Annotated in this window: 46 protein-coding genes (1 of these 46 running past the window's edge); 23 read left to right on the top strand and 23 right to left on the bottom strand. The window is 69.2% G+C overall.

Annotated features, from left to right (window positions below):
* On the top strand, positions 1–1,114 hold the 3' portion of the coding sequence (locus DFR50_RS23845) for a levoglucosan dehydrogenase (RefSeq protein ID WP_113891773.1). The gene continues 53 nt to the left of window position 1, outside the view; 1,114 of the gene's 1,167 nt are visible here — the last part of the coding sequence; the start codon falls outside the window, past its left edge; its stop codon occupies positions 1,112–1,114.
* 443 nt (positions 1,115–1,557) lie between these two features.
* Here DFR50_RS23845 and DFR50_RS23840 read toward each other — a convergent pair whose 3' ends face one another.
* The 3 genes from DFR50_RS23840 to DFR50_RS23830 form a co-directional block, all read right to left on the bottom strand.
* Positions 1,558–2,010, bottom strand: coding sequence for a hypothetical protein (locus DFR50_RS23840; protein ID WP_113891772.1), 453 nt, complete (start codon positions 2,008–2,010; stop codon positions 1,558–1,560).
* A gap of 42 nt (positions 2,011–2,052) precedes the next feature.
* Positions 2,053–2,850: a manganese catalase family protein gene (locus tag DFR50_RS23835; protein WP_113891771.1), complete on the bottom strand. Its 798-nt coding sequence runs from the start codon at positions 2,848–2,850 to the stop codon at positions 2,053–2,055.
* 277 nt (positions 2,851–3,127) lie between these two features.
* Complete coding sequence (locus DFR50_RS23830) at positions 3,128–3,643, bottom strand: YchJ family protein (RefSeq protein WP_113891770.1); 516 nt, start codon at positions 3,641–3,643, stop codon at positions 3,128–3,130.
* 185 nt (positions 3,644–3,828) lie between these two features.
* Between DFR50_RS23830 and DFR50_RS23825 the strand changes: the two genes are divergently transcribed.
* Positions 3,829–5,055, top strand: coding sequence for an ABC transporter substrate-binding protein (locus tag DFR50_RS23825; RefSeq protein ID WP_245428097.1), 1,227 nt, complete (start codon positions 3,829–3,831; stop codon positions 5,053–5,055).
* A 264-nt stretch (positions 5,056–5,319) separates the two neighbouring features.
* Here the strand turns inward: DFR50_RS23825 and DFR50_RS23820 are convergent, their stop codons facing one another.
* The 4 genes from DFR50_RS23820 to DFR50_RS23805 all read right to left on the bottom strand — a co-directional run bounded on the left by DFR50_RS23820 (position 5,320) and on the right by DFR50_RS23805 (position 9,177).
* Positions 5,320–5,520, bottom strand: coding sequence for a hypothetical protein (locus DFR50_RS23820; RefSeq protein ID WP_170153365.1), 201 nt, complete (start codon positions 5,518–5,520; stop codon positions 5,320–5,322).
* 72 nt (positions 5,521–5,592) lie between these two features.
* Complete coding sequence (gene pgl, locus DFR50_RS23815) at positions 5,593–6,303, bottom strand: 6-phosphogluconolactonase (protein WP_113891768.1); 711 nt, start codon at positions 6,301–6,303, stop codon at positions 5,593–5,595.
* Complete coding sequence (gene zwf, locus DFR50_RS23810; protein ID WP_113891793.1) at positions 6,293–7,777, bottom strand: glucose-6-phosphate dehydrogenase; 1,485 nt, start codon at positions 7,775–7,777, stop codon at positions 6,293–6,295. Before zwf ends, pgl begins: the two co-directional genes overlap by 11 nt.
* A 116-nt stretch (positions 7,778–7,893) precedes the next feature.
* Positions 7,894–9,177, bottom strand: coding sequence for an ROK family transcriptional regulator (locus DFR50_RS23805; RefSeq protein WP_113891767.1), 1,284 nt, complete (start codon positions 9,175–9,177; stop codon positions 7,894–7,896).
* A gap of 218 nt (positions 9,178–9,395) precedes the next feature.
* Between DFR50_RS23805 and DFR50_RS23800 the strand changes: the two genes are divergently transcribed.
* The 3 genes from DFR50_RS23800 to DFR50_RS23790 all read left to right on the top strand — a co-directional run bounded on the left by DFR50_RS23800 (position 9,396) and on the right by DFR50_RS23790 (position 12,394).
* Positions 9,396–10,406 (top strand): substrate-binding domain-containing protein, encoded by a 1,011-nt coding sequence (locus DFR50_RS23800; protein WP_113891766.1) that lies wholly within the window; start codon positions 9,396–9,398, stop codon positions 10,404–10,406.
* Between the two features lie 123 nt (positions 10,407–10,529).
* Complete coding sequence (locus tag DFR50_RS23795) at positions 10,530–11,615, top strand: ABC transporter permease (RefSeq protein ID WP_113891765.1); 1,086 nt, start codon at positions 10,530–10,532, stop codon at positions 11,613–11,615.
* Positions 11,612–12,394: an ATP-binding cassette domain-containing protein gene (locus DFR50_RS23790; protein WP_113891764.1), complete on the top strand. Its 783-nt coding sequence runs from the start codon at positions 11,612–11,614 to the stop codon at positions 12,392–12,394. The genes DFR50_RS23795 and DFR50_RS23790 overlap by 4 nt, the downstream gene beginning before the upstream one ends.
* 467 nt (positions 12,395–12,861) lie before the next feature.
* Here DFR50_RS23790 and DFR50_RS23785 read toward each other — a convergent pair whose 3' ends face one another.
* The 3 genes from DFR50_RS23785 to DFR50_RS23775 are packed head-to-tail and all read right to left on the bottom strand — an operon-like array spanning position 12,862 to position 15,592.
* Entirely contained in the window at positions 12,862–14,169 is a 1,308-nt protein-coding gene (locus tag DFR50_RS23785; protein ID WP_113891763.1) for a sensor histidine kinase, read from the bottom strand.
* The gene (locus tag DFR50_RS23780) at positions 14,166–14,867 is read right to left on the bottom strand and encodes a response regulator (RefSeq protein ID WP_113891762.1); all 702 of its coding nucleotides are present in this window, start codon (positions 14,865–14,867) and stop codon (positions 14,166–14,168) included. Before DFR50_RS23780 ends, DFR50_RS23785 begins: the two co-directional genes overlap by 4 nt.
* Positions 14,868–14,926: 59 nt before the next feature.
* On the bottom strand, positions 14,927–15,592 hold the full coding sequence (locus tag DFR50_RS23775; RefSeq protein ID WP_170153364.1) for a Spy/CpxP family protein refolding chaperone: 666 nt from the start codon (positions 15,590–15,592) through the stop codon (positions 14,927–14,929).
* Positions 15,593–15,807: 215 nt separating this feature from the next.
* Here DFR50_RS23775 and DFR50_RS23770 point away from each other — a divergent pair, with 215 nt between their 5' ends.
* The 3 genes from DFR50_RS23770 to DFR50_RS23760 all read left to right on the top strand — a co-directional run bounded on the left by DFR50_RS23770 (position 15,808) and on the right by DFR50_RS23760 (position 19,107).
* The gene (locus DFR50_RS23770; RefSeq protein WP_113891760.1) at positions 15,808–16,842 is read left to right on the top strand and encodes an aldo/keto reductase; all 1,035 of its coding nucleotides are present in this window, start codon (positions 15,808–15,810) and stop codon (positions 16,840–16,842) included.
* 102 nt (positions 16,843–16,944) lie between these two features.
* The gene (locus DFR50_RS23765) at positions 16,945–17,946 is read left to right on the top strand and encodes a Gfo/Idh/MocA family protein (RefSeq protein WP_113891759.1); all 1,002 of its coding nucleotides are present in this window, start codon (positions 16,945–16,947) and stop codon (positions 17,944–17,946) included.
* A 33-nt stretch (positions 17,947–17,979) separates the two neighbouring features.
* On the top strand, positions 17,980–19,107 hold the full coding sequence (locus tag DFR50_RS23760) for a purine-nucleoside phosphorylase (protein WP_210209023.1): 1,128 nt from the start codon (positions 17,980–17,982) through the stop codon (positions 19,105–19,107).
* A gap of 644 nt (positions 19,108–19,751) precedes the next feature.
* On the opposite strand, the gene DFR50_RS23755 is transcribed toward DFR50_RS23760, so the two are convergent.
* Entirely contained in the window at positions 19,752–20,651 is a 900-nt protein-coding gene (locus DFR50_RS23755) for a DMT family transporter (protein ID WP_113891758.1), read from the bottom strand.
* 145 nt (positions 20,652–20,796) lie between these two features.
* Here DFR50_RS23755 and DFR50_RS23750 point away from each other — a divergent pair, with 145 nt between their 5' ends.
* Both DFR50_RS23750 and DFR50_RS23745 read left to right on the top strand, forming a co-directional pair.
* Complete coding sequence (locus DFR50_RS23750) at positions 20,797–21,447, top strand: HAD hydrolase-like protein (protein WP_113891757.1); 651 nt, start codon at positions 20,797–20,799, stop codon at positions 21,445–21,447.
* Positions 21,448–21,473: 26 nt separating this feature from the next.
* Positions 21,474–23,564, top strand: a complete 2,091-nt coding sequence (locus DFR50_RS23745; RefSeq protein WP_113891756.1) for a S9 family peptidase — start codon at positions 21,474–21,476, stop codon at positions 23,562–23,564.
* Between the two features lie 49 nt (positions 23,565–23,613).
* Here DFR50_RS23745 and DFR50_RS23740 read toward each other — a convergent pair whose 3' ends face one another.
* From DFR50_RS23740 to iolG, 7 genes are all read right to left on the bottom strand, one after another.
* A complete protein-coding gene (locus DFR50_RS23740) occupies positions 23,614–24,618 on the bottom strand; it encodes a Gfo/Idh/MocA family oxidoreductase (RefSeq protein ID WP_113891755.1) in 1,005 nt (334 codons plus the stop codon).
* A 562-nt stretch (positions 24,619–25,180) separates the two neighbouring features.
* Positions 25,181–25,381, bottom strand: a complete 201-nt coding sequence (locus DFR50_RS23735) for a hypothetical protein (protein ID WP_113891754.1) — start codon at positions 25,379–25,381, stop codon at positions 25,181–25,183.
* A 2-nt stretch (positions 25,382–25,383) separates the two neighbouring features.
* Complete coding sequence (locus tag DFR50_RS23730) at positions 25,384–25,626, bottom strand: BON domain-containing protein (protein ID WP_113891753.1); 243 nt, start codon at positions 25,624–25,626, stop codon at positions 25,384–25,386.
* A 437-nt stretch (positions 25,627–26,063) separates the two neighbouring features.
* Positions 26,064–26,894, bottom strand: coding sequence for a 5-deoxy-glucuronate isomerase (gene iolB, locus DFR50_RS23725; RefSeq protein WP_113891752.1), 831 nt, complete (start codon positions 26,892–26,894; stop codon positions 26,064–26,066).
* Positions 26,895–26,969: 75 nt separating this feature from the next.
* Positions 26,970–28,826: a 3D-(3,5/4)-trihydroxycyclohexane-1,2-dione acylhydrolase (decyclizing) gene (gene iolD / locus DFR50_RS23720; protein WP_113891791.1), complete on the bottom strand. Its 1,857-nt coding sequence runs from the start codon at positions 28,824–28,826 to the stop codon at positions 26,970–26,972.
* Positions 28,827–28,885: 59 nt separating this feature from the next.
* On the bottom strand, positions 28,886–30,796 hold the full coding sequence (locus tag DFR50_RS23715; protein WP_113891751.1) for a bifunctional 5-dehydro-2-deoxygluconokinase/5-dehydro-2-deoxyphosphogluconate aldolase: 1,911 nt from the start codon (positions 30,794–30,796) through the stop codon (positions 28,886–28,888).
* A 63-nt stretch (positions 30,797–30,859) separates the two neighbouring features.
* The gene (gene iolG, locus DFR50_RS23710) at positions 30,860–31,855 is read right to left on the bottom strand and encodes an inositol 2-dehydrogenase (protein ID WP_113891750.1); all 996 of its coding nucleotides are present in this window, start codon (positions 31,853–31,855) and stop codon (positions 30,860–30,862) included.
* Between the two features lie 244 nt (positions 31,856–32,099).
* Here iolG and DFR50_RS23705 point away from each other — a divergent pair, with 244 nt between their 5' ends.
* Positions 32,100–32,948: a MurR/RpiR family transcriptional regulator gene (locus DFR50_RS23705; RefSeq protein WP_113891749.1), complete on the top strand. Its 849-nt coding sequence runs from the start codon at positions 32,100–32,102 to the stop codon at positions 32,946–32,948.
* Between the two features lie 102 nt (positions 32,949–33,050).
* On the opposite strand, the gene DFR50_RS23700 is transcribed toward DFR50_RS23705, so the two are convergent.
* Complete coding sequence (locus DFR50_RS23700) at positions 33,051–34,133, bottom strand: transaldolase family protein (protein ID WP_210209021.1); 1,083 nt, start codon at positions 34,131–34,133, stop codon at positions 33,051–33,053.
* A 681-nt stretch (positions 34,134–34,814) separates the two neighbouring features.
* Here DFR50_RS23700 and iolE point away from each other — a divergent pair.
* The 5 genes from iolE to DFR50_RS23675 all read left to right on the top strand — a co-directional run bounded on the left by iolE (position 34,815) and on the right by DFR50_RS23675 (position 40,824).
* Positions 34,815–35,696 carry a myo-inosose-2 dehydratase gene (gene iolE / locus DFR50_RS23695; RefSeq protein ID WP_210209020.1) on the top strand — a complete coding sequence of 294 codons (882 nt, stop codon included), beginning with the start codon at positions 34,815–34,817 and terminating at the stop codon, positions 35,694–35,696.
* A 545-nt stretch (positions 35,697–36,241) separates the two neighbouring features.
* On the top strand, positions 36,242–37,171 hold the full coding sequence (locus tag DFR50_RS23690; protein WP_113891747.1) for a sugar ABC transporter substrate-binding protein: 930 nt from the start codon (positions 36,242–36,244) through the stop codon (positions 37,169–37,171).
* A gap of 125 nt (positions 37,172–37,296) precedes the next feature.
* Positions 37,297–38,841: a sugar ABC transporter ATP-binding protein gene (locus DFR50_RS23685; protein WP_113891746.1), complete on the top strand. Its 1,545-nt coding sequence runs from the start codon at positions 37,297–37,299 to the stop codon at positions 38,839–38,841.
* A 29-nt stretch (positions 38,842–38,870) separates the two neighbouring features.
* Complete coding sequence (locus DFR50_RS23680) at positions 38,871–39,905, top strand: ABC transporter permease (protein WP_113891745.1); 1,035 nt, start codon at positions 38,871–38,873, stop codon at positions 39,903–39,905.
* A 100-nt stretch (positions 39,906–40,005) separates the two neighbouring features.
* Positions 40,006–40,824, top strand: coding sequence for a TIM barrel protein (locus DFR50_RS23675; RefSeq protein WP_113891744.1), 819 nt, complete (start codon positions 40,006–40,008; stop codon positions 40,822–40,824).
* An 81-nt stretch (positions 40,825–40,905) separates the two neighbouring features.
* On the opposite strand, the gene DFR50_RS23670 is transcribed toward DFR50_RS23675, so the two are convergent.
* On the bottom strand, positions 40,906–41,916 hold the full coding sequence (locus DFR50_RS23670) for a LacI family DNA-binding transcriptional regulator (RefSeq protein ID WP_113891743.1): 1,011 nt from the start codon (positions 41,914–41,916) through the stop codon (positions 40,906–40,908).
* Positions 41,917–42,038: 122 nt separating this feature from the next.
* On the opposite strand from DFR50_RS23670, the gene DFR50_RS23665 reads away from it, so the two are divergent.
* From DFR50_RS23665 to DFR50_RS23645, 5 genes are all read left to right on the top strand, one after another.
* Complete coding sequence (locus tag DFR50_RS23665; protein WP_113891742.1) at positions 42,039–42,962, top strand: TIM barrel protein; 924 nt, start codon at positions 42,039–42,041, stop codon at positions 42,960–42,962.
* Between the two features lie 14 nt (positions 42,963–42,976).
* Complete coding sequence (locus tag DFR50_RS23660) at positions 42,977–44,149, top strand: Gfo/Idh/MocA family protein (protein ID WP_113891741.1); 1,173 nt, start codon at positions 42,977–42,979, stop codon at positions 44,147–44,149.
* Positions 44,150–44,169: 20 nt separating this feature from the next.
* A complete protein-coding gene (locus DFR50_RS23655; protein ID WP_113891740.1) occupies positions 44,170–45,084 on the top strand; it encodes a sugar phosphate isomerase/epimerase family protein in 915 nt (304 codons plus the stop codon).
* Positions 45,085–45,178: 94 nt separating this feature from the next.
* Positions 45,179–46,186, top strand: a complete 1,008-nt coding sequence (locus DFR50_RS23650; protein WP_113891739.1) for a Gfo/Idh/MocA family oxidoreductase — start codon at positions 45,179–45,181, stop codon at positions 46,184–46,186.
* A gap of 82 nt (positions 46,187–46,268) precedes the next feature.
* On the top strand, positions 46,269–46,649 hold the full coding sequence (locus tag DFR50_RS23645) for a RidA family protein (protein ID WP_113891738.1): 381 nt from the start codon (positions 46,269–46,271) through the stop codon (positions 46,647–46,649).
* Positions 46,650–46,716: 67 nt separating this feature from the next.
* On the opposite strand, the gene DFR50_RS23640 is transcribed toward DFR50_RS23645, so the two are convergent.
* The 3 genes from DFR50_RS23640 to DFR50_RS23630 are packed head-to-tail and all read right to left on the bottom strand — an operon-like array spanning position 46,717 to position 52,902.
* Positions 46,717–49,905 carry an efflux RND transporter permease subunit gene (locus tag DFR50_RS23640; protein ID WP_113891737.1) on the bottom strand — a complete coding sequence of 1,063 codons (3,189 nt, stop codon included), beginning with the start codon at positions 49,903–49,905 and terminating at the stop codon, positions 46,717–46,719.
* Between the two features lie 22 nt (positions 49,906–49,927).
* Positions 49,928–51,262 carry an efflux RND transporter periplasmic adaptor subunit gene (locus DFR50_RS23635; protein WP_147262881.1) on the bottom strand — a complete coding sequence of 445 codons (1,335 nt, stop codon included), beginning with the start codon at positions 51,260–51,262 and terminating at the stop codon, positions 49,928–49,930.
* Positions 51,263–51,279: 17 nt separating this feature from the next.
* Entirely contained in the window at positions 51,280–52,902 is a 1,623-nt protein-coding gene (locus DFR50_RS23630) for an efflux transporter outer membrane subunit (RefSeq protein WP_170153363.1), read from the bottom strand.
* Between the two features lie 427 nt (positions 52,903–53,329).
* Here DFR50_RS23630 and DFR50_RS23625 point away from each other — a divergent pair, with 427 nt between their 5' ends.
* A complete protein-coding gene (locus tag DFR50_RS23625; RefSeq protein ID WP_245428095.1) occupies positions 53,330–55,006 on the top strand; it encodes a SulP family inorganic anion transporter in 1,677 nt (558 codons plus the stop codon).
* 250 nt (positions 55,007–55,256) lie between these two features.
* Complete coding sequence (locus tag DFR50_RS23620) at positions 55,257–57,134, top strand: phosphoenolpyruvate carboxykinase (GTP) (RefSeq protein WP_210209019.1); 1,878 nt, start codon at positions 55,257–55,259, stop codon at positions 57,132–57,134.
* The last annotated feature ends 537 nt before the right edge of the window (positions 57,135–57,671 follow it).

Here is a 57,671-nt window from a genome sequence, read left to right as displayed (position 1 = left end):
CCATGCGCTCGCCTATGCGGCGATGCCGATGTTTTTCTGGCCCGCGCCGGCCATTCCCCATCGCAAGGTGGTCGTCGACGTGACAGCCGAACTCGCCGAGGCGGCGCGCCGGCGCTACGGCTTCGACGAAGGCTCGCACGACTGGAAGAGCGTGATCGAGCGAAAGGATATCGACGCCATCGACATCGTCACGCCGAACGACAGCCACGCCGAAATCGCCATCGCCGCCGCAAAGGCCGGCAAGCACATCATCTGCGAGAAGCCGCTCGCACGCGGTGGCGAAGAGGCCAAGACCATGCTCGACGCGGTCGAAAAGGCCGGCGTGACCCACATGGTCGCCTTCAACTATCGCCGGACGCCGGCGGTGGCGCTCGCCAGAAAGTATATCGAGGAAGGACGGATCGGAACGATCCTGTCGTTCCGCGGCACGTACCTGCAGGACTGGTCGGCCGACCCGAACGGTCCTCTGTCCTGGCGCTTTCAGAAGAAGATCGCGGGCTCGGGCGCCGTCGGCGATATCGGCACCCACGTCATCGATCTCGCCCGCTATCTCATCGGCGAAATCACCGCAGTCAATTCGATCGTCAAGACCTACATCGCCAGCCGTCCGTTGCAGTCCAGCGGCTTCGATCAGCTCGCCGCCTCCGACAAGAGCGGCAAGGGTCCGCGTGGGCCAGTCGACGTCGACGATGAGATGCTGACCCTGGTCAAGTTCGCCGGCGGCGCGACCGGTTCGATCGAGGCGACCCGCAACGCTTACGGCCGCAACAACTTCATCACCTTCGAGATCCACGGCGACAAGGGCTCGATCGCCTTCAACTACGAACGCATGGACGAGCTCGAAGTGATGTTCGCCGACGATCCCGGCGACGCGCGCGGATTCCGCACGGTCTATACCGGCCCGGCGCATCCTTACGGAGGCGCGCTCTGGCCGATCCCGGCGCTCGGAACCGGCTACGGCGAGACGAAAATCATCGAGTGCTTCGACTTCGTCAGCGCGATCGTCAAGGGCGAGCAGCCGTCGCCGAACTTCCGCGACGGATGGATCACCGAACTCGTCGCCGACGCCATCCTGAAGTCAGGCGAGACCCAGACCTGGGTCGCTGTCGGCTGAAGCGAGGAGAGCGGGCCGGAGCCCGTCAATCGGGGCTCTTGTCTGCCCGATCATATCGCTGGAGACCGGGCTCGCCTTCGCCTCAGGGTCGAGACTGCGCATTCGCCGGGACCTCGGCCGCCGACCGCAATGTGCGCAGTCCCGCCGTTCCCTGACTGCAGCGCACCCGCCAAGATATCCCGTCCGGTAGCGGCGCTCTTTGGATTACAGGCGCAAATCGCTATCCCGCCAGTAGCAAATCAAGGCAGTTGCGCGCCCCCGTGACCAGCCTTCCAAAAGCCCCCGGCAAACAAAGCCGGGGGCTTTCGCATGTCCGGGCCGAGACGCTTGCGCATCGGTCTCCGCGGGGCCGCCGCTGCGGCCGCCACGGCCGAGGATCGCGCGGTTCGGGTCCGGCGCGCGTTGGGCCCGACGCCCGGGAAAATCGGGCGCGCACCGCACCGTCAGACGACGTCGACCCAGACCGTGTGCTGCACGGAGCGTCCGCTCGCCGGGTGCGCGATGCCGCCCGGCCGGACCTCGCAGTCGCGCGCGGAAACGCCCCAGGCGCCGGCGACCGCGCAGACCGCCGGCCCCTGCGCGCTCTCCGCCGCCGCCTGCGCCCGCCGCCACAGCGACGCCGGCCGTCCGGATCCGTCCGCCGCGCCGGCCTCCAGCCGCACGGCCGGCAGTTCACGCAGGACCCGTCCGTCCGCGTCGAGCCAGGCGAGGCGGACGGCGGTGGAATCCGCCCGCATGAGCACCCAGGCCGCGACCATCCGGGCGGAGGCGGCCGAGGCGGCGTCCGTCCCGAGCGGCGCCGCCGCTGCGAGCGTCGCGGCCGGAAGCCCTGTCGCAATCGCGACCGCGACGCCGGCTTCCAGCACCGCGCGGCGGTTCATGACGATACCGTTCATGCGAAGTTCCTCCTCGAACGAGCCGCTGGCGGGGTGAGCGCGTCAAGGCGTCGATCGGCGCGGCGCCGGCTCGCGCGCGGCGCCCGGCCGCTCATTGCCGATGATCTCCATCTCGTTGCTGCCCGGCCGGCCGGCGTGCTCCTGCTGCTCGTGCTGCAACGGATCGGCGACATACTGGAACGCCGGCTCGCTGTTCCACGGCCCGCGCAGATCGGCGCCCGGCCCCGACGACAGGTTGAAGTAGACGTTGACGCTGTTGTCGGGCTGAAGATCGCCGAACAGCGGATCGGACAGCTTGTTGACGGAGTTCAGCGCCTCCATGAACATCTTCGTGTGCGCGACCTCGCGGGTGGCGAGGAACCGCAGCGCCTTCTGCGACCCCTCGTCGTCGGTCAGCGCGAGGAGCGCCTCGTAGGTGGCGAGCGCGCCGGCCTCCGCCGCCACATTGGCGCGCAGATCGCGCACCACGTGACCGCCTTCGTTCACGTAGCGTGCATCCCAGAACGTCCCCTTGGAGTCGACGAGGTGCGGTCCGGGCCCGCGCAGGGCGAACAGGGTGCTGCGGAAGGCGCGATCCTGCGCCTCCTGGTTGGCCTTGCGGGTGTGCTGCTCGATCAGCAGCGCGATCACCTCGAGATGGGTGAATTCCTCCGTCCCGATATCCTGAAGCATGTCGCGGATGCCGGCGTCCTCGGTGTGGAACGATTGGGTCCAGTAGGTCAGCGCGGCGGTCAGCTCTCCGGTCCCGCCGCCGTATTGCTCGAGCAGCTTCTCGGCGAAGGTCGGATCGGGGTTCCGGACGTTGACTTCCGTCTGCAGGATCGGGCGATGAAGGAACATGGGCGAACTCCTTGGGTTGGGCGCGGCGGCTGAACTCCGGCTCGCCGTCGCCAGTTCCGAGCTCTGCGGCGGTTATTATTGTCGCCCGAGTCTCGCCATCCCGGCGCCGCGCCCGGCGCGCTCGCGGGCGCGCGCGGCGGCGACGACGGATCGGGCGCGGCGCTTTCCGGCGCCAGCGATTTTCGCCGGGCGCCGCGCGCGCAGACCGTCAGACGGCACGATCGCGCGCCAATTCAAGATCCAACAGGGGCGCCCTCGCCGCCGCGCCCATTCGGGGTCAGGCGCCCGCCCCGGCGCCGCAGCATTTCTTGAACTTCTTGCCGCTGCCGCACGCGCAAGGATCGTTGCGTCCGAGCTTCGGCGCGCCGACGGCGACGGTTCCTCGATCGCCTGCGCCGGGCCCGACCGCCTGTCCGTGGACGAACAGCCAGTCCCCGCGCTCCGTCCGGCGAAACCGGGACCGTTCGTGATGACGCACGACGGCCCCGTCGAGCCGGTAACTGGCGACGAATTCGACCGATCCCGCGGCGTCGCCGGCGCCGCCGCGCTCGGTCGCGACGACGCGCAGCCCGAGCCAGGTCGCCTGCGCCGCCCAGGCCCGCGCCGCCGGCGCGTCGAAACCGGCGCGCGATTCCGGCGCGGTGGTCCGCGCGATGTAGTCGATCTCGCCCCGCGCATAGGCGACGTAGCGCGAGCGCATCAGCGCTTCGGCTGTCGGCGGATCGCCGCGGCCGGCGAGGTACGGGCCGCAGCACTGGTCGAAAGGCTTCTCGGAATCGCAAGGGCAGCGCATATCGGGGACGAGTAACACGAAAGCGGCATGGGCGGAATCCGATCCGGCGTGTTTGGCTCGGGAGACCCGCCGTCGCCCGGCGGAGCGAGGTTCCGTCTTGCCGGCGCAGGTTGATTGCTCCACTATGCCGGCTGTTGCGGTCGCCTTCGCGGGCGACGGCCAGGACATCATTGGGGAGGAAGACCTTGGCCCGTGCGTGGGAGCCGACCAGGCGGCAGTTCGTGGTTGTGGGTGCGGCGCTGGTCGCGGCGTCCCGGGCGGCGTTCGCCGAAGAGATGAAGCCGCTGAAGATCGGCGTCATGAACGACATGTCGAGCGTCTATTCCGACTTTCAGGGCATAGGCTCGGTCATCGCCGCCCGGCTGGCGGTGGACGATTACGCCGCCAAGCTCGGCGTTCCGGTGGAGATCGTCACCGCCGACCACCAGAACAAGCCGGACGTCGGCGCCGCGATTGCGCGCAAGTGGTTCGACACCGACGGCGTCGACGTGATCATGGACCTGCCGAATTCCGCGGTGGCGCTCGCCGTGCTCGGGGTGGCCCAGGACAAGAACAAGGCGGTGATCGGCTCGGGCGCCGGCTCGTCGGTGATGACGGGCCCGAAGTGCTCGAAGAATTTCGTCCACTGGACCTACGACACCTACTCGTCCGGCACGGCGCTCGGCAAGGCGCTGACGGAAGCGGGCGGCAAGACCTGGTTCTTCGTCACCGCCGATTACGCATTCGGCAAGGACCTCGAGGCCAATTGCGCCGCCGCGGTCCAGGCCGCGGGCGGAAAAGTGCTGGGCTCGGTGCGGCATCCGCTCAACACCGCGGACTTCTCCTCGTTCCTGCTCCAGGCGCAAGGATCGGGCGCCGAAATCGTCGCCTTCGCCAACGGCGGCGGCGACACCAACGGCTGTTTCAAGCAGGCGCACGAGTTCGGGTTGACGCCGCAGCAGAAGCTCGCCGCCTTCACCCTCAACGTCACCAATGTGCCGGCGCTCGGGCTCGACATCGTGCAGGGCGCGCTGTTGCCGACCGCCTTCTATTGGGACGCCAACGACGGAACGCGAGCGTTCGGCCAGCGCTTTCTGGCGGCCCATCCCAAGAAGCTCATGCCCAACGACATGCAGGCCGGCATGTACGGCGCGACCGCGCATCTGCTCAAGGCGGTCGCCGCCACCGGCAGCGCCGCCGACGGGGTCAAGCTGGTCGACGCGATGAAGGCGATCCCGACCGACGACCCGTTGTTCGGCAAGGGGTCGATCCGGGAGGACGGGCGCGCGCTGCACCCGATTTTCCTCTACCGGGTGAAGACGCCTGCCGAATCGAAATCCGAATGGGACGTGTTCGAGCTCGTCTCGACCATCAAGCCGGAAGACGCCTTTCGTCCGCTCGCCAAGGGCGGCTGTCCGTTCGTCAAGGCTTAACAAGCCGCGTCGCGGCGCGCAAAAAGGAACGGGCGGAGGAAAGCCTCCGCCCGTTTCGTCGAATCCGAGGGCCTTCCGGCGCTGCCGCCGAAGCGCTCTGTCACCGCGCCGATCAGCGCCGGATTGACGGGTCGCGGCCGGTGAGCAGGTGCGCTTCCGGCGCTCCGTGGCCGATCGGTCACGGCGCCGGCCGCGGAAGGCCTCGTATGGGAAATTCCCTGTCACAGGCGACGAGCGGCGCGCCGCTCTGCGAGTATCCTCAGATCAATGGTCAAGGCAATCGGGAACCTCCTCCAGACGATGCAGGGTCATCCTGGCGTCGAAGCCCTGTGGATCGGGGAACGTTGACGCTGCGAGCGCCTGCAAACGCTGCGTGGCTTCCGCACGCGCGGAGACGCTGTCGAAGCGATCGAGAATTGTCGTCGGCGCCGGCGCGCCGCGCGCGACGGACAGAAGCGCGAGCATGTCTGCTTCGCGCCCCTCGATCCGCAGGCCGAGCCGCCCGTCCGGCAAATCGACGAGCGGGGATGGACGGGATCAGGCGCTTCCGGCGGCGAAAATCGTCAGCCTGTCGCACGCGCCGCGCAGCACGGCGCGGATCGGCATGGCTTCGGCCGGCCCGTCCGCGAGCGCCTCGGCGAGGGTCGCGAGCTTGTCCTCGCCCTCGATCAGCAGCGCGATCGCCCGGGCGCGCAGAATGACCCGGCCGGTCAGCGTCAGCCGCGGCTCCGGCGCGTCGGGGGCCTCGATCGGCGCGACCAGATTGCGCGCGCCGGGGTCCATCGCTTCCCGCAACCCCTGGGCGCCGGGAAACCACGAGGCGGTGTGGCCGTCGTCGCCCATGCCGAGGACGACGACGTCGGCGGGCAGGGGCAGGCTGGCCAGTCTGGCGCTGGCGGCCGCGAGTTCCTGGTCGGGGGCGAGGCGGGCGTCGGCGAGCGGCGTGAAGGCCGCGGCCGTCGCGCGGTTGCGCAGCAGCGCCGCGCGCACCAGCCGCGCGTTCGAGCGCGGGCTCAGGTCGGGGACACGGCGTTCGTCGGCGAGCGTGACGGCGACCCGGGTCCAGTCGAGCGCCTCGGCCGACAGCGCCGCGAAGAAGCGCTCGGGCGTCTTTCCGCCCGACACCACCAGCAGCGCCGCGCCGCGCTCGGCGATCGCCGCGCGCAGCCGCTCGGCGGTCCAGGCGGCGAAGGAAGGCGCGAGCGCTTCGCCGTCGGCGAAGTCGCGACGCTGAAGGTCATTCGCCATCGTGCTCGTCCTCGTTCCAGGTGCGCCCGTCGCGCTCGATCAGCGCCACGGAGGCGTTGGGGCCCCAGGTTCCGGCGGCGTAGGGGCGCGGCGGCTCGCGCATCGCCGCCCACGCCTCGCGAACCGGATCGATGAAGCGCCACGCCGCCTCCACCTCGTCGCGCCGCATGAACAGCGCCGCGTTGCCGCGGATCGCGTCCATCAGCAGGCGTTCGTAGGCGTCCGCCGAGGCCATGCCGAAGGCCTTGGCGAAACTCATGTCGAGCGGCAGGTGCTGCAGGCGCATGCCGCCCGGCCCCGGCTCCTTGACCATCATCCAGAGCTTGACGCCCTCGTCGGGCTGGACCCGGATCACCAGCCGGTTGGCCGGAATGGAGTCGGACGGCATGTCGAAGATCACGTGCGGGACGCGCTTGAACCCGACCACGATCTCGGAAAACCGCTGCGGCAGCCGCTTGCCGGTGCGCAGGTAGAACGGCACCCCCGCCCAGCGCCAGTTGGCGACGCTGATCCGCATCGCCACGAACGTCTCGGTCATGCTCTCGTGCCTGCCCACGTCGTGAAGGTAGCCGGGAACCGGCCCGCCGTCGGCGAATCCGGCGCGGTACTGCCCGCGCACCGTCAGAGACGCCGCGTTGCTGCCGTCGATCGGCTGCAGCGCCTTCAGCACCTTGAGCTTTTCGTCGCGCAGCGAATCGGCGTCCATCGAGTTGGGCGGCTCCATGGCGGTCAGGCACAGGAGCTGCATCATGTGGTTCTGCACCATGTCGCGGATCGCGCCGGATTCGTCGTAGTAGGCGCCGCGCCCCTCGACGCCGAGCGTCTCGGCCACCGTGATCTGCACGTGATCGATGTGCGCGCTGTTCCAGATCGGCTCGAGCAGCGCGTTGGCGAAGCGCAGCGCCATCAGGTTCTGCACCGATTCCTTGCCGAGATAGTGGTCGATGCGAAAGATCGCCCGCTCCGGGAAGACCGATCCGATGTCGGTGTTGATCGCGTCCGCGGTCGCGCCGTCGCGGCCGATCGGCTTTTCCACGATGATGCGCGAGCGCTCCGTCGCCAGCCCCTCGGCCCCGAGCCGTTTGGCGATCGGGCAGAAGAGGTCCGGGCCGGTGGCGAGATAGAAGGCGCGGATCCGGTCGTCTCCGCCGAGGGTTTCGCGCAGATCGCTCCATCCGGAGTCGCCGGCCGCGTCCGCCGCCACGTAGTCGAGGCGCGCGAGAAAACGCTCGAGGTCGGCGGAAGAGGCTTCGTCCGCCGCGGCGAACCGGACGAGCGCGTCCTTCACGCTGGCGCGGAAGGCGTCGCGGTCGAGATGCCTGCGACTGACGCCGATGATGCGGGTCGGCTCGGTGAACTGGCCGCTGCGCTCGCGATGAAACAGCGCCGGATAGAGTTTGCGATAGGCGAGATCGCCGGTCCCGCCGAAGACGACGAGATCGAACGGGTCAACCTTGACGATGCGCGCAGCCATTCCGCCTCTCAGGAGTTCGTCGAACATCGACGCTTCTAGCGCATCGCGTCGCCCGCGACACGCGAAGCGGCGATTTCGCTTCGAGCGCCGCCCGGGCGAACGACGGCGACCTGCTCTTAGCCCGCCTGCGCCACGACGTCCTTGAGCAGGACCTCCCGGTCCCGCCCGAAGGCCTTCACCAGAGGCAGGGCGGCCCCGCCGATCGCGCCCGCGTCGGCCCCGACTGTTCCCGACGCGATCGCGACGTCGCTCAAGCCCCTCCGGTCCATCGTTTCGAACGCTTCCGTCGTGCGCGCCGTCAGCCGGTCGCGGACGGCCGCCGGCATCTCGCCGTCGATGACGATCGCTTCGAAGTCGACGACGGAAATGGCCGCGACGGAGGCGCAGGCGAGCGCTTCCGCCGTCTCCTCGATCCAGGCGTCCAGCGGCGCTCCGAAATCGGCCCACGCGTCGGGCGTGGCCCAGATCGACGACGCGTCGACTCCGGCGGCCGCGAGACGGCGTTCGAGCTGGTAGATCGAGGCGCAGGCGATCAATTGCGGCGGGCCGCCCGCGTCGCTGCGCATCGCCACCGGCATCGACCCGATCGCGCCGGCGTTGCCGGTGCGCCCGATCCGCAGCGCGCCGTCCAGCACGATGCCGCCGCCGATGAAAGCGCCGAGGAAGAAGTACAGGAAGTCGCGATAGCGCCAGCCGCGGCCGAAGAAGAACTCCGCGGCGCAGGCGGCCGTCGCGTCGTTGCACAGCAGCACCGGATAGGCGCAGGCCTTGGCGATCTCGCCAGCCGTGTCGAAATCCCGCCATCCCGCCATGGCGCCGGCGGGAGCGGCGATCTCCGCCTCCCAGGTCCAGAGCTGAAACGGCATGGCGACGCCGACGCCGGCGATCCGGCGGCGCTGCGCCTCGGTCAGGGAGCCGACCAGCAGAGGCGCCTGCTCGCCGACGAAGTCCAGAATTCGCTCGGGCGTCGGGAAGGCGAAGGTGCGGTGGGCGCGCTGGCGCAGGGTTCCCCGGAAATCGACCAGCACGAGATCGCAACTGCGCCGCCCGATCTTGAGGCCGAGCGAATAGGCGCCGTCGGGATCGAGCGACATCGGGATCGTCGGCTGCCCGACGCGCCCGCGCAACGGCGCCTCGCGCTTCAGCAGGCCGTCCGTCTGCAACCGGTTCATGATCGCCGACGTCGATTGCACGGAAAGCCCCGTCAGCCTCGCCACCTCGATCTTGGACAAGGGCCCGAACCGCCTGACCAGCGACAGGAGCAGGCGTTCGTTGTACAGCCGCACGCCCGACTGGTCGGCCCCGCTCGCGATTTCCGCGAACGTCGACGGGAGCTGCGCAAGCGCCGATTCGCCGGGGCGGCCTGCGCCCTGGCGCGAACCCTCTCCCGCCTCCGTCATCCTCCGGCCCTCGATTCTCGTTGTCCTCGACACCCGCAAATTAGAGGAACCGACTCCGCTGTCAAGAATTATTACAACGGATATAATTATCCTTGACTCTCGCCGCGAAGTGGAGCGAGATTGCCCACGACGACGCATGGAGGCCAGGCAACGCGAGGATTCTCGCGAACTTCGCCCCGGGAACAGCGCCGCCGATTGTATCCCCTTGGGAGGAACAAGTGAAAAAAATCTCCGCCATCCTTGCGACCGTCGCCGCCGCGGCCGTCACCGTCGCGCTCACCGGCGCCGCGTGGGCCGACGGGCCGATCGTCGGCCTCGTCACCAAGACCAACACCAACCCGTTCTTCGTCAAGATGAAGGAAGGCTTCGAGGCCAAGGCCAAGGAACTCGGCCTGACGCCGCAAGCCTACGCCGGCAAGGCCGACGGCGACAACGACGGCCAGGTCGCCGCGATCGAGCAGCTGATGGCCGCCGGCGCCAAGGGCATCCTGCTGGTGCCGAGCGACTCGACCGCCATCGTGCCGACGGTCAAGAAGGCCCGCGACGCCGGCATCGTCGTCATCACGCTCGACACGCCGCTCGACCCCGTCACCGCCGCCGACGCGCTTTATGCGACCGACAACTTCAAGGCCGGGCAGCTGATCGGCGCCTGGGCCAAGGGGACGCTCGGCGACAAGGCCGCCACGGCCAAGATCGCGACGCTCGACCTCGCGGCCAACCAGCCGTCGGTCGACTACCTGCGCCACAACGGCTTCCTCGACGGCTTCGGCATCAAGGTGAAGGACCCGAAGCACTTCTCGACCAGCGACAGCCCGCAGATCGTCGGCTCCGACGTCACCGCCGGCTCGACCGAGGGCGGCCGCAAGGCGATGGAGAACATTTTGCAGAAGGCCGACGAGATCGACCTCGTCTACGCCATCAACGAGCCGGCTGCATACGGCGGCTACGCGGCGCTCAAGGCGGCGGGCAAGAACAAGGGCGTGACGGTGGTCGCGGTCGACGGCGGCTGCCAGGGCGTCAAGTGGGTCAAGGAGGGCATCATCGGCGCGACCTCCCAGCAATATCCGCTGCTGATGGCGGCCGACGGCGTCCAGGCGATCGCCGACTACGTCAAGACCGGCAAGAAGCCGACCAGCATCGACACCGGCGAGAAGCTCGTCACGGATCATCCGGTTCCGGGCGTCCCCTCGATCAGCGTCGACGAGGGCATGAAGCTCTGCTGGGGTTGATTTCCCGCCGAGGGGGGCGCTTAATCCCCTGAAAGAGCCAAAAATCCCGGCGGCCGCGGCGAAGATCGCGGCCGGCGGGCCGAAACGAGCGCTCGAGACATCGGGAAACGAACGAGGAAGCCCATGAGCGAAGCGACTCCGACGGGCCGTCCTGCGCAGCAGGAGTTCGAGAAGGTTCTGGCCGGGGCGACCACCAGCGTCGCCTCGTTCGACGAGGAGCGGCTCACCCTGCTCCAGCGGCTCCAGCGATTCCTGCACGCCTATCCGACGACGGTGCCGTTCGTCGTGCTGGCGCTCGGCCTTCTGCTCGGCGTTGCGGTCAATCCGCACCGCTTTACCTCCGCGAGCAATCTCTCGACCGTCCTGACCCAGGTGATGGTCACCGGCCTTCTCGGCATCGGGCAGACGCTGGTGATCCTGACTGCCGGCATCGACCTGTCGATCGGCGTCATCATGGTCATTTCGTCGGTGGTGATGGGGCGTCTGGGCGTGCTCGACGGGGTGCCGACGATCATCGCCTTTCCGCTCGGTCTCCTGTGCGGCGCGGTGTTCGGCTACGTCAACGGAGCGCTGGTGACGCGGCTGAAGATGCCGCCGTTCATCGTCACGCTCGGCACGCTGAGCATCATCGGCGCGCTCATCACCTTCTATTCGCGCAGCGAAACCATCGGCATGCAGGACATCGACGAGCAGGCGCCGTTCCTGAGCCTGATGGGCGATCAGGTCGCCATCGGCGACGTGCGGGTGATGTGGGGCACGTTCCTGCTGCTGATCGTCGCCGCGGTCGTCTGGTACATCCTCACCCGCACCGCCTACGGCCGCCACGTCTACGCGACCGGCGACGATCCGGAGGCGGCGCGGCTCGCGGGCATCGACACCGACCGGATCCTGCTCAGCGTCTACGTGTTCGCCGGCTTCATCGCCGCGATCGCCGGCTGGGCGCTGATCGGCCGCGTCGGCGCGATCAGCCCGACCGCGGGCGAGAATATGAACCTGAACAGCATCACCGCGGTGGTGATCGGCGGCACCTCGCTGTTCGGCGGGCGCGGCTCGATCATCGGCACCCTGGTCGGGGCGCTGATCGTCGGCGTGTTCCGCTCCGCCGTTTCGCTCGCCGGCCTCGACGTGCTGTGGCAGGAATTCGCCATCGGCGTCCTGATCATCGTCGCGGTCGCGCTCGACCAGTGGATCCGGAGGGTTTCCAAGTGAGCGTCGAACCCATTCTCACCTGCCGCCAGCTCGTCAAGCGCTACGGCCGCGTCACCGCGCTCGACCATTGCGACTTCGACCTCTATCCCGGCGAGATTCTCGCCGTCATCGGCGACAACGGCGCCGGCAAGTCGACGCTGATCAAGGCGATCTGCGGCGCCGTGATCCCGGATTCCGGCGAGATCCGGCTCGGCGGCGAGGTGGTCAGTTTCAGCTCGCCGATCGCCGCGCGCGAGGCCGGCATCGAGACCGTCTATCAGACGCTGGCGCTGTCGCCGGCGCTGTCGATCGCCGACAACATGTTTTTGGGCCGCGAGCCGCGCATGCCCGGCTTCATGGGCCAGTGGCTGCGGGCGACCGACCGCGGCCGGATGGCGCGATTCGCCCGCGAAAAGTTGAACGAACTCGGGCTGATGACGATCCAGAACATCCACCAGCCGGTCGAGACGCTGTCGGGCGGCCAGCGCCAGGGCGTGGCGGTGGCGCGCGCCGCCGCCTTCGCCAAGCGCCTCGTGATCATGGACGAGCCGACGGCGGCGCTCGGGGTCAAGGAATCGCGCCGGGTGCTCGAACTGATCCTCGACGTGAAGAAACGCGGCCTGCCGATCATCCTGATTTCGCACAACATGCCGCACGTGTTCGAGGTCGCCGACCGCATCCACATCCACCGCCTCGGCCGCCGGCTGACCGTCGTCGACCCGAAGGCGGTGACGATGTCGGACGCGGTGGCGATGATGACCGGCGCCATGGCGCCGCCGATGCAGGCGGAGGCGGCGTAGGGTCGCTCGGCCCGGCAGGCGCGCCGGGGAGCCGTCCGCCAGACCTGCCGGCGCGGGACCGGAGTCAAGCGCCTGTTCCCGCGGTCGGCGGCGCGCCGCGCGGCAGGGCCGCGCGGTCATCGACGAAGGCTGAGCGCCAGGGGCGGTCGCCGCATGATCCTCGCCGCCTCCCCGGGGGTCGCGATCGCCGCCCTGAGGCGCCCGCCTCGTCGGCCGCCGCAGGCGCGCCAACCCGAGAAGGGCGAGAAGAGGGATGGCGGCGCCGGCGGCGTCCGAGGCTGGACGCGCCCCCACGGGACCGCGTCCCTGCACGTGGGAAATATACCCACGGCTAGTTAGTTTTCATACTCCCGGCCGATTTGCAAGGGGGACGTTCGCATCCTCCCGGGCGGCGGCCGCGGCGCGAAAACCGCCCCGATCCGGCGGATCGAGCCCCGGCCGGCCGCGCCTCGCGCGCCCGTCGCCGCTCAGGTCCGCCTCTCGCCTTCTCCGCTCGGGGGAAGCTCCACCGCGTCGCCCGCGAGGTCGACGACGAAGCGGCTGCCGCCGCCCGGCGCCGCCTCGCAGCGGGCGCCGCCGCCGTGCCGCTCCGCGATCTGGCGCACGAGCGACAGGCCGAGGCCCCAGCCGCCCGAGGATTCGCTGCGCCCCGGGGGCCGGTAGAACGGCGCAAACACCCGCTCGCGCTCTTCGGGCGCGATCCCGTCGCCGCAGTCCGACACGGCGACGCGCGCGAGGTTTCCGTCGCGGACGACGGCGATGCCCACCGGCGGGCGGCCGTGCTTGACCGCGTTCTCGAGCAGATTGCGGATCAGGCGGCGCAGCAGCGTCGCGTCGCCGTCGATTTCGACCGGCGCGCCGCTCTCGGCGAGGCTCGCGGCGCCGGGCTCGAGCCGCGCCGCCTCCTCCGCGGCGAGCGCGGTGAGATCGACCCGAGCGCCCGGCGGCCGCGGCGCGCGGTCGTAGTCGAGGCGGCTCGCAAGCAGGATCTCGTCGACCAGTCCGTCGCTTTCGGCGAGGTTGCGGTTGATCTCGGCGAGCAGGTCGGGGCTCGGCCGCGCCAGCCACAGCTCGATCGCCATCCGCAGGCGCGCCAGCGGCGAGCGCAGTTCGTGGCTGGCGTTGGCGAGCAGCGCCCGCTGCGAGGTCAAGAGGTCCTCGATCCGGCCCGCGGCGACGTTGAAGGCGCGCGCGACGACCGCCACCTCGTCGTGCCCGGCGTCGTCGACGCGCAGCGCGAGTTCGCCCGCGCCCCAGCGCTCGACCCCGGTTCTGAGGCCCTCGAGCCGGCGGGTCAGCCGGGCGGTGAGCGGAAAGGCCGCGAGCCCGACGCCGCCGGCAGCCAGCAGCACGAGCGAGAGCATGCGCAGGTGCGGCCGCGGGCCCGGCGGGCGCAGCCGCGCCAGCACCGTGCGGCCGTCGGGAAGATCGATGCGCACGATGTGCGGCGGCGGCCCGAACCGCATGCGTTCCCCTTCGCCGAAGGCGATCGGGGCGCCCTGCGCGGCGACCAGAGCGCCGCGGGCGTCGTAGGCGGAGACGTCGGCGTCCATCTCGTCGCCGAGCCGCTTCATCGCCGCCGCGATCGCGCCCGGCGGGCTGTCGCGCTCGGGGATCAGCCGTTCGTCGACCTCGAGGTGGAACGCGCCCCAGCGCGGACGGCCGCTCTCGCCGACCAGCGACCAGAACGCGCCCATCAGCACCGCGACGGCGACGAGGCTCGCGAGCAGCGTCAGGTAGATCTTCCAGAACAGCCGACGCTGGACCACGATCATGCCTCGCCGTCCTGCTTTCTGGCGAACACGTAGCCGGCGCCGCGCACGGTGATGATGCGGCGCGGGTGCTTGGCGTCATCCTCGATCAGCGCGCGCAGCCTCGAAATGTGGACGTCGACGGTGCGGTCGCAGGCGTCGAGCTCCTCGCCCTTGACGAGGTCCATCAGCCGCTCGCGGCTCAGCACCCGCCCGGCGTTCTCGGCGAGCGCGACCATCAGGTCGAACTGGTGGCTGGTCAGCGTCTTCTCCTCGCCGTCGACGCTGACCCTGCGCGACTCGCGGTCGATGACGAGCCGGCCGAAACGCAGTTCGCCCGACCCGGCCGCCCGGGGCAGCGGGCCGCGGCGCAGGATGGCGCGCAGCCGCGCCAGCAATTCGCGCGGGCTGAAGGGTTTCGGCAGATAGTCGTCGGCCCCGAGTTCGAGGCCGACGATCCGGTCGGTTTCGTCGCCGCGCGCCGTCAGCATCAGGATCGGCGTCTGGGCGCGGGCGCGGATCGTCCGGCAGAGTTCGAACCCGTCGATGTCGGGCAGCATCACGTCGAGGATGACGGCGTCGAACGCCGTGCGCCCGAGCGCCGCGAGGCCCTCGCGCCCGGTGAGCGCGCGGTCGACGACGAACCCGGCGGCGCCGAGATAGTCGCCGACCATGGCGGCGAGCCGCTGATCGTCGTCGATGATGAGAAGCCGCTCCGCCATGGCGCGCCCTTGTCCCGCTGATGCCGCGGGGGGTTCCTAGCAGGCCTCGTCCGGCCTCGTCAGTCCTTGTCGGGTCCGCCGTCCGGTCCGTGGCCGGGGCCGTCGTCCGGTCCGCCGTGCGGGCCGTCCATCATCGGACCGTGGCCCCAGTGGCCCCAGTGGCCCCAGGGGCCTCCCATGGGCCCGCCCATCGGGCCGCGCTCGGCCATCTCCTCGGCGTGGGCGGCGAGCTTGGCGCGCTGGTCGGGGGTGAGCTGGTCGGCGATGTCGAGGAGGCCGGCGACGATCGCCTTGGACTTGGCGTCGAACTTCGCCACCGCGTCGAGCCGCATCGTTTCCACCGCGGCGCGGTCGATCGTCGGGGCGGCGAGAAGCGCCAGCGCCTGCTTGCGCATGGCCGCCCGCTCGTCCGGGTCGGGACCGAGTTCGGCGAACCGGGCGGCGACGATGTCGTGGATCTTGGCTTCCTGCGCCGAGCTCGCGCCGACGCTGTCGAGCGCATGGGCGATGGCGCGCTGGGCGAAGGCGAGCCGCATGCCGTCCCGCCACCCGGCGCCGTCGGCGCCGGCCGTCGCCGCATAGGCCGCATATCCGCCGGCCGCGAGCGCGACGCCGCCGACGAGCACGCCGGCCAGCGCCGCAGGGCGAAGCCAGCGCCGCCCGCGGCGGCCCGTTGGCGTCTGCGCGAGGCCTTGCGGCTGGTTCGCCGTATTGTCCGTGATCATGGTTCTCTCCGTCATCGGCGGCGCGTGGGCGCCGCTTCGACAGGGACGCTACGGCGCGCGCGTTGCGCGCGTTCCGGTTGAATGTGAAGAAGGATGAAGGGACGGGGGCGTTTCCGCGGCGGCTGTTCACGCGGCTGCGATTTGCCCGCCGTAACGATCGAGGGTTAGGTGTCCGCTCCCCGCGGACGCGAACTCGAGAATCGGGAGAGGACCCCATGCGCTATCGACCGCTCGGCCGCACCGGCCAGTACGTCTCGGAAATCTGCCTCGGCACCATGACCTTCAGCGGCGGCGCCGGGTTCTGGCAGGCGATCGGCAAGCTGGATCAGGCGGCCTCGACCGCGCTCGTCGTGCGGGCGCTCGAAGCCGGCGTCAACTTCATCGACACCGCCAACGTCTATTCGGAAGGGCGGTCCGAGATGCAGCTCGGCCAGGCATTGCGGGACCTCGGCGTCAAGCGCGAGGACGTGATCGTCGCCACAAAAGTGCGCGGCCGGATGGGGCCGGGGCCGAACGCGGTCGGCCTGTCGCGCGGCCACATCCTCGACCAGATCGCCGGGAGTCTCGAGCGGCTCGGCCTCGCCTACGTCGACCTCTACCAGATCCACGGCTTCGATCCGGTGACGCCGATCGAGGAGACGCTCAGGGCGCTCGACAATTGCGTCCAGCGCGGCCTCGTGCGCACGATCGGCTGCTCGAACCTCGCCGCCTGGCAGATCATGAAGGCGCTGGCGATCTCGGACAAACACGGGCTCGCGCGGTTCGAGACGGTGCAGGCCTATTACTCGATCGCGGGCCGGGAGCTCGAGCGCGAGATCCTGCCGCTCGTCGAGGACCAGGGCCTCGGCGTGATGGTGTGGAGCCCGCTCGCCGGCGGCTTCCTGTCCGGCAAGTTCACCCGCGACAAGCGCGGCGACAACGACTCGCGCCGCACGACCTTCGACTTCCCGCCGGTCGACAAGGAGCGCGCCTTCGACATCATCGACGTGATGGGAACGGTCGCCAAGGCGCACGAGACGTCGGTGGCGCGGGTGGCGCTCGCCTGGCTGCTGGCGCGCAAGGGCGTCATGAGCGTCATCGTCGGCGCCAAGACCGTCGAGCAGCTCGACGACAACCTCGCCGCTACGAGCCTCGCGCTGACGGCCGAGGAGATCGCCGCCCTCGACACGGTCAGCGCGCTTAAGCCCGAATATCCCGGCTGGATGCTGGCGCGCCAGGCCGACGGCCGCGTGCCGGGGCCGAAGGGGTAAAGCGCGCGCGCTCGAACGGAGGGAGCGCGTCTCGCGCTCCTTCGGAGGCGGCGGCGAAGCGCCGCCTCTCCAAAAAAATACCGTCTATTTTCGGAGGAAGACATGCGCAAGGTCAAGTGGGGCGTGCTCGGCGTGGCGAAGATCGCCACGGAAAAGGTGATTCCGGCGATGCAGCGCGCGCAGCGCTGCGACATCGCCGCGATCGCCTCGCGCGACGATTCTCGCGCGCGGGAGGCGGCGAACCAGCTCGGGATCGGCCGCGCCTATGGCTCCTACGAGGCGCTGCTCGCCGATCCGGAGATCGAGGCGATCTACAATCCGCTGCCGAACGAATTGCACGTGCCGTGGTCGATCAAGGCGCTGGAAGCGGGCAAGCCCGTCTTGTGCGAGAAGCCGGCGGCGCTGACCGCCGAGGAAGCGCGGACGCTGGTCGCGGCGCGCGACAGGAGCGGAAAACTCGTCGCCGAGGCCTTCATGGTCCGCTACCACCCGCAATGGCGGCGCGCGCGCGAGCTCGTGCAATCGGGCGTGATCGGGCGCGTGGGCGCGATCCAGACCTTCTTTTCCTATCATCTGCTCGATCCCGACAACGTGCGCAACCGGCCGCCGGGCGGCGGCGGGCTCTACGACATCGGCTGCTACGCGGTGGCGACCGCGCGCTATCTGCTCGGCGCCGAGCCGACGCGGGTCGCGGCGAGCCTCGAGCGCGACCCGGCTTTCGGCGTCGACCGGCTGGCGAGCGGCATCGTCGCGTTTCCGGGCGGCCGCCATCTGACCTTCAGCGCGGCGACGCAGCTCGCGCCGCACCAGCGGGTGACGGTCGTCGGCGAAGCCGGGCGGATCGAGATCCTGGTGCCGTTCAACGCGCTGCCCGACCGGCCGATGCGGATCGTGATCGACGACGGCGCCGATCTCATGGGCGCCGGGGCGCGGGTCGAGGAATTTCCGGTCTGCGACCAGTACGGCCTGCAGGGCGACGCGTTTTCCCGCGCGGTCCTGGGCGAAGCGCCGCTCGAGTTCCCGATCGAGGACGCGGTCCTGAACATGCGCGTCATCGACGCGCTGTTCGGCGCGGCCGAGAGCGGCATGTGGCAGGCGCTGTAGGGAATGCCCTGCTGCGCAGTCGAAGCGAGGGCCATGACCATGCGCTGGATCGTCGGCCGGCGCCGCCGTCAGGCATGGTTTGCGCCGCTGTCGCTGCTGCTGGCGCTGGCCGTGTCGCCCGCGCGCGGCGCAGAGCCGGAGGCGGCGCCGGAGCCGCCCCTGCCGATCCGCTTCGTCGTCGTCACCACGTTCGATACCGGCGACGACACGGGCGCGCCCGGCGAGTTCAGCACCTGGGTGGTCAACTACCCGCTGCCGGTCGTCATTCCGTTCCCGCAGGGCTATCACCATCTGCGCTACAATCCCGACAAGCAGGTGCTCGGAATCGAAACCGGCGAGGGGCCGACGCGCATGGCGGCCTCGATCACGGCGCTCGCCAACGATCGCCGCTTCGATCTCAGCCACGCCTACTGGATTCTGGCGGGAATCGGCGGCATCGATCCGAACGCCGGGCCGGCGGGATCGGCGTCATGGGCCGAGTACGTCGCCGATGGCGACCTCGCCTACGAAATCGACGCACGCGAGATTCCAGGCGACTGGAGCAGCGGTTACGTGCCGCTCGGCCGCTCCGCCCCCTACCAGAACCCGCCGCCGCCTGCGGACTCGACGAACGGCGACAATCTGTTCCATCTCAATGCGGGCCTCGTCCGGTGGGCGTTCCAGTTCGACCATGCCCATGTGACGTTGCCCGACACCGCCAGGCTGCAGGCGCTTCGCGCGCACTTCAGCGCCTATCCCAAGACACAGTCGCCGCCGTTGATCCTGAAGGGCGACACGCTGGCCGCCGGAACGTTCTGGATCGGCGACCGGCTCAACGCCTGGGCGGAGAACTGGGTGCGCTACTGGAGCCACGGCATGGCGGTCTTCACAATGTCGGCCGAGGAGGACGCCGGCTATATGCAGGCGTTGACGTTCCTGGCCCAGAACCACGCGATCGATATCGATCGCGTGCTCGATCTGCGCGCCGCCAGCGATTACACCACGCCCGGTCCAGGTCAGACGCCCGCTCAACTGCTCGCTCAGGATGCGGCGGGCGGCGGTCTCTCGGCCTTCGACGAGAGCCTGCAGAACGTCTACCTCGCCGGCAGCGCCGTGGTGAACGAAATCGTCGATCACTGGGACGAGTACGGCAGCCGGACGCCTTCGGCGCCGGGGCCGTAAATCGGTCGAGCGGAGGGGCGAGAGTCCGACCGCCTCCTCCCGCCGCCAGGTCAGGATCCGGCGCGGCAGCCTCGACGGATCGCTCCCGGCCGCCCTCGCGAGTCGCGACACCCCCCCGAGGGGCGCTCGCTTGCAAGGACGCGGGGCCGGAGGATGACCCGGCGCGCCCATCCCCGGCAGGGCCGAGGCTCCAGGGTTGGGGGCGACACCGGCCGGCCTCCCGCGAAACGATCCCAAGCCCTCTCGCGGGACTCTTGATTGAGCGTTCTGTGTTCCGGCGGTGTCGCGCCCGCCCTTCCGACACCATGCAGGCTGTGTCCACAATTAGGACTTATACGTAGAGTGCAGGTTCTGGGTCGCTCCCGGACACTATGTCGCATGACCAGAGCGCGAGCGCAGGGGATGGCAGCAGAGACGTCGACGAAGAGGTCGGGGATGAACTTGACATGCGCAGAAAGGTCATCGCTGTTTTACTATCGCGTCATCGGATATTTGCCGATACGAGGGCGGCGGGCGGCCTGGACCCGGTCTCGCATAGGGGCTCGGAAGCCGTCTCGCCGGCTTCGTCCGCGACAGGATGCGGCGGCGGACCGCCTGCGTCCTGTCCCGTTCCCCGGCCTGGCGGCCCGGGCGGCGGCGGCGCGCTACGCCGGCCGCGACATCAGCACCGCGATCAGGATGATCGCGCCGCCGATCAGTTGCAGCCCGGTCATCGCCTCGCCCAGCACCCCCCAGGCGAGCAGCGCCGAGAACGGCGGCTGGGCGAGGATCACCAGCGCGACGATCGCGACCGGCGTCCGGCCGATCGCGAGCGAGGTCAGGCCCTGGCCGATCGCGTGCGAGCCGAAGCCGAGCAGCACGACGATCGTCCAGCCGAGCGGGGTCGAGGGGATCAGGGTCTCGCCGCGCGCGGCCGCCGCGATCGTCAGCGCGACCGCCGAAACGGCCGCCGACCACAGCGTCGCCGTCGGCGCGTCGAGCTTTTCCCGCAGGCGCTTGATGATCAGGAGGTAGGCGGCATAGGCCGTCGCCGCGCACAGCGCGAAGGCGTCGCCGGCGCCGACATGCGCCGGCGCCGCCATTCCGGCCATCACCCAGGCGCCCGCGAGCGCCAGCGCCAGCGCCAGCCAGACCCGCCGGGGCGGATGCTCGGCGAAGAAGATCGCCCCGCCGATCACGGTCAGGATCGGGGCGACGTTGCCGATGAAGACCGCGTTGGCGACCCGGGTTCCGAAGATCGCCAGGTGGAACGACCCGACGTCGACCGCGAAGGCGAGGCCGGCGAGAACGAGCGGGATCGCCGCCGCCCAAAGGTCCGCCCCGGGCGGGCGGGCGCGCCCGGACGCCCGGATCCAGACGATCAGCGCGGGCGCCGCGAGACCCATGCGCCAGGCCGCCCCCGCGAGCGGTCCGACGTCGAGAAAGCGAACCAGAATGCCCGACCAGGCGATGATCGCGGTTCCCGCGAGCAGGGCGACGAGGCCCGCGCGATCGACCCCGGCGCCGCGCGAGGCTTCGATGTCCGTTTCCGCATTGCCGCTCATCGTCACGCGCTATCAGATTCGCGCGCTCTCCGGCCAGCGGCGCCCCGTCTCGCGCCGACGAAGACCGCGCCGCGCCCGGCGCCCGCTTGCCGCCCCTCGCGGACCGGGCCAAGGTGGTTCCGGTCCTGTCCGCTCGTGGCGCCCGATGATTCGCACCGTCCTCCTCGTCGACCTCGACGGCACCCTGACCGATCCGGCCGCGGGAATCGTCGGCAGCTTCCGCCACGCGCTCGCGGCGATGGGGCGCCCGGCCGCCCCGGCGCAGGACCTCGCCTGGATTATCGGCCCGCCGCTGCGGGCGTCGTTCGCCGAGGTTCTCGGCGGCGCGGACGAGGCCGAGGCGGCGCTCGCCGCCTATCGCGCCCGCTACGGAGCGACCGGCCTCTACGAGGCGTCGGTCTACGACGGCGCGCCGGAGGCCCTCGCGGCGCTGCGCGCGTCCGGCGTGCGGCTGGTGCTCTGCACCTCGAAACCGATCGTCTATGCGACCCGCATTCTGGAGCGCTTCGACCTCGCCCGTCATTTCGACGCGGCCTACGGCGCCGAACTCGACGGCCGCTTCGACGACAAGGGCGAACTGATCGCCCACATCCTGACCGATCAGGGAATCGCCGCCGGATCGTGCGCGATGCTCGGCGATCGCAAGCACGACGTGATCGGCGCGACCCGCAGCGGCGTCCCGACCATCGGCGCGCTCTGGGGATTCGGCGGCGAGGCCGAACTGGTCGCGGCGGGCGCCGCGATCCTCTGCGCCCGTCCCTACGACGTCCCCGCCGCCCTCGCCCGGCTTTGCTGACTGCGCCCGTCGTGGCAGAAAGCGCCATGACCGCATTCCCCGACGCTCCCGAACCGCCGCGCGCCGACCGGCGCCCCGTGCAACGATCCGCCCACGGAGTCGCCTGGACGGACGACTACCTGTGGCTCCGGGCGGAGAACTGGGAGGAGGTGTTGCGCGATCCGGCCGCGCTCGCGCCCGACATTCGCGCGCTGCTCGAGGCGGAGAACGCCTACGCCGACGGGGTCCTCGCGCCGACGAAGCCCTTGCAGGAGACGCTCGCCGCCGAGATGCGGGCGCGGCTGCAGGAGGACGACAGCGAGCCGCCGCAGGCCGACGGGCCCTGGGCCTATTTCACCCGTTACCGGCCGGGCGGCCAGCATCGCCTCGTCTGCCGCAGGCCGCGCGCCGGCGGCGACGACCAGACGCTGCTCGACGGCGACGCGCTCGCAGGCGACAAGGCCTTCTTCAGCCTCGAGGCCGCGGCGCATTCCCCCGATCACGCCAGGCTCGCCTGGGCCGCCGACGATCTCGGCTCCGAACTCCTGACGATCCGTGTCCGCGACCTCGCCGCCGGCGCGGACCTCGGCGACCGCGTCGTCAACGCCGGCGAGGACATCGTCTGGACGCGCGATTCGGCCGGCTTCCTCTATGTCGAGCTGGACGAACAGCACCGGCCGTTCCGGGTGATGCTGCACCGGCTCGGGACCGACCAGAGCGAGGACGCCGAGATCTTCGCCGAGCGCGATCCGGCCTGGTTCATCGGCGTCGGGGGGGCGCTGAACGGGCTGACCGCGATGATCGACGTGCACGGCCACGACGGGTCGGAGACGCATGTCGTCGACCTCGCCGATCCGACCCGGCCGCCGCGCCTCGTCGCGCCGCGCCGGCCGGGGCATTTCTACGACGTCCTCGACGGCGGCGACCGGTTCCTGATCCGCACCAACAGGCAGGCGCGCGACTTCAAGATCGTCGAGGCGCCGCGGGACGCGCCCGAGGAGGCGAACTGGCGCGACGTCGTCGCGCATCGCGACGGCTGCTATCTGATCGACGCCGTCGTGCTCGCCCGCCATCTCGCGCTGCTGGCGCGCGAGGACAGCCGGCCGCGCCTGATCGTGATCGACCGCGAGACGGGAGACCGCCACGACGTCGCCTTCGACGAGGCCACCTACGCGCTCGGCTTCGACACCGTCTACGAGTTCGACAGCCCGGGAATCCGGTTCGCCTGGTCGTCGATGGCGCGGCCGGAGGAAGTCTACGACTACGATTGCGCGACGCGCGCCCGCACGCTGGTCAAGCGGCAGGTCGTGCCCTCCGGCCACGATTCCGGGCGCTACGTGACCCGTCTGCTGTTCGCGCCCACGGCCGACGGCGAGACCGTTCCGGTGTCCGTGCTGATGCGGCGCGAGGTCGTGTGCGACGGTTCGGCGCCGCTGCTCCTCTACGGCTACGGCTCCTACGGCTGGTCGGTCGAGGCCGGCTTCTCGACCAGCCGGCTGTCGCTGGTCGACCGCGGCTTCGTCTTCGCCATCGCCCACGTGCGCGGCGGGACCGAGAAGGGATGGCGCTGGTACGAGGAGGGCAAGCTCGCCCGCAAGCCGAACACCTTTTCCGACTTCCTCGCCGCCGCCCGGCATCTGGTCGCGGCAGGCTACACGAGCGCGGGCCGCATCGTGGCGCAGGGCGGCAGCGCCGGCGGCCTGTTGATGGGGGTGGTCGTCAACGACGCGCCGGACCTGTTCGCCGGAATCGTCGCCGACGTGCCGTTCGTCGACGCGCTCGCGACCATGATGGACGAGACGCTGCCGCTGACCCCGCCGGAATGGCTGGAATGGGGCGATCCGGTGCGCGATCCCGCGGCCTTCACGACCATCCGCGGCTACAGCCCCTACGACAACGTCCGGGCGCAGGCCTATCCGCCGATTCTCGCGCTCGGCGGCCTGACCGATCCGCGCGTCGCCTATTGGGAGCCGGCGAAATGGGCGGCGAAACTCCGGGCGACGATGACGGGCGGCGGCCCGGTGCTGCTGCACACCGACATGGACGCCGGCCACGGCGGCAAGCCCGGCCGGTTCGACCACTTGACCGAGGTGGCCCGCAACGCCGCCTTCGCGCTCGCCTGCTGTCACCGCTTGTAGCCGCGCTCGGCTCGGGCGCGGCCGCCCTTCGGCGCCGGCGCTGCGCGCCTCACCCAACCTTCAGCGCGGCGCGCATCGCGCAGGCGAGGCGGGTCGCCTCGCGCGCGTCGCCGAGGCCGAGCGGAGTCGGGCCGCCGTTGCGGACCGCCGCGACGAAGGCGCGGGCCTCGAGCAGGAACGCCTCGCCGAAGCGTTCGAAGAAATCGCCCTGGCCGGCGACCGAGCGGCGGCCCGCCTGCTCCAGCGTCAGCGGGAGCTTCGGGATGGCGCGGCCGACCTCGAGCGTCGCCTTCGAGCCGACGATCGTCATCGCCGCCTCGTAGCCGCGGTGCGAGGTGCGAGTCACGTAGAAGTCGGCGATCGTTCCGCCCGCGAACGCCACGCAGGCCGAGGCGGTGTCGACGTCGCCGCAATCGGCGAGCGCGGGGGTGACGATGCGGCTGCCGACGGCGGCGACGGCGGAAAAACCGACGCCGTCGAGCATCCAGCGGACAAGGTCGATGTCGTGGATGCAGCAGTCGAGGAAGACGCCGCCCGAGGTCGGCGCGAAGCGGACGAAGAAGCCGTCCGGATCGATCGGGTCTTCGGAGACGCAGCGGATCGCGACGATGTCGCCGAGCGCGCCCTCGTCGATCAGCCGCTTCGCCTCGGCGTAGGCGGGGTCGAACCGGCGCATGAAGCCGACCATCACGATCTGCTCCGGCCGCCCGGCCGCCGCCGCGATGGCGCGGTCGCAATCGGCGGGATCGAGCGCGAGCGGCTTTTCGCAGAAGACGTGCTTGCCGGCCTCGACCGCCTCGATCACCTGATCGGCGTGCAGCGACGTCGGCGTGACCAGCCAGACGGCGTCGAGATCCGGATGGCGCAAGAGCTCGGTCAGGCCGGCGTAGGTCGCGACCCCGTTCAGCGCGCGCTCGGCCCAGGCGCGCTCCTCGGCGACGGGACTCGCCGCTGCGACGAGGGTTGCGCCCGCGATGCGGCGAGCGAGGTTTTCCGCGTGGCGGCGACCGAGGCGGCCGAGCCCGACGACGCCGATGCGAACCGTGTCGGACATAACGCGAGGTCCTTCCGATCGATGCGCGGCGGACCCGGCGATCCGGCTGCGCAGGATTTTCAATTCGGCCGGACGGCGTTCGCCCCGGCAGCGCAGGCCTCGCCTTCACCGGAAGGAAGCAGCCAGTTTCTCGCGCTTATGAAATCAATATTCCAATATGACGGCGAGCGCTACGCTTTTCGCAGCCGAATCGGAGGCGTGAGGCCAGTTTGGCGAGTTGTCCGTTTCATATTTTGAAATATATGGAATGGGCGCTCGATCGATGCGCCGATCGCATGGCGCGACGGCGACCGGCGCGGGCGGCCACGCGGACCCGCCGGCGACGAGCGATGAGTCGGCGCGGCGCGGCCGTTCAGGCGCGTCAAGACTTTTGCGGAAGGGCTCGGGAGCGAGAAGGGCGGCGGCGCCCGGGCGGGACGCTCGCCCGCGCGGCCGAAGCTTGCGCGAGAAGACGCTCGAGCGAACCGGCGGGCGTCCTGGACCGGACGCCTCGCCGGCGGTTCCTGCGCACACCGGCCGCGTGTTCCGCCGCCTCGGGCCTCCCCGTCTGGGGGGCGCCCCGTCAGTATCGGTTGTCGGACATCCAGCGGGCGATTTCCACCTTGGGCAGCGTCAGTCCATCCGGCCCTTCGATCTTGTACACTTCGGCGCGTTGCCGACGGAGGTGTTTCGCCCGCGTCAGCGCCGCTTCCTTGCTCGAAATGCTTCCGGACGTCCTGTCCTGATCGAGTTGGTCCCGATAAAAGACTTTCCAGTCAGGCATAATCACGTTTCCTCCCGGCGCGCGCCAACAAGCCTGTTAACGTCGCGGACTGCGATTTCGTTCCTGACGTCGACGACGCCCGGCACCCGGCGCGCGGTCGCTTCCGCGCAAAATTTCTGTTGGTCCAGTTCCACCACACCCTGCAAGACGACCAGACCTTGTTTCTCCTCCGCGGTCACCCGGTGACGAGGGATCGCGAGGTTCCAGTGAAGCGCGTTCGCGACCTGCGTACCTAGATCCGTCATGGCGCGTTCCTCGCTGTGATTCGGCTTAAGTGCCGCACGCTCTTAGCAAGTATTTACGCACAGATCGTGCAGGCCAGTACAACCATGTAAAGAAATTAAAAGCAACTTAACTACTCCCCGTGCGACAATATACCTCAGACTAATGAGCGTATCAGATGTCCATGTGGAAGAAGGTCAACAGGACTGGACGGCGGGGATCGAGTGTACTCTACTTTTGACTGGTGATCCATGATGATGACCAATTTGAAAATGGTCAAATCGATCGGGCGACCGTTGCCGCGCGGCCGCCGCCGAGGACGGGCCGTCGGGCCTGGCTCCCGTGTCTGGTCTGTCGTCCGCGTCCCGGCAGGGGTTCGCGCGGCCGCTGGCGCAGCCGTGCGGCGTGGCGGCCGGGCGACAGCTTTTCGGCGCCGTCGCCGCGTCGCCGCCCGCGCGCTTCACCGTCCGCCGGCTGGCCCGCCCGGCGCGCCCAGGCCCGTGAACAGCCAGGCGTGCCGCGGCTCGTTGTGGAACTTCCATACCCGGTGCGGCCCGGCCATGACGTTGAGATAGTAGCTGTCGTAGCCGTGCAGCGTGGCGACCGGGTGATAGCCCTTGGGCACCATCACCACGTCGCCGTCCTCGATCAGCACCGACTCGTCGAGCGAGCGGTCGTCGGTGTAGACGCGCTGGAAGCCGTACCCTTGGGGTGGGTTGAAGCGGTGGTAGTAGGTTTCCTCGAGATAGCTCTCGTTCGGCAGGTCGTCGCGGTCGTGCTTGTGCGGCGGGTAGGACGAGGTGTTGCCGCCCGGCGTGATCACCTCGACCACCAGCAGCGCGTCGGCCGAGCCGTCGTCCTCGGGCATGATGTTGGTGACGCGGCGGGTGTTGGACCCCTGTCCGCGCACGATCTGCGGATGCGTCCCCGGCGGGATCAGCTTCGCCCGATGGCCAGGTCCGCCGGGGGCGGAGCAGACCGCGAGTTCGAGCGGGGTCGTGGCCGTGATCGCATAGCGGCCGCCGGCCGGGATGTAGGCCGCCCACGGCGGCCCCTCGAACGGGCTCATGCGTTCGCCGATCTCGCCCAGGTCCTCGCCGTCGATCGCGAGCCGGGCCTTGCCCGAGACCAGCGCCAGGCACACCTCGCGCGCGCCGGTTTCGGCTTCGAGGGACTCGCCTGCGGCGAGCCGGTGCAGGGCGAAGCCGACATGGCGCCAGCCGGCGCTTTCCGGCGTCACCTCGGTGACGAGCCCGTGGTCCGCCTTCGGTCTCACCCGCAGCTGCGACATGTCCCTGCTCCTTCGTGCGTCTTCGTGATCTTCGTGACCTTGGTGGTTCTTCACCACAAAGATCACGAAGGGTCCTCAGTCGAACCGCCGCTGACTCTTGCGGGCGGCCTCGTATCTCTCGCGCGCCTGCCTCACCTCGCCGCGCGACGACACTTCTGGAACGGCGACGTCCCACCAGTGCCCGCCGGCCTCGGTCACGATCAGCGGGTGGGTCTCGATGACCACGACCGTGGTGCGGTCGTTGGTCCTGGCGGTCTCGAGCGCGCGTTCGAGGTCTGCGATGGAGGATACTTTTTCCGCGATCGCGCCCATGCTCTCGGCGTGTTCGGCGAAGTCGATGTCCGGTTGCGCCACCATGGCGCAGTCCTTCCACAGGTTGTTGAAGTTGGCCCCGCCCGTCTCCATCTGGAGCCGGTTGATGCAACCGAAGCCGTGGTTGTCGAGCACGACGACGACGAGTTTGAGCCCGAGGCTGACGGAGGTGGCGAGCTCCGAGTTCATCATCATGTAGGAGCCGTCGCCGACCATCACCACGACCTCCTTGTCGGGCCGCGCCATCTTCACGCCGAGCCCGCCGGCGATCTCGTAGCCCATGCAGGAGAAGCCGTATTCCAGGTGATAGCCGCCGGGCTCGGTCGGGACCCAGAGCTTGTGCAGTTCGCCCGGCAGGCCGCCGGCGGCATTGACGACGATGGTCTCTTCGACCCCGAGCGCGCGCACGACCGCGCCGATCACCTCGGCGTCGGAGGGCAGTTCGGCGTTGCTGGGGCTCAGCGCCTTGCTGGCTGCGTCGAACCAGGCGGCCTTTTCCCGCGTGGCGCGCTCCGCGACCGCCGGGTCGGCCGTCCAGCCGCGCAGCGCCGCGGACAGTTCGGCGAGGCCCGCCCTCGCGTCGCAGACGAGCGGTTGCGCCTCGTGCTTGGCGGCGTCGTAGGGCGCGACGTTGAGGGCGAGGATCTTCATCGCGTCCGACTTGAACAGGGCCCACGAGCCGGTGGTGAAATCCTGCAGGCGCGTTCCGATCGCGATCACGAGGTCGGCGTCGGCCGCCAGCGCGTTGGCCGCGGACGTTCCGGTGACGCCGATCGCGCCCAGCGCCAGGGGGTGGGTCTCGTCGATCGCCGACTTGCCGGCCTGGCTGACCGCGACCGGAATCCCGTGCGTCTCGGCGAAGGCCCCGAGTTCGTCGCAGGCCCCCGAGTACAGCACGCCGCCGCCCGCGATGATCATCGGCCGCTTCGCCGCCCGGATCGCGGCCGCGGCCGCGGCGAGTTCGTCGAGGTCGGGACGGATGCGCCGCGTCGCCCAGATTTTTTCGGCGAACAGGCTTTCCGGCCAGTCCCAGGCTTCGGTCTGCACATCCTGGCACAGCGCCAGCGTCACCGGGCCGCAGGCGGCCGGGTCGGTCAGCACCGTCATCGCCCGCTGCAGCGCCGGGATCAGCTGCTCGGGACGCTGAATTCGGTCGAAGTAGCGCGACACCGGCCGGAAGCAGTCGTTGACCGTGACCGTGCCGTCGGAAAAATCCTCGATCTGCTGCAGCACCGGGTCGGGCAGGCGGTCGGCGAACACGTCGCCCGGAAGCAGCAGGAGCGGCAGCCGGTCGACATGCGCGACCGCTGCGGCGGTCACCATGTTGAGCGCGCCGGGGCCGATCGAGGTGGTGCAGGCCATGAAGCGACGGCGGAACGTCGCCTTGGCGAAGGCGGTCGCCGCCAGCGCCATGGCCTGCTCGTTGTGGGCGCGCAGGGTGGGAAGGGCCTCGCGCGCCTCGTAGAGCGCCTCGCCCATGCCGGCGACGTTGCCGTGGCCGAAGATCGCCCAGCATCCGGCGACGATCGGCAGCTTTTCGCCGTCGACCACCGTCATCTGCTTCGTCAGAAAGCGCACCAGCGCCTGCGCAACCGTGAGCCGCACCGTCCTGCCCGTCATGATCATGTCCCTCCCGACCCCTTGCCGGTCGTCGAATGCCCGTCCATCGGCGGCCGACGTCACGCGGCCCGCCGCCGCTCGAGCGACAGCCACAGGTCGGTCAGCGCGCCGAAGCGCGCCGCCATCGCGTCCACCGCCTCCGCCTCTTCGATCGTCCCGTTGAGCCAGCGCTCGGCCGATTCGCCGAAGATCGTTCGCCCGACGGCGAAGCCGCGCACCGTGGCCGCCGAGCGCGCGGCGCCGAAACTCTCCTTCAGCGCCTCGATCGGGGCGTCGAGGCCGAGCAGCACCACGCCGCGGCAATACGGGTCGGCGCCCTGGATCACGCCGTCGATCGCGGCCCACGCCGCGGCCGACGCTTGCGGTTCGAGCTTCCACCAGTCGGGCCTCAGGCCCGCCTCGTAAAGCTCGCCGAGCGCGCGCGCCACCGTGTCGGCGTCGACCGGCCCCGCCTTCGAGGCGATGATCTCGATCAGGATTTCGCGCCCGATCCGGCGCGACGCCTCGAACGCCGATACGAGCTTTTCGGTCTGCTCGCGCTTCAGGCCTTCGTCGTCGTCGGGATGGTAGAAGCACAGGACCTTGACGCAATGGTCGACCGGCCACTCGATCAGCCGGCTGCCGAGATCCTGGCCGAACTCGAACCGAAGCGGGCGCGAGCCGGGCAGCTCGACCGGCCGCGCGACCCACAGGTCCCCGCCTGCGCCGGCGGCGAACAGCGCCTCGCGCCCGTATTTGTCGTCGAGCAGCACGCCGAAGCCGGGGCGGCCGGCGGCCACGCGGCGCGCGGCCTCGACCGCGAGAACCTTGAACCCGGGGATGCGCGCGCGCGCCCCCTCGTCCGGCGCCAGATCCTCGAGCTGAAGGCGATGGTCGATGGCGAGCGCCATCAGGCGCGGGATCTCGCGCCGTCGCGTCGTCGCCCAGTGGATGGCGTTCAGCGTGGCGTCCTTGCGCAACGCCCGCGTGGCGCCGCCGTGATCGAGGAAATGCTTCAGCTCGGCCCAGGTCGGATATTCCGGCGAGCACAGCAGGCGCGACACCGCGAAGGCGCCGCAGGCGTTGGCCCAGGTCGCGCAGGTGGCGAGATCCTCGCCGCGCAGCCAGCCGCGCAGGAAGCCGGACAGAAAGGCGTCGCCCGCGCCGAGCACGTTGAAGACCTCGATCGCGAAGCCCCGGCCGACGATTCCGGCCTCGGGATCGGCGGGAATCGGACCGTCATAGACGATGCAGCCTTTGGCGCCGCGCTTGAGGACAATGGTCGCGGCGGAGACGGCGCGGATGGCCTCGAGCGCGGCCAGCACGCTGTCGGCGCCGCCCGCGATCATGATCTCTTCCTCGGTGCCGACGATCAGGTCGCAATCGGCGAGGACGGGCCTGAGGCGCGCCGACACCGCGTCCGATTTCACGTAGCGCTCGAACCCGGCGGCGTGGCCGCCCAGACCCCACAGGTTCGGACGATAGTCGACGTCGAACGCCACCTTGCCGCCGTGCGCCCTGGCGAGCCGGATCGCCTTGGCCTGCGCCGCCGCGGCGGCGGGCTTCGAGAAATGCGTCCCCGTCACGACGATCGCGCGGGCGCTGGCGATGAAATCCTCGTCGATGTCGCTCTCGTCGAGCGCCATGTCGGCGCAGTCGGAGCGATAGAAAGTCATCGGCGACACGCCCTCGCGCTCGACCGCGAGCAGGACGAGGCCGGTCAGGCGCTCGGGGTCGACATGGACGCCCTCGACAGCGACGCCCTCGCGCACGAGCTGCTCGCGGATGAAATTGCCCATCTGCTCGGCGCCGACCCGGGTGACGAGCGCCGACTTGAGGCCCAGCCGCGCCGCGCCGATGGCGATGTTGGCCGGGCAGCCGCCGACAGACTTGGCGAAGCTGCCGATGTCCTCGAGCCGGCCGCCGATCTGCTGACCGTAGAGGTCGATCAGGGAGCGGCCGATGGCGATCAGGTCGAGCGTCTTGTCCATGGCCCTTGCTCCTGTCGTCCGGACCCGCAATCCCTGACCCGCAACGCCCCCGCCGGCCGTCCTTCAGTAGACGATCTCGACCGCCCGTCCTTCCTTCAGGGACTTCAGCGCGGCTTCCGCCATCACCAGCGCCTTCAGCCCGTCTTCGCCCGACGGGCGCATCGGCCGGCCGGCCGCGACCGCCTCGATGAAGGCGGCGATCTCGGCGGCGTAGGCCTGGGTGTAGCGGGTCATGAAGAAGTTCAGGAGCGGGTCGCGCAGGTAGCCGGTCTCGTTCGCCACCTCGACCGTGGTCTCGCGCAGGTTCTCGGCCGAAACCATGCCCTTCGAGCCGTGAACCTCGATCCGCTGGTCGTAGCCGTAGGTCGCGCGGCGCGAATTGGCGATCTGGGCGATCCTGCCCGATCGCGTGGTCAGGATCAGCGACGCGCTGTCGACGTCGCCCGCGGCGCCGATCGCGGGATCGACCAGATTGGAGGCGGTGGCGTATACGCTGACCGGGTCCTCGCCGAGCAGGAACGCCGCCATGTCGAAATCATGGATGGTCATGTCGCGGAACAGGCCGCCCGAGCGCCCGATATAGGCGATCGGCGGCGGCGCGGGGTCGCGCGAGGTGATCGACACCATCTCCACCGCGCCGATCGCGCCGGCGTCGATGCGGGCGCGGACGGCGCGGAAGTTCGGGTCGAAGCGGCGGTTGAAGCCGATCATCAGCGGCGCCTTTTCCGCCTCGACGACGGCGAGGCAGCGCCGGACGCGCTCGACCGACAGGTCGATCGGCTTCTCGCAGAAGATCGCCTTGCCCGCCCGCGCCGCCTGCTCGATCATGTCGGCGTGCATGTCGGTCGGCGTGGTGATCAGCACCGCGTCGACGTCCCTGGCCGTCATGATCGCCTCGACCGTGCGCACCTGAGCGCCCGAGCTCGCGGCGATCGCCTCGGCGGCTTCGGGGAGGGCGTCGGCGACCGCGACCAACTTCGCGCCCGCGTTCGCGGCGACCGCCCCGGCGTGAACCTTGCCGATGCGGCCGGCGCCCAGAAGGCCAAACTTCAGCGTCATGGTGTCGTCTCTCCATTCGGCTCGTCTGCGCCGCGACCGCCCGTCGCGCGCAAGACATCCGCCGTCGAACGTTTCCGCCGGTCGTCGCGGTCGAAGGGGCCGCGAGCCTCGTCCCAAGGGGGATCGTGATGGAACTTATATTCCATTTTCCTTCACCGTCAACAGTTTCGTTTTGCAATCGTGCGGTTTTCGGCTAGGCTGACGGCTTTCCCATCGCCGGAAGGCGGCTTCGAGAGACATCGCGATGACGGAAGCCCTCACCGACAGTCCGCCGCAGGCCTTCAACGAGCTGCGCGACCTGATCATCGAACGGCGCGACAAGCTGCCGCGGCGGCTGGCGCAGGTGGCCGCCTACACGATCGAGTTTCCCGACGACATCGCCTTTGGAACGGTCGGCAGCATTTCGGAGCGCGCCGCTGTGCAGCCCTCGACGCTGGTGCGCTTCGCCAAGGCGCTGGGCTACAGCGGGTTCAGCGAGTTGCAGGCGGTGTTCCAGGAGCGGCTGCGCGACCGGCCGAACAACTACGAGGCCCGCCTGCAATCCCTCGACGAACACACGTCCGGCCATTCGCCGGCGATGGCGGCGATCGAGGGATTCAGCGAGGCGGCGATCCGTTCGATCGAAAGGGTGAAGGAGCGCGTCAAGCCGGAGGACCTGGACGAGGCGGCGCGGATCCTGGCGGCGGCGGAGACCGTCTACCTGATCGGGCTGCGCCGGTCCTATCCGGTGACCGCCTATCTGCACTATGCGCTGGGAACGCTCGGGATCAGGACGGTGCTGGCCGGCTCGCCGAGCGGCGTCGACCGCGAAATCCTGGCGTTCGCCGGCCCGCGCGACGCGGCGCTCGCGGTCAGCTTCACGCCCTATGCGCCCACGACCGTCGAATACACCCGCCAGATCGTCGCGCAGAACACGCCGCTGGTCTCGATCACCGACAGCCCGTTCAGCCCGCTGGCGCTGAACACCAGCGTGTGGTTCGAGATCGTCGAGAGCGACTTCGAGGGCTTTCGCACGCTCGCGGCCACGATGACGCTGGCGGCGGCGCTGGCGATCGCCGTGGCGGAGAAGCGGCGCGCGGGCGGCAGGCGATAGATGGAATTTTAATTCTATAACGCCTATATTATGAAATCTTCGGGCGGAGCTGCATCGGCGGCGGCGAGGGGGACGGTGTTCGGCCGCCCCCGCCGTCGGATCTCACGGCGCAGGCAGCATCGAATCGCGCACCAGCGCCGTCAGCTCCCGGTAGGCTTCGATGAACGACCGCAAGGTCCTTGCGGTCGCCCCGTAGCGGTCGAACTCCTCGATCGAGAGGCCGCCCTCGTCGTAAGCGCGGCGGAAGTCGGGGAATTTTCGATAGAGGTCGGCGACGATCGCGGGATCGACGGGATCGTCGATCCGCTTCTTCACCTCGACGTCGGACTTGTTGAACTGCACCTGCCACTCGTAGGGAATGGTCAGAACGACGTCGCCGCCGATCAGTTGCGACCAGTGCAGGTGGTGGCGGTAGGCCGCGGCGAGCAGCCGCGTCCGGTATCCGCGCGCCTTGAACAGGCCGTAGGCCTTCTTGAAGGTCGCCACGCCTGCCCAGTCGAGATGGCCGGGCGTGGTGACGACGCCCTCGCGGGTCGCGACGACCTTCAGCCAGTCGTCGAGGCGCCCGATCATCAGCGTGCAGACCGGCGTCATGCCGGACACGTCGTGACCTTCGGCGGCGCGGCGGTCGAGGCCGCGCTCGACCGCCTCGGCCACCGCGATCGCCTGGGGCAGGGTGAAGCTGACGGTCGCGTTGATGTCGACGCCGAGGCGGGTCGCCTCCTCGATCGCGGCGATCCCGGCGGCGGTCGCGGGGATCTTGACCTGGATGTTGGGCGCGAGGCCAGCGAAATGCACCGCCTGCTCCACCAGCGCCGGAACGTTGCGGTAGTTGACCGGGTTCGTCTGCATCGACAGGCGCCCTTTGCGGCGCCGCTCGCGCTCGAACACCGGCAGCAGCATCTCGGCGCCGCGCAACCCCATGAGTTCGATCAGCTTCCAGGCGATCTCGTCCTCGCTGGCCGCGGGGTTGTCGTGGATCAGCTGAAGCAGCCTGTCCTTCCAGGCCGCGAATTCCTTCTTCAGCACCGCCAGGACGATCGATGGGTTGGTGGTCGCGCCGACCGCGCCGTTGCCGATCGCGTATTCGAGTTCGCGCGGCGAGCAGGAATCGTTCCAGACGTCGGTCGGCCCGGCGTGCACGGTCCGATACAGCGGCGACGGGTTCGGGGGCGAAATGGTCACGTCTTCCTCTCCTCCATCGGGCGCCCGTTCACTGAGGTCCTTCCGACCCGAGTGTCGGTATGCGACATGGTCATTCCATCGCCTATCATAAATGGATTGTTTCGTCCATATCGTTTTTTCAAGACGGTCAACGGGTCGGTGTCCGGCCGGCCGCCGCCGCGCGGAGCGTCGCAGCCGGGACGGCCGAAAGCGGCGTAACTCCCAATCCCGTCATTGCGAGGAGCAAAGCGACGAAGCAACCCACGACGAAGTTTGCATCCATTTTGCAAGGATTGCTCCGTCTTCTGCTTGCAACGAAGCTCGAGGGACGGCGTGGCGGTCCGCGAGCCGCACAGCAGCCCAGCGGCCCCTGGGTCGCTTCCCCCCGGGCTCTTCGACCCGGGGGTCGCTCGCGATGACGGCGTTCTTCGGCGTCCACCTTGGGAGATACCAAGCGGCAGCGCCACGGTGTGGGAGCGTTGTTTCGGATCGGTCGCCGGCATGGCCGTGCTTGCCGCGCTCGGCGTCCCTGCCTTTCCGGCAAGCGGTGGGTTCGAATCGAAAACAGAACTTGAATTCCGAATGAAAGGCGCAGTAGAATATTTAGGCCGATCCTGAGCCGGCCGAAAGCGAAGGAACCCGCCCGCCGGGGGCGGGACGGCGAAGATCGGCCCAGCGGGCCTGAACAGGGAGTTTTTGCCAATGATCCGTATCGGCGCCAATCCGATCTGCTGGTCCAACGACGACATGGTGGAAATCGGCGGCGACATTTCGCTGGAGCAGTGCCTGAGCGAGGCCCGCGACATCGGCATCGAGGGCATGGAGAAGGGCAACAAGTTTCCCAAGACCGCGCCGGCGCTGAAGGCCAAGCTCGCCGAATACGGCCTCGTGTTCGTGTCCGGCTGGTATTCGACCTTCCTGCTCGAACGCGACGGCGACGCCGAATTCGCCGCCGGCCTCGACGAACTGAAGCTGCGCCGCGACGCGGGCGCCGAGGTCCTCGTCACCTGCGAATGCACGCGCACGGTGCACGGGACGAAGTCGGCGCCGCTCTCGACCCGGCCAGTGATGACCGACGCCGAATGGGCGACGTTCCTGCCGCGCATGACCCGCTTCGCCGAACTGTGCAGGGATTTCGGGCTCGAGGTCGTCTACCACCATCACATGGGAACCGTGGTGCAGACCGAGGCCGAGGTCGACCGTCTGATGGCCGGAACCGGCCCGGCGGTGAAGCTGCTGCTCGACACCGGCCACATCACCTGGGCCGGCGGCGACCCGGTGCGCATGGCGAAAACCTACGCCGGGCGGATCGGCCACGTGCACGCCAAGGACGTGCGCAGGGATGTCGCCGCGCAGGCGACCGCCGAGGACTGGTCGTTCCTCGATTCCGTCCTCGCCGGCGTCTACACCGTGCCCGGCGACGGCTGCATCGATTTCGCCAGTGTGTTCAAGGCGTTGCCCGACTATTCGGGGTGGGTGGTGATCGAGGCCGAGCAGGACCCGGAGAAGGCCAATCCGAAGCGATACGTCACCATGGGTTACGCCAATCTGAAGCGCTTTCTCGCCGAGGCCGGGCTCGCCTGACCGGCGCGGGCGCTCGGCGCCGCTGGGGCCCGCGCAGGGCTCGGGACACGCGCGAAAGGCCGTGCGGCCGGCCCTGCTCGCCGGCGCCCCGCGAAGGGCGGGGGCGGGGGCCGCCGAGATCCGCGGCGCCCGGGGTTCGCTTCGCCGAAATGGAACAGAAATTCCATAGCGGCCGAGAGCTGCGCGCGATGAGCGCCGGCCGCCTCGCGGCGCGGATTCAAAGAGGCGGTCGCTGCGCCGGTTCAGTCGCCGCGGCTCGACCCGGCGCGAAGGCCGCTACCGTCGCTCCCAACGATCGGGCGGCCGCCCGAACGCCGAAAACCCGTTGCGCCGCCAACAGGTTCGCCGCCCCGCAGGCTTCGCTGGCCCCGCCTTGGGAGCGACGGGAAAGAAAAAGATCGGAAGGCGCATTCCATTATTGACTTCGATTGGAACGTTTGCTACGAACAGTGGCGCGGCCAACGGTTTTTCAAATCCGATGTCGCGGGCCGCGAGCCGGAACGCCCGATCGGCAGTCCGGCCGCCATCTGGGAGGACAAACGACAATGAAACGCACCCTCGTTGCGCTCGCCGCCGCCACGTTGCTCGCGAGCCCCGCCTTCGCCGCCAAGATCGGCGTCTCGATGGACAAGTTCGACGACAACTTCCTCACCGTGCTGCGCAACGGCATGGTCGACTACGCCAAGACGCAGCCGGGCGTGACGCTCCAGATCGAGGACGCCAAGGACGACGTCTCGAAGCAGATCAGCCAGGTGCAGAATTTCATCGCCAACGGCGTCGACGCGATCATCGTCAACCCGGTCGACACCTCCGCCACCGCCGCCATCACCAAGGCCGCCGCCAGCGCGGGCGTGCCGCTCGTCTACGTCAACCGGATTCCGGCGGACATCGCCAAGCTCGGACCCAAGGCCGCGGTCGTCGCGTCCGATGAAAAGGAATCGGGAACCTACGAGACGCAGGCGATCTGCAAGATCCTCGGCGGCAAGGGCGACATTCTGGTGATCGAGGGCCAGCTCTCCAATCAGGCCGCGGTGCAGCGCACGGCCGACATCCACGACGTGATCGCCACCCCCGAGTGCAAGGGCATGAAGGTGATCGCCGAGCAGACCGCCGAGTGGGATCGCACGAAGGCGCAGAATTTGATGACCAACTGGCTGTCGAAGGGCCTCAAGTTTGACGCCGTCGTCTCCAACAACGACGAAATGGCGATCGGCGCGCTGCAGGCGATGAAGTCGGCCGGCGTCGACACCAAGGCGTCGGTGGTCGGCGGCGTCGACGCGACCCAGGACGCGCTCGCCTCGCTGAAGGCCGGCGACCTCAAGGTGACCGTGTTCCAGAACGCCGCCGGCCAGGGCAAGGGGGCGGTCGACGCCGCGCTCGCGCTCGCCGCCGGCAAGCCGGTCGAGAAGTGGGTCAAGATCCCGTTCGAACTGGTCACTCCGGCCAATCTCGACCAGTACATGAAGAAGAACTGACCGGCGCCGGAGGCGGGCTTCCTCCCGGCGCGCCTCCGGGCCTTTCGCGCGCAAGATCATGTCAGGATCGGCGTCGAGCCCCCCGGTCACGGGGGCGGCGCCGGAAACGATCGGGACGAAGCGCCATGGCGACCATCACCCCTTCGACCGCGGAGATCGTCAGGCGCAGCGGCGCCGTCCCCGGCGCCGACTACCTGCTCGAAGTCGAGGGCGTCCGCAAAGCCTTCCCCGGCGTGCTGGCGCTCGACGACGTGTCGTTCAGGCTGAAGCGCGGGCATGTTCACGCCCTGATGGGCGAGAACGGCGCCGGCAAGTCGACGCTGATGAAAATCATCGCCGGGGTCTACACGCCCGACGCCGGCTCCTTCAGGCTGAAGGGGCAGGAAATCAGGCTCACGTCGCCGCTCGACGCCCTCCGGTACGGCATCGCGATGATTCATCAGGAGCTCAACCTGATGAACTTCATGACGGTGGCCGAGAACATCTGGATCCGCCGCGAGCCGCTGAACGCGTTCGGCTTCGTGCGCCACGACGAGATGCGCCGCCGCACGCTGGCGCTGTTCGAGCAACTCGACATCCCGCTCGACCCGGAGTCGGAGATCCGCGACCTTTCCGTCGCCAACCGCCAGATGGTCGAGATCGCCAAGGCGGTGTCCTACGATTCCGACGTTCTGATCATGGACGAGCCGACCTCGGCGCTGACCGAGCGCGAGGTGGGGCATCTGTTCAAGATCATCCGGACGCTGAAAAGCCAGGGCAAGGGCATCATCTACATCACCCACAAGATGAACGAGCTGTTCGAGATCGCCGACGAGGTGTCGGTGTTCCGCGACGGCAAGTTCGTCGGCGAGCACGCCGCGGCCGACGTCACCCGCGACGACATCATCCGCGAGATGGTCGGGCGCGAGATCACCCAGATGTTCCCGAAGGAGATCGTGCCGATCGGCGAGACGGTGCTGTCGGTGCGCGACCTCAGCCTCGCGGGCAAGTTCCACGGGGTGTCGTTCGACCTGCGCAAGGGCGAGATTCTCGGCCTCGCCGGCCTCGTCGGGTCGGGGCGCAGCAACGTCGCCGAGACCCTGTTCGGGGTGACGCCGGCGACCGCGGGGACGATCCTGGTCGACGGCCGTGAACTCGCGGTCAGGAATCCGGGAACGGCGATGACCGCCGGCATGGCCTTCCTCACCGAGGATCGCAAGGAAACCGGCTGCTTCCTGCTGCTCGACATCATGGCCAACATGCAGATCGCGCTGCTGCGCGGCGGCTACGCGACCGCCGGTTTCGTCCGGGAGCGCGAGATCCAGACTTTGTGCCTGCAGCAGAAGGCGCGCCTGCGCATCCGCACGCCGGACCTCGAGGAGCCGATCATCAACCTTTCCGGCGGCAATCAGCAGAAGGTGCTGATCGCCCGTTGGCTGATGCTCAGGCCGAAAATCCTCATTCTCGACGAGCCGACGCGCGGCATCGACGTCGGCGCCAAGGCCGAGATCCACAAGCTGATCACCGAACTCGCCGGCCAGGGCGTCGCAGTGCTGATGATCTCGTCGGAACTGCCGGAAGTGCTCGGCATGAGCGACCGCATCCTCGTCATGCACGAAGGCCGGATGACCGGGATCGTCGACCGCAAGGACGCGAACCAGGTCGCGATCATGGACCTCGCGTCGCAGTAGCCACCGCCGAACGCTAAGGAACCAGACCCATGGCGACCGACATTTCCTCCGCTTCGCCCCCCGCGTCGGCCGAGACGCCGGTCGCGGGCCGCCGCCGCCTTCCGCCGGAGCTCAGCATCCTCGGCGTGATGATCGGCATGATGCTGCTGTTCGAGGCGCTCGGCTGGATCTTCGTCGGCCAGAGCTTCATCGCCAATCCCCTGCGTCTCAAGATCATGATCCTGCAGGAATCGGAGATCGGCATCATCGCCGTCGGCGTCACCCAGACCATCATCATGGCGGGCATCGACCTGTCGTCCGGGTCGGTGGTCGGCATGACGGCGATGATCGCGGCGAGCCTCGCGCAGGCAGCCGACGCGCCGCATGCGGTCTATCCGGGTCTGACGGGCCTCAACCCGATCTTTCCGGTCGCGGCGGGCCTGCTGTGCGGCCTCGCCGTCGGCGTCGTCAACGGCTGGCTGATCGCCTACACCAAAATCCCCCCGTTCATTGCCACCCTCGGCATGATGGTGTCGGCGCGCGGCGTCGCCGACTGGTACACCAACGGCCAGCCGATCGGCAATCTGACCGACTCCTTCGCCGACATCGGCGCGGGCTGGTGGCCGGTGATCATCTTCCTCGGCGTCGCCTTCATCTTCCACATCGCGCTGCGTTACACCCGCTACGGCAAGTTCACCTACGCCATCGGCGCCAACCCGCTCGCCGCCCGCGTCTCGGGCATCAACGTCGAGCGCCACATCGTGCTCGTCTACATGTTCGCCGGGCTGCTCTCGGGCCTGTGCGGCGTGGTGCACACGGCGCGCGCCATCAGCGGCCAGGCCGGCGTCGGCATGGGCTTCGAGCTCGACGCGATCGCCGCCGCCGTGATCGGCGGAACCTCGCTCTCGGGCGGCGTCGGGCGCATGACCGGCACCGTGATCGGCGCGGTCATCCTCGGCATCCTCACCTCCGGCTTCACCTTCCTCAACGTCGACGCGCATTACCAGGAGATCATCAAGGGCGGCGTCATCATCGCCGCCGTGGTCGCCGACCAGTACCGCCAGCGCCGGCGAAAGTCGGTGTGAGGGGAGGGATGGGCGTAGGGAGCAGGGAAGGGTGAATTCCCCGCTCCCGCCCAGCTGAACCCCGCTCGCCATTCGAATTCAATCCAAGGCAGCAGAGCAAATGACCATCAAGTTCGGCTTCAACCACATGATCAATCCCGCGCTGACGCCCGACCAGCTGGTCGACGCGGCGGTCGCGCTCGGCGCGGTCGCGATCGAGCTGCGCAACGACGTCGGCGACATGAGCCTGAAGGACGCCGCGACCGCCGCCCGCGTCGGCGCCCGAGCCAGGGACGCCGGGCTCGAGGTGGTGAGCGTCAACGCGCTCTATCCGTTCAACGTCTGGAACGACGAGCGCGCCCGCCAGACCGAGGCGCTGGCCGCGCTCGCCGCCGCCGCCGGCGCGACCGGCCTCGTCATGTGCCCGCTGAACGAAGGCAAGATGCTCGAGGACACGCCGGAGAAGGCGGCGAGCCTGCGCGCCGCGCTGACCGCGATCCGCCCGATCCTCGCGGCCCACGGCCTGAAAGGGTTCGTCGAGCCGCTCGGCTTCCCGGTGTCGTCGCTGCGCAGCAAGGCCTATGCGCTCTCGGCGATCGACGACATCGGCGGGGCGGATATCTTCTCGCTCGTCCACGACACCTTCCATCACACCGGGGCAGGGGAGGCGCCGGTGTTCGCCGCCCGCACCGGGCTCGTGCACATCTCCGGTCTCGAAGATCCCGCGATCGGCTTCGACGACATGCTCGACGGCCACCGCGTGCTGGTCGGCCCGAAGGACCGACTCGGCAATGTCGAGCAGCTTCGCCGCCTCTACGCCGACGGTTACGACGGAATCGTCTCGTTCGAGCCGTTTGCGCGCGAGGTCCACGACCTCGCCGATCCGATCGCCGCGGTGCGCGACAGCATGGCCTGGCTGCGCGAGGCGGTGGCGGCGTAAAGCCCCCTTGCCGTTGCGGTCGCCGACCGCGTTCGCCGCGACCGGCGCGGGAAGGGCGACGGCGCGCCGCCCTTCCACGCATCACACGTTCTCAGCGGTATAGATATTCACCGGCGTGACCGTCGTTCCCGCCGGGCCCTCCATGCGGCCCAGAAGCCGCGCCATCACCTCGATCGCGGCGCGGACCTCGAATTCCGGATTCTGGTCGATGATCGCGGCGATCGCCCGTGCGCGCAGCAGCGCCCGGCGCTCCTCGGTCAGTTCATGGGCGATCAGCGCGACGTCGCCGCGCCCGAGCGCGGCGAGCGCCGCGGCCACCTCGGCCGCGCCTGCGGTCACGTGATAGACGCCGCGGATCGCGGGATTGCGCTTCAGCGCCTCGGCGACCAGCAGCCCCGCCCGTTCCGCGTCCTCGCGGCTTTCGAGCGCGCCTTCGACCCGGCATCCGGGATAATGGTCCGCCAGAACCCGCCGGAACCCGGCCTCGCGCTCGCGCTGCCCGCGCAGGCTGAGGAGCCCCGAGATCATCACGATGTCGCCGCCCTCGCGCCCGAGGAAGCGGCCCATCAGGTCGCCGGCCACGCGCCCGGCCTGACGGTCGTCCGGGCCGACATAGGCGGCGCGCCCGCCGTCGGGGAGGTCGGTCGCGAGCGCAATCACCGGGATCGTCCGCGCGACCTCGCGCGCCGCCGCCGCGATCCGCCGGTCCTCTGGGCTGGTGACGATCAGGCCGTCGTGGCGCGGTCCGAGGCTGCGGATTCGCTCGGCGATCGCGCGCGCGTCGTCGAACGCGATGTGATGGATCAGGAACTGCAGGTTGAGGTCGGCGTAAGCGCGGCCTGCGGTCGCGAACGCGTCGCGCAGCGCCGCATGGAACGGATTGTCGGACGACTGGATGAGCACGGCGATCCGCTGGACGCGGGCGTACTTGCGCGCCAGCGTCCGGTCGAGACGCAGGCGCCGCGCCGCCGACAGCACCAGCGCGGCCTTGTCGGGCCTGACTCCGCCACGATCGTTGAGCACGCGATCCACGGTCGCCGTGGAGACGCCCGCGAGCCGCGCGACGTCGGCGATGATGGGCTTGCGCGCCATGGCTCCGAACCCTCCCGATTCTGATTGAAAACCATCAAAACGGCGCTGTCGAGCCGTTCCGATCCGTCCTAGCGTCGCGGCAATCCGGGCGGCGGCGCGCCGGAGTTTCGGAGGAGGCGGGAGTGGGCATTTCGATCGCGACCGCGCCGTGCTGCTGGGGCGTCGACGACGTCCGCAACCCGAACCTGCCGCCGTGGGAGCGGGTGTTCGACGAGGTCGCGGCCGCCGGTTACGAGGGCCTCGAACTCGGGCCTTACGGCTACGTGCCGCTCGACCTCGACCGCGTCGGCGCGGCCCTGAAGGCGCGCGGCCTCTCGATCGTCGCCGGCACGATTTTCGACGACCTCGCCTCGCCCGGCAATCGCGACAACCTGATGCGGCAGACGGAGGAGATCTGCGCGCTCGTGAGCCGCCTGCCGCGGGTCGCGCCCCATGACGGCCAGCGTTTTCCCACGCCCTACCTGACGGTCATGGACTGGGGCCACGACGAGCGCGACTTCGCCGCCGGCCACTCCGATCGCGCGCCGCGCCTTTCCGACGACCGATGGGCCAGGATGATCGCCACCATCGGGGCGATCGCCGACCTCGCGCGCGAGCGGTTCGGCGTGCGCGCCGTGATCCACCCGCACGCCGGCGGATACATCGAGTTCGCCGACGAGATCGAGCGGCTCGCGCACGACATCCCGAAGGAGACGGCCGGCCTCTGCCTCGACACCGGGCACCTCGTCTACGCCGGCATGGACCCGGTCGAGACGCTCGAAAAATACGCCGGCCGGCTCGACTACATCCACTTCAAGGACATCGACAGGGCGAAGTTCGAGGAGGTCATGGGTCGAAAAATCCGCTTCTTCGCGGCCTGCGCCGAGGGCGTCATGTGCAGAATCGGACGCGGCTGCATCGACTATCCGGCGATCCGCCGGCTTTTGACGCGCATCGGCTACGCGGGCGTCATCACCGTCGAGCAGGAGCGCGACCCGCTGAACGTCGCCGGCAGCCTCGCGGACGTCAAGGCGAGCCGCGACCATCTCGGAAGCTTGGGGTTCTGAAAGGACACGCAGCCATGATCGTGGGCAGGCGACAGACCGAAAAGCCGATCCGCTGGGCGATGGTCGGCGGCGGCGGGACGAGCCAGATCGGCTACGTCCACCGCTCGGCCGCGCTGCGCGACCGGACGTTCGACCTCGTCGCCGGCGCCTTCGACATCGATCCGGAGCGGGGGCGCGCCTTCGGCGTCGAACTGGGCGTCGCGCCGGAGCGCTGCCACGCCGATTATCGCGCGCTGTTCGCGGCCGAAGCCGCGCGTCCCGACGGCGTCCAGGCGGTGTCGATCGCGACGCCCAACAACACCCATTACGCCATCGCCAAAGCCGCGCTCGAATCCGGGCTTCACGTCGTCTGCGAGAAGCCGCTGTGCTTCTCCGTCGCGGAAGCCGAGGAACTGAAGCGGGTCGCGGCGGACAAGCGGAAAATCGTCGGCGTCGCCTACGGCTACGCCGGGCATCAGATGATCGAGCAGGCGCGGGCGATGGTCGCGGCCGGCGAACTCGGCGACATCCGGCTCGTCAACCTCGCGTTCGCGCACGGCTTCCACTCGGCCGCGGTCGAAGAGACCAACCCGGCGACGAAATGGCGGGTCGATCCGACGTTCGCCGGCCCGAGCTATGTGCTGGGCGACCTCGGCACGCACCCGATCTACATCGCCGAAACGATCGCCCCGCACCTGAAGATCAAGCGGCTGCTTTGCGCCCGTCAAAGCTTCGTCAAGAGCCGCGCCCCGCTCGAGGACAATGCGGTTACGCTGATGGAATACGACAACGGCGCCTTCGGCACGGTCTGGTGCAGCGCGGTCAACGCCGGCTCGATGCACGGCCAGAAGGTCCGCATCGTCGGCGCGAAGGCGAGCCTCGAATGGTGGGACGAGCGGCCGAACCAGCTCTCGTTCGAAGTTCAGGACGAGCCGGTCCGCATTCTCGAGCGCGGCATGGGCTATCTCGCCCGGCAGGCGACCGCCGAGGACCGCATCGGCGCCGGGCATCCCGAGGGCCTGTTCGAGGCCTGGGCCAATCTGTACGGCCGTTTCGCCGTCGCCATGGAGGCGACCGACCGGGGCGATCGCGGGCGGCTCGCGAACCTGCGCTATCCGGACATCGACGCCGGCGTCGAGGGCGTGCGCTGGGTGGAAGCCTGCGTGCGCTCGGCCGAGGCCGGCGGCGTCTGGATCGACTATCGCTGACACCGAACGGGGAGATCTCCATGCGCATCGCGCTCGACCCTTACATGCACCGCCACCTGTCGCTCGAGGAGCTGCCGCGCAAGGTCGCCGAACTCGGCTACGAATGGATCGAGCTGTCGCCGCGCGACGATTTCCTCGCCTGGTGGGTGCATCCGCGCGTCTATCCCGAGCGCATGGCGAGCTTCAAGAAGGCCCTCGAGGACCACGGGGTGAAGATCGCCTCGCTGCTGCCGATGTACCGCTGGGCGAGTCCGCACGAGGACGAGCGCCAGACGGCGGTGCGCTACTGGAAAAAGGCGATCGAGATCGCCGTCGAGATGGGCGTCGACACGATGAACAGCGAGTTCGGCCGCGGCCCCTCGCCCGATCGCGGCCACTCGGCCAATTGCTGCGGCGGCCAGTTCACGCACGAGACCAGCGAGGCCGCGTGGTGGCGATCGATGGAGGAACTGGTCCCCGTGTTCGAGAAGGAGGGAATCCAACTCAACATCGAGCCGCACCCCGAGGACTGGTGCGAGACGCTGCACCCGGCGGTCGACATGATCCGCTCGCTCGGCTCGAAGGCCGTCAAGTTCCTCTATTGCGCGCCGCACACCTTCTATTTCGGAAACGACATCCCGCAGATGATGAAGGACGCGGGGGACCTGATCGCCCACGTCCACATCGCCGACACCTACAACCACAAGGCTTCGTCCGGCCTGCGCTACATCTGCAATCCGCCCGGCGCCAAGGTGACGATTCACCAGCACCTGGACATCGGCCAGGGCGAGGTGAACTGGGATCAGTTCTTCTCCTCGCTCGCCGCGACCGGCTTCGACGGCGTCATGACGGCCTGCGTGTTCGCCTGGGAGGAGCGCGCCGACGCGTCGGGCCGGTACATGCGCGAGACCATGCAGGGGTACGTCGACAGGTACTGGACGAAGGCCAGCGCTTGAGAACGTCCCGGCGGCCGCTCGTCCGGCGCTTCGCGCCCCGCCCGCAACCCATAGGCCGCATTGCGCGGCGCATCTCCAGACAAGGACAACACCCATGACCCTCGACATCGGCGTGATCGGCGTCGGAATGATCGGCCGCGAGCACATCGCGCGGCTCGCGAACACGCTCGTCGGGGCGAGGGTCGTCGCGCTCGCCGACGTCGACGCGAGGCAGGCGGAGGCGGTCGCAGCCGGACTTCCCGGCGCAAGTGTCTATCCCGACGGCGAAGCGCTGATCGCCGCTCCCGAGGTGCAGGCGGTGGTCGTCACCTCCTGGGGGCCGACGCACGCGACTTACGTGCTCGCCGCGATCGCGGCCGGAAAGCCGGTGTTCTGCGAGAAGCCGCTCGCCGCCACCGCCGAGGCCTGCCTCAGCATCGTCGAAGCGGAGATCGCGTCCGGAAAACATCTCGTGCAGGTCGGCTTCCAGCGCCGCTACGACAAGGGCTACCGCGCGCTGAAAGCGGCGATCGACGGCGGCGTGATCGGCGCGCCGCTGATGATCCATTGCGCGCACCGCAACCCGGCCGTGCCGGAGGCTTACGTCAGCGACATGGCGATCGTCGACACCTTCATCCACGAGATCGACGTCCTGCGCTGGCTGATCGGCGACGACTACGTCTCGGCGCAGGTGCTGAAGCCGCGCAACACCAGGCACACACACGCAAAACTCGACGATCCGATCATCGTCCTGTTGGCCACCAAAAACGGCGTCCGGATCGACGGCGAGGTGTTCGTCAATTGCCGCTACGGCTACGACATCCGCTGCGAAGTCGTGGGCGAGGAGGGCTGCGCGACGCTGCCCGAGCCCGAGAGCGTCGTCCTGCGCAAGGACGCGAAGCTGTCGACGGCGATCATGCAGGACTGGAAGCTGCGGTTCCTCGAGTCGTACGACGTCGAGCTTCAGGACTGGATCGAGGCGGCGAAATCCGGCAGGGTCGACGGGCCCAACGCCTGGGACGGCTATTTCGCCGCCGTCACCGCCGACGCCTGCCTGAAGGCGATGCACAGCGGCGAGGTCGTCGAGATCGTCACGCCGCCGCGGCCGGCGTTCTACGACTGACCGTCGCGAGACGGGATCGACCGGGCGTGGACCATGATCGATCCGAAAGCGCGCGGCTTTCGGGGCTCGAAGGGAGGAGGGCATGCAGCATTTTCAGACGCCCGATACGAAGGTCCTCGGCCTGCCGTTCAGCGCCGCCGTCAGGGTCGGCGACATGCTCTATCTCTCCGGCGCCCTCGGCAACCGTCCCGGAACCCTGACCTTGGCGGACGGCGGCATGGCCGGGCAGGCGCGCCAGACTATGGAGAACATCGGTGCGACGCTGCGTCACTGCGGCCTCGGCTTCGACGACGTCGTCAAATGCACTGTGATGATGGCCGACATGTCGGAGTGGTCAGAGTTCAACGCCGTCTATGTGACGTATTTCACGCCGGGCCGGTTGCCGGCCCGGTCGGCTTTCGGCTGCAACGGCCTCGCGCTCGGCGCCAGGCTCGAACTCGAGTGCCTCGCGCGCTACCCGTGAGCCGAACCGCGACGCCGGTCGCGGTCGCGCCGAACTCGCGCCCGGCCGCGAGACCGCGTGTGCGCCCTCACGCCCCCGTCGCCGCCTCCGCCGCGGGCGCGGGCCCGGCCGGCGCCGCCTTCGGCTTCTTCTTGCTCTTCCGCCATTCCTCGAAGGCCTGCAACACCGCGAAATAGGACGGCACGAACAGCACGGCGAGGCAGGTCGAGGCGATCATGCCGGAGAACACGCTGATGCCGAGCGAGCGGCGCGCGTTGGCGCCGGCGCCGGTGGCGAGCACCAGCGGCAGCACGCCGAGGATGAAGGCGAACGACGTCATCAGGATCGGGCGGAATCGCACGCGCGAGGCCTCGACCGCCGACTCCCAAATCGACTTGCCATGGACGACGCGATTCTCGCGCGCCACCTCGACGATCAGAATGCCGTTTTTGGCCGAGAGCGCGATCAAGAGCATGAGCCCGATCTGGGTGTAGAGGTTGTTGGCGGCGCCGAGCGCCGTCAGCGCGATCACCGGCCCGAGCAGCGCCAGCGGCACCGCGCCCAGCACCGCCAGCGGCAGGACCCAGCTCTCGTACTGGCCGGCGAGCACGAGATAGACCAGCAGCAGCGACAGGCCGAAGACATAGTAGAGCTGGTTGCCGGTGATCTTCTCCTGATACGACATCGCCGTCCATTCGTAGGCCACGTCGCTCGGCAGGATGCGCTTGGCGATCGCCTCCATCGCCTCCAACGCCTGGCCGGAACTGTAGCCGCGCGCCGCCGCGCCGACGATGGTCGAGGACGGATAGAGATTGTAGTTGGTGATCAGCGGCGGCGCCACGCTCTGGCCGAGGTGGGCGACCGCGCCGATCGGGACCATGTTTCCGTCCTGGCTGCGCACGTAGAGGTTCAGAAGGTCCTCGGGATGCAGGCGGTACTTCGAATCCGCCTGCACGTAGACCTGCAGCGACAGTCCGTATTTGTTGAACTGGTTGACGTAGGTCGAGCCGATGTAGTCGGTGAGGGTCGAGAACACGTCTCCGACGCTGACCCGGAGCGTCTCCGCCCGGTCGCGGTCGACGGTCAGCGTCACCTGCGGCGCGTCGGTGCGGTAGGTGGTCAGGATGTTGGCGAGGGCGGGATCCTTGCCGGCCTCGGCGACCACCTGGTTGGTGAGGTTTCCGAGCTTCTGATAGTCGGTCGAGCCGCCGAGCAGTTCGAGCTGCATCTGGAAGCCGCCCGCGTTGCCGATGCCCTGGATCGCCGGCGGCGGCAGGACGAAGGGCCGTCCGTCGGGCATCGCGGCGACCGCCTTCTGCAGGCGGGTGAAGATCGAGAGCAGATCCTGGTCCTTGGCCTTCAGCCGTTCCGAAAACGGCTTCAGCATCACCCAGGCGACGCCGGCGTTGAACAGGTCGGCGCTGTTGTCGAGGACCGACATCCCCGAATCGGCGATCACCTGGTCGACGCCGGGGATCTCGAGCGCCGCCTTGCTCGCCCACTCGAGCGAGGCGCTGGTTCGTCCGAGCGCGGCGCCTTCGGGCAGTTGCACCGCCAGCATCAGATAGCCCTGATCGTCGATCGGGATGAAGGCGGTCGGAATGCGCGTGAGGCCCCAGAAGCCCAGAGCCGACACGATCAGCGCGATGATCACCATCAGGCCGCTGTGCCTGACCATGCGGCCGATGAAGTTCGCGTAGCCGCGCTCCGTCGGATCGTAGACATGGTTGAAGAGGCGAAACAGCACGAACCGCTGATCGGGCGGGACGGGGGTGCGCAGCCAGAGGGCGCACTGGGTCGGCTTGAGCGTGGCGGCGTTGATGGCGCTGATGAAGGCGGTGACGGCGATGACGAGGGCGAACTGGGCGAACATGTTGCCGGTCAGGCCCGGCACGAAGGCGGCCGGCACGAACACCGCCATCAGCACCAGCGTGATGCCGATGATCGGCCCGAACAGTTCGTCCATCGCCGCGATCGCCGCGTCGTGCCCGGACATGCCGCGCTCGATGTATTTGGTCACGCCCTCGACGATCACGATCGCGTCGTCGACCACGATGCCGATCGCCAGCACGATGCCGAACAGGGTCGACAGGTTGACGGTGAAGCCGAGCGCCGCCATGCCGGCGAAGGCGCCGATGATGGTGACCGGAACCGTCGTCGCCGGCACCAGCGTGGCGCGGAAGTTCTGCAGGAAGACGAGAATGACGATCAGCACGAGGATGCCGGCCTCGTACAGCGTCGTGTACACCTCGTTGATCGAGTCGTTGATGAAGGTGGTCGTGTCGTAGGGAATCGAGTAGCGCAGGCCTTCGGGGAACTGCCGGGCCATGCGGTCCATCGTCGCCTTGATCTCCTTGCCGACCTGCAGCGAGTTCGACTCGGGCGTCTGGTAGATCGCGATGCCGGCGGCGGGTCTGTTGTTGAGGCGGAAGTCCTGCGCGTAGGTCTGGGCGCCGAGCTCGATCCGGCCGACGTCGCTCATCCGGATCAGCCGGCCGCCCGCCGCGGTCTGGTCCTTGACGATGATGCTGGCGAATTCCTGCGGCTCGTCGAGTCGTGATTTCACGTCGATCGTGTACTGGAACTCGGTGTCGCCGGGGGCCGGCGGGGAGCCGACCTGGCCCGCGGCGATGTTCTGGTTCTGCTGGCGGATGGCGTTGATGACGTCCTTCGGCTGCAGGTCGAAGGACTGCAGCTTCTCCGGGTCCAGCCAGATGCGCATGGAATAGGTGCCGGCGCCGAACACCTTGACGCTGCCGACGCCGGGCAGGCGCGCCAGCACGTCGGTCAGGTTGATCGTCGCATAGTTCGCCATGAACAGGCTGTCGTACTTGCCGGTCGGCGAATCGAGCGTGACGATCTGGAGGATCGCGGTGTTCTTCTTCTGCACGCTGACGCCCTGCGACTGCACCGGGTAGGGCAGGGAGGCGAGCGCGAGCTGAACCCGGTTCTGCACCAGCACCTGATCGATGTTGGGATCGGTGCCGATCGCGAAGGTGACGGTCAGGGTGTAGGTGCCGTCGGGCGCGCTGGTCGACTCCATGTAGAGCATCTGGTCGACGCCGTTGACCTGGTTCTCGATCGGCAGCGCGACGGTGTTGACGACGGTCTGGGCGCTCGCGCCGGGATAGCTCGCCGTCACCTGGACGGTCGGCGGCACGACGTTCGGATATTCCGACACCGGCAGCCGGTAGAGCGAGACGGCGCCGACGACGATCAGCACGATCGCCAGAACGTTGGCGAGGACGGGATGCTCGATGAAGTACTTCGAGATCAAGGTCGCGTGTCCTGGCTAAAGATCATGGAACGGCGCCGAGCGTCGTCGGGTTCGGCGTCACCTTCATGCCCGGGTTCACGCGCCAGAGCTCGCCGACCACGATGCGGTCGTCGCGGCCGACGCCGCTCGTCGCCACCTGCAGGGCGCCGACCGTGTCGCCGAGCTCGACGTAGCGCTTCTGCACGATCCCGCTGGCGTCGACGACGAACAGATAGCGCCCGCCCTGGTCCTCCTGCAACGCGATCACGGGAACGAGCAGGGCGCTCTTCACCACCTTGCCCATCGGCAGGCGCATGTTGACGAACATGCCCGGCAGCAGCGTCCGGTCGGGGTTGCGCACGATGCCGCGCACGTAGAGCGTGCCGGTCTGCGGGTCGATCTGCGGCGCGACGTACTGGATCGTTCCCTTGTGCGGGAAGCCGGTCTCGTCGGAAAGGGCGGCCTCGATCGGGATCTTGTGCAGGTCGTCGAGCGACAGGCGGCGCTGATCGAGGTTCTGCCGGATCTGGAGCGCCTGCTGCGAGCTGATGTTGGCCACGACGTAGATCGGGTCGAGCTGCATGATCTCGGCCAGGGCGGGCGGACCGCCGTCGCCGCCGACCATGTTGTTCGGGTCGATCAGGTGGCGGCCCATCTGGCCGTCGAACGGGGCGGTCACCTCGGTATAGCCGAGGTTGAGCTTGGCGAGCGCGATCTGCGCCTGCGCCCCGAGGACATTGGCCTCGGCCGCCTTCTCCTCGTAGACCCAATGGTCGACCTCGACCTGGGCTGCCGCGTGCTTCTGCAAGAGCGCGGTGTAGCGTCCGACCTCGAGATGCGCGTGGTCCCGCGCCGCTGTCGCAGCCAGGAGCTGCGCCTGGGCCTGCTGGAGCTGGTCCTTGTACTGGTCCTGCTGGATGGTGAACAGCGCGTCGCCCTTCCGGACGATCTGGCCGTCCTGGAAGTGGATCTGCTCGAGGTAGCCCGGCACGCGAGCGACCAGCTTGACGGTGTTGACCGAGTCGGCGTTGCCGGTGACGACCAGCGACTCGCTGACCGCCTGGACCTTCGGCAGGACGACGGGGACGCTCGGGGCCGCGGCCTGGGCGGGGGCCGCCTGCGCGGCCGGCGCGGGTGGGGCCGGCTCGGCGGCGGGCGCCGGCGCGCTGGCCGCCGCGGCCGGAGCGCCTGTCGCCGGCGCAGCCGGGGCGTTCGGCGCCGGCTGCGCGGACTTTTGCGCGGGCTTCTTGTGGCCCCAGATGTCGCCCCACAGGCGTTCGAGTTCGCCCTCGGCGTGGGCCGTTCCGGAAAGCCCGGCGCCCGCGAGGGCCGCGAGCAGCGCGGCGGAGACGAGGCCCGCCTTTCGGCGCGGGGTCATGGAGGTCTTCACGTCGGTCACCATTGCGGAGGCCGCACGGTCGGCCCGACATCGGACGGACCGGGAAGGCCGGGCGCCTGCGGCTGAGGTTCGCCGGCCGGCGGGAGGATGTCGCCGTAGTTGGTGCGGGCGCGCATCTCGGCCCGGTTGGCGTCGTTCACGAACTCGGCGCCCTCGCGGATCTGCCAGCCGCCGCCAAGCGCGCGGTAGGCGGTGGTGAGGCTCGCCGACACGCCGCCCTCGGCCGCGGCGAGGTTGTTCTGCGCCTGATAGAGGTTCTGCTCGGCGGTCAGCACGGTGGTGAAGTCGCGCGAGCCGAGCTGGTACTGGGCGATGGCGACGGTGAGGGCGCTGCTCGCCGCGTCGGCGCTCACCTTGAGATAGACGACCTGCTGGCGGCCCTGGACGAAGCCCGCGAGCCCGTTCTCGACCTCGCGCTGCGCCTTCAGGACGACGTTCTTGTAGTCGTTCAGCAGCGCCTGCAACTCGGCGTCCTCGGCCCGCACCTGGTTGGTGATCTGGCCATAGTTGAGCACCGGCCAGCTGAACGACGGGCCGAAGGCGAAGGTGAGGCTCGGCGATGTGAACAGCTGGTTGATCTTGTTGCCGTTGGTCGTCGAGACCAGCGTGCCGAGCGCGCCGCCGAGCGAGAACGCCGGATAGAGGTCGGCCGCGGCGATCCCGACCTTGGCGCTCTGCGCCTCCGCCTTGAGTTCGGCCGCGCGCACGTCCGGCCTGCGGCGCAGGAGGTCGGCGGGAACGCCGACCGCGACGGCGCGCGGCGGGGCGGGGATGCCGCGCGAACCCCGCAAGAGCCCGCCGACCGAGGCCGGCGGCACGCCGACGAGCACCGCGAGCGCGTTCTCGGTCTGCTGCAACTGCGCGGTCAGTTGCGGGATCGCGGCCTCCGTCTGCCCGAGCACGTTCTGCGCCTGGAAGACGTCGAGCTCCGACGTCGCGCCGCCCTTGAAGCGGGCGTCGGCGATCGCCAGCGCCGACTTCTGCTTGACCACGTTCTCGCGCGCGACCGCGATCTGCGTCTCGAGCGTGCGAATCTGGACGTAGTCGCTGGCGACGTCGCCGATCAGCGTGACGAGCACGTCGTCGTAGGTCGCGATCGAGGCGAGATAGGCGGAGTCGGCCTGTTCGACGCCGTGGCGGAACTTCCCCCACAGGTCGAGTTCCCAGCCGACCTGGCCGCCGAGGTTCACCCGCCAGAACTCCTTGGAGGTGATGGCGTCGTTCGGATTGGAGGTCGCGTCGGTCCGGCTCGGCTGGAGATAGGTCGCGGTCCCGTTCAACTGCTGGGTTTGCGGGTAGACCTCGCCGATCGCCTGGCCGAGCGCAGCGCGCGCCTCGATCACCCGCGCGCCCGCCGCCATCAGCGTCAGGTTCTCGGCGTAGGCCATGTCGACGAGGCGGCTGAGCACGGGATCGCGGAACGCCGCCCACCAGCGCTCGTAATCTTCCCGGCTGGTGACGACGGCGGGAAACCCCGCGTCCTTCCAGCGGCTCTCGACCGACGCCTGCGGCGTGACGAAGGTCGGCCCGACCGAGCAGGCGGCGAGGGGCAGCGCCAGCGCCAGGGCGGCCAGTCCGGCCGAGGGGCGGCGCGCGGCCCAATGCCTTCGCCACGCCATGTCAGGCGGCCGTCCGCAGCGCCGTGGTCCGTCCGACCGGCGCGGCGCGGCGCGATTCTTCCGCTTGCGCGAACGGCGCCTCGACGTCTTCTCCTGACATTGCGCGCCCCCGAACACCGGTGAAGAAACCGTTAATGCACGAGACGACCCATAAGGAGAGCGGCGCTTCGGAGCAAGTGGGTTTAACCGGCGGCGAAAACGCGGCGCCTCCATGTCGTTTCGGGGGAGACGCGCCGCGGCCGTCGCGTGCGCGAGCGTCTGGCGTCGTCCGCGCGCGCCGCCGCGCGGGAGAACGGGCTATGCCGGAGCGTCACAAAAATGCAACAAACGGGCGCCGCGATCACCGGCGCCGAGGCGATTCGAAACGTTGCCGCGGCGCGATCGGCAGGCGTCGAGGCTGAATCGGCCAGGGAGCGAGGGTTCGACATTGTTTTCGATTCGTTTCTTCGCCGGCCTCCTTCCCCTTGGGCGGCGCGCGGCCCTGAAAGACGCGCTCGCGGGGGTGACGCTCGCCTCGATGAACATCCCGCAGGTGCTCGGCTACACCCGGATCGCCGGCACGCCCGTAGTCACCGGGCTCTATACCGTGCTGCTGCCGCTGGTCGGCTTCGCGCTGTTCGGCTCGTCGCGCCATCTGGTGGTGGCGGCCGATTCGGCGACGGCGGCGATCTTCTCGGACGCCCTGTCGCGCATGGCGCCGATCGCGAGCCCGAAATACATGGCGCTGGTCGGCATGCTGACGCTGCTGACCGCCGGCCTGCTGCTGCTCGCGCGCGTTTTCAAGCTCGGCTTCCTCGCCGACTTCCTCGCCCGCACTGCGCTCGTCGGCTTCCTCACCGGCGTCGGCGTCCAGGTCGGGATCGCGATGCTCGGGGGGATGCTCGGCGTCGACGTCCGCTCCCACAGCACGCTCGGCCAGGTCTGGGAGGTCGCGAAGCAGGCGCCCGACGTCCACCAGCTCACGCTGGAGATCTCGGTCGGCGTGATCGCGGCCATCCTGATCGGAAAACGGCTCGTTCCCAAATTTCCGGTCCCGCTGGTGGTGGTCCTCGGCATGATCGCGGCGAGCTGGTGGTTCGATCTCGCCGGCATGGGCGTCGCCGTCATCGGCGACGTTCCCGGCGGCCTGCCCGCCCTGCGCTGGCCGGACGTGAGCTTCCGCGAGACCGTCGATCTCCTGCCGGTGGCGGCGTCGTGCTTCGTCATGATCATCGCCCAGAGCGCGGCGACCTCGCGCGTCTATGCAATCCGGCATCGCGAGCGGGTCGACGAGAACGCCGACATCCTGGGCATCGCGGTCGCCAACGCGGGCGCCGCGTTGACCGGCGCCTTCGTCGTCAACGGCAGCCCGACGCAGACCGCGATGGCCGACGACGCCGGCGCGCAGAGCCAATTCGCCCAGCTCGTGTTCGCCGCGATCGTCGCGCTGGTGCTGATCGCCCTGACCGGGCCGCTGCGCTATCTGCCGCGCTGCGTGCTGTCCGGCGTCGTGTTCACGATCGCGGTCGGCATGATCGACGTGAAGGGGCTGAGGGAGATCGCGGGCGAAAGCCGGGGCGAATTCCTGCTCGCCCTCGCGACGGCGGCCGCCGTGCCGGGCGTCGGCGTCGAGCAGGGAATCCTGCTCGCGATCGGGCTCTCGCTCATCCGCCACGTCCGCCACAGCTACCGTCCGCACACGATGGTGCTTTTCCCCGATCCGGAGGGCGGCTGGCTGACCAAGCCGGCGAATCCGGGCGAGCAGACCCGGCCCGGCCTCATCCTCTACCGCTTCGGCGCCGATCTGTTCTACGCCAACGCCGACCGCTTCGCCGACGAGACCCGGGCGCTGATCGAGTCCGCCCCCGACCCGGTGCGCTGGTTCGTGGTCGACGCGGGGGCGATCACCGACATCGATTACTCGGCGGCGCGAACGTTGCGCGATCTCTTCAGCGAACTCGGAGCGAGGAAGGTGAACGTGGCGTTCGGGCGGGTCGAGCCGGGGCTGCGCTCGGATCTGGAACGTCATGGCGTGGCTGAAATCCTCGGCGCGGGGCGCATCCAGGCCTCGCTGCACGCCGCCCTGGCGATCGCCGGCCAGAGTCGGGCGCCCGGGTCCGGCTGAACGGGGCGCCGCAATCTGTCGCGTTGTCCCGTCTCGCATTTTGTTCGAATGTCGGCGATAGAGGAGCCTCGACCCGGGAAGCCTGCCGCGCGCGTTCGTCCCGAGGGGCTGCGCGACGTCGTCGGCCTCCGGCCCGTCGCGACCTCGGCGGGCGTGAATCGACGCCAGGATGACCTCGCGCCCGCCGTCGAGCGCTGGTTCCGACGGGACCGCAAAGACGCCTCGGGAATTCCGAGCCAGGGAGATTGCTGTGGACTATGAACTCAACACACCTGCGGTGAACGCGCAGGCCGTGAACGCGCCGGCCGGAGTGGGCAACCCGCGCCTCCTGGCCTGGGTCAACCAGATGCGCCATCTGTGCAAGCCCCAGCACGTCCATTGGGTCGACGGCACGGTCGAGGAAAACGACAGGCTGTGCAAGCAGATGGTCGAGGCGGGGACCTTCATCCGCCTCAACCCGGAGAAGCGCCCGAACTCGTTCCTCGCCCGCTCCCACCCCTCGGACGTCGCCCGCGTCGAGGAGCGAACCTACATCTGCTCGACCAACAAGGTCGACGCCGGACCGACCAACAACTGGGCGCCGCCGGCGGAGATGCGGGGCACGCTGCTCGGCCTGTTCAACGGCTGCATGCGCGGCCGGACGATGTACGTGATTCCCTTCAGCATGGGGCCGCTCGGCTCGCCGATCGCCAAGATCGGGGTGCAGATCACCGACAGTCCGTACGTCGTCACCAACATGCGGATCATGACGCGCATGGGGCGCGCCGTCATCGACGTGCTCGGCGACGGCGAATTCATCCCGTGCATGCACTCGGTCGGCGCGCCGCTCGCGCCGGGGCAGGCGGATGTGGCCTGGCCGTGCGAGGCGGACATCGCCAAGAAGTACATCGTGCATTTCCCGGAGACCTACGAGATTTGGTCCTACGGCTCCGGCTACGGCGGCAACGCCCTGCTCGGCAAGAAGTGCCTCGCCCTGCGCATCGCCTCGGTCATGGCGCGCGACGAAGGCTGGCTCGCCGAACACATGCTGATCATGGGCATCCATTCGCCCACCGGCGAGCGCACCTATCTCGGCGCCGCCTTCCCGAGCGCCTGCGGCAAGACCAATCTCGCCATGCTGGTGCCGCCGAAGGAGCTCGACGGCTGGAAGGTGACGACGGTCGGCGACGACATCGCCTGGATCAAGAAGGACGATCACGGGACCCTGCGCGCGATCAACCCGGAGGCCGGGTTCTTCGGCGTGGCGCCGGGAACGAACGACGAGTCCAATCCCAACGCGATGGCGAGCTGCAAGGCGAACACCATCTTCACCAACACCGCGCTGACCGACGACGGCGACGTGTGGTGGGAGGGGATGACGGCGACGCCGCCCGCCCATCTGATCGACTGGACCGGCAAGGACTGGACGCCGGGTTGCGGCCGCCCCGCCGCGCACCCGAACTCCCGGTTCACGGCGCCGGCGTCGCAGTGCCCGTCGATCGATCCGGAATGGGAGAATCCCGCCGGCGTGCCGATCAGCGCCTTCCTGTTCGGCGGCCGGATGCGCAAGAACATGCCGCTCGTCTTCCAGGCGTTCAACTGGTCGCACGGCGTGTACCTCGCCGCCACCATGGGGTCCGAGGCGACCGCGGCGGCGATCGGCGTCACCGCGACCCGGCGCGACCCGATGGCGATGTTGCCGTTCTGCGGCTACAACATGGCCGACTACTTCAACCATTGGCTCGACGTGGGACGCCAGGTCGCCAACCCGCCACGGATCTTCCGCGTCAACTGGTTCCGCCGGGACGACGACGGCAAGTTCCTGTGGCCGGGCTTCGGCCAGAACATGCGGGTGCTGAAGTGGGTGGTCGATCGCGTCCGCGGCCGCGGCTACGCCGTGGAAAGCCCGATCGGCTGGATGCCGCGATACGAGGACATCGACTGGCGCGGTCTCGATTACAGCCAAGACACGTTCCACGAGCTGATGGCGGTCGTGCGCGACGAGGGCGCCGAGGAGGCGCATCTCCACGAGGGGTTGTTCGATCGCTTCTTCGACCGGATTCCCAAGGAGTTCATCTACGAGCGCGAACTGCTCCGGTCGCGCCTGTGGCGCTCGCCGGCGCGCTGGGAACTCGCGCGCGAAGCTTGAGCGCGCGTTCGGCATGGGCCTCCCCCGGTTTTACGGGGGAGGCGTGTTTTCCGATCGAAGGTCTGGGCGTCCGGTGAAGAGACGACAGGCTCCTGCGTCGTAAATTTTTTTTCATCCTTCCGCTTCCTCCCGCGCACGGCAGCCGCGGTTCCGGACGAGGAATCTGACGCCAATCGGCACTTTTTCGCGGCTTATGACGTCTCGCAACAGGTCACGCGCCGCGGCTCTGTGTTAGCCTCTGCGCCGAGGCCGGAGGCGTTTTTTGCTTTGTCAGGACAAGTCGGGATATCGTTTCGGTCGCCTATGCCGTGGACCTGAAAGCCGATGCCGCACAGCACACGTCGCAGTTCACACGCGCGTAATGCAAAAGCTGCATCACCATAATCCGTAACCCTAGCGAGTTCCTTATGTACACGCCCAATGAGATCAGTCTTCTGCGCGATTCGGATCCGGGCGTCCTGCTTCCCGGCATCGACACGGTGACGGGAAACCAGACGCCGCTGGCGTCGCTCAGCGGGTTCGCGTCGTTGCCGGGCT

The sequence above is a fragment of the Roseiarcus fermentans genome, from assembly GCF_003315135.1.
Classification (GTDB): domain Bacteria; phylum Pseudomonadota; class Alphaproteobacteria; order Rhizobiales; family Beijerinckiaceae; genus Roseiarcus; species Roseiarcus fermentans.
The sequence above is the reverse complement of the archived record's forward strand: the minus strand, read 5'-3'. Positions and strand labels throughout refer to the sequence as shown.

Excerpts from the sequence above, each read along its gene's own strand:
- DFR50_RS23840 (WP_113891772.1), bottom strand. The coding sequence starts at position 2,010 with ATGAACGGTATCGTCATGAACCGCCGCGCGGTGCTGGAAGCCGGCGTC.
- DFR50_RS23835 (WP_113891771.1), bottom strand. The coding sequence starts at position 2,850 with ATGTTCCTTCATCGCCCGATCCTGCAGACGGAAGTCAACGTCCGGAAC.
- DFR50_RS23830 (WP_113891770.1), bottom strand. The coding sequence starts at position 3,643 with ATGCGCTGCCCTTGCGATTCCGAGAAGCCTTTCGACCAGTGCTGCGGC.
- DFR50_RS23820 (WP_170153365.1), bottom strand. The coding sequence starts at position 5,520 with ATGCTCGCGCTTCTGTCCGTCGCGCGCGGCGCGCCGGCGCCGACGACA.
- pgl (WP_113891768.1), bottom strand. The coding sequence starts at position 6,303 with ATGGCGAATGACCTTCAGCGTCGCGACTTCGCCGACGGCGAAGCGCTC.
- zwf (WP_113891793.1), bottom strand. The coding sequence starts at position 7,777 with ATGGCTGCGCGCATCGTCAAGGTTGACCCGTTCGATCTCGTCGTCTTC.
- DFR50_RS23805 (WP_113891767.1), bottom strand. The coding sequence starts at position 9,177 with ATGACGGAGGCGGGAGAGGGTTCGCGCCAGGGCGCAGGCCGCCCCGGC.
- DFR50_RS23795 (WP_113891765.1), top strand. The coding sequence starts at position 10,530 with ATGAGCGAAGCGACTCCGACGGGCCGTCCTGCGCAGCAGGAGTTCGAG.
- DFR50_RS23785 (WP_113891763.1), bottom strand. The coding sequence starts at position 14,169 with ATGATCGTGGTCCAGCGTCGGCTGTTCTGGAAGATCTACCTGACGCTG.
- DFR50_RS23780 (WP_113891762.1), bottom strand. The coding sequence starts at position 14,867 with ATGGCGGAGCGGCTTCTCATCATCGACGACGATCAGCGGCTCGCCGCC.
- DFR50_RS23775 (WP_170153364.1), bottom strand. The coding sequence starts at position 15,592 with ATGATCACGGACAATACGGCGAACCAGCCGCAAGGCCTCGCGCAGACG.
- DFR50_RS23770 (WP_113891760.1), top strand. The coding sequence starts at position 15,808 with ATGCGCTATCGACCGCTCGGCCGCACCGGCCAGTACGTCTCGGAAATC.
- DFR50_RS23765 (WP_113891759.1), top strand. The coding sequence starts at position 16,945 with ATGCGCAAGGTCAAGTGGGGCGTGCTCGGCGTGGCGAAGATCGCCACG.
- DFR50_RS23760 (WP_210209023.1), top strand. The coding sequence starts at position 17,980 with ATGACCATGCGCTGGATCGTCGGCCGGCGCCGCCGTCAGGCATGGTTT.
- DFR50_RS23755 (WP_113891758.1), bottom strand. The coding sequence starts at position 20,651 with ATGAGCGGCAATGCGGAAACGGACATCGAAGCCTCGCGCGGCGCCGGG.
- DFR50_RS23750 (WP_113891757.1), top strand. The coding sequence starts at position 20,797 with ATGATTCGCACCGTCCTCCTCGTCGACCTCGACGGCACCCTGACCGAT.
- DFR50_RS23745 (WP_113891756.1), top strand. The coding sequence starts at position 21,474 with ATGACCGCATTCCCCGACGCTCCCGAACCGCCGCGCGCCGACCGGCGC.
- DFR50_RS23740 (WP_113891755.1), bottom strand. The coding sequence starts at position 24,618 with ATGTCCGACACGGTTCGCATCGGCGTCGTCGGGCTCGGCCGCCTCGGT.
- DFR50_RS23735 (WP_113891754.1), bottom strand. The coding sequence starts at position 25,381 with ATGCCTGACTGGAAAGTCTTTTATCGGGACCAACTCGATCAGGACAGG.
- DFR50_RS23730 (WP_113891753.1), bottom strand. The coding sequence starts at position 25,626 with ATGACGGATCTAGGTACGCAGGTCGCGAACGCGCTTCACTGGAACCTC.
- iolB (WP_113891752.1), bottom strand. The coding sequence starts at position 26,894 with ATGTCGCAGCTGCGGGTGAGACCGAAGGCGGACCACGGGCTCGTCACC.
- iolD (WP_113891791.1), bottom strand. The coding sequence starts at position 28,826 with ATGACGGGCAGGACGGTGCGGCTCACGGTTGCGCAGGCGCTGGTGCGC.
- DFR50_RS23715 (WP_113891751.1), bottom strand. The coding sequence starts at position 30,796 with ATGGACAAGACGCTCGACCTGATCGCCATCGGCCGCTCCCTGATCGAC.
- iolG (WP_113891750.1), bottom strand. The coding sequence starts at position 31,855 with ATGACGCTGAAGTTTGGCCTTCTGGGCGCCGGCCGCATCGGCAAGGTT.
- DFR50_RS23705 (WP_113891749.1), top strand. The coding sequence starts at position 32,100 with ATGACGGAAGCCCTCACCGACAGTCCGCCGCAGGCCTTCAACGAGCTG.
- iolE (WP_210209020.1), top strand. The coding sequence starts at position 34,815 with ATGATCCGTATCGGCGCCAATCCGATCTGCTGGTCCAACGACGACATG.
- DFR50_RS23690 (WP_113891747.1), top strand. The coding sequence starts at position 36,242 with ATGAAACGCACCCTCGTTGCGCTCGCCGCCGCCACGTTGCTCGCGAGC.
- DFR50_RS23685 (WP_113891746.1), top strand. The coding sequence starts at position 37,297 with ATGGCGACCATCACCCCTTCGACCGCGGAGATCGTCAGGCGCAGCGGC.
- DFR50_RS23680 (WP_113891745.1), top strand. The coding sequence starts at position 38,871 with ATGGCGACCGACATTTCCTCCGCTTCGCCCCCCGCGTCGGCCGAGACG.
- DFR50_RS23675 (WP_113891744.1), top strand. The coding sequence starts at position 40,006 with ATGACCATCAAGTTCGGCTTCAACCACATGATCAATCCCGCGCTGACG.
- DFR50_RS23670 (WP_113891743.1), bottom strand. The coding sequence starts at position 41,916 with ATGGCGCGCAAGCCCATCATCGCCGACGTCGCGCGGCTCGCGGGCGTC.
- DFR50_RS23660 (WP_113891741.1), top strand. The coding sequence starts at position 42,977 with ATGATCGTGGGCAGGCGACAGACCGAAAAGCCGATCCGCTGGGCGATG.
- DFR50_RS23655 (WP_113891740.1), top strand. The coding sequence starts at position 44,170 with ATGCGCATCGCGCTCGACCCTTACATGCACCGCCACCTGTCGCTCGAG.
- DFR50_RS23650 (WP_113891739.1), top strand. The coding sequence starts at position 45,179 with ATGACCCTCGACATCGGCGTGATCGGCGTCGGAATGATCGGCCGCGAG.
- DFR50_RS23645 (WP_113891738.1), top strand. The coding sequence starts at position 46,269 with ATGCAGCATTTTCAGACGCCCGATACGAAGGTCCTCGGCCTGCCGTTC.
- DFR50_RS23635 (WP_147262881.1), bottom strand. The coding sequence starts at position 51,262 with ATGACCCCGCGCCGAAAGGCGGGCCTCGTCTCCGCCGCGCTGCTCGCG.
- DFR50_RS23630 (WP_170153363.1), bottom strand. The coding sequence starts at position 52,902 with ATGGCGTGGCGAAGGCATTGGGCCGCGCGCCGCCCCTCGGCCGGACTG.